The following is a 57,094-nucleotide window of genomic DNA, read 5'->3' as shown; positions in this document are numbered from 1 at the left end:
AGCGGTCGCCGCCGGCGTCGTGCGAGAGCACCACGACACCCGGGGCGGCGCCCTTCTCGACCCGGCCGACGATGGTGCGGGCGCCAGGGGACGTCCAGTCGAGCGTGTCGACCGTCCAGGCCAGCGGCTCCATACCGAGTTCGGCGCCGAGCTGGAAGGCGGCCCGGTTCCAGGCGCCGTACGGCGCGCGGAACCAGGCGGGCGGCTCACCGAAGGTGTCGTCGATGACCTCGCAGGTGCGCTCCATCTCGGCGTGGATCGCCGAGCGCGAGAGCTTGGTCAGCAGCGGATGGGACCAGGTGTGGTTGCCCACGACGTGTCCGTCGTCCGCCATCTCGCGCAGCAGGTCCTTGTTGTCGACCGCCATCTCCCCGCACACGAAGAACATCGCGCGCACGTCGTACTCGCGGAGTGTGCTGAGGATGTCCGGGGTGTAGCGCGGGTCGGGGCCGTCGTCGAAGGTCAGGACCATGCTGCGGCCGCGCCCGGACATGCGCAGGAACGGTTCGTGGCGGACGAGGGCGCGGGCGGGCCTGGCGCGCTGCGGGCCGTAGCCGGTCATGGGCTGGAGGCGGTAGGCGGAGGGCTTGAGAGCGCGGCGTGCCTGCGGGCCCGGGGCGGGCGGGGCGCCGCCCGCCGGAAGCGTGGCCGGTGCGGAGGTGAGGAGGTGGGCCGTGCCCGCCGCACCGGCCGCTCCCAGGACGGCGGCGCCGGCGATCAACGTCCGGCGTCGGACAATCAGCTGATCCTTTTTCATGACTCATCAGTCACCCAGTCGACGGGCGGCCCGGCTCAGCAACACCGGTGCGCACCCGCGAAAACACCCGCCTGGACCATTGCCGGGACGGCGCGCCGAAGGCCCCACCGCGCTGCGGGCCGTCCGGACCGGGCCTGCCCGTGTGACTCTCGGACCTGCGGGTTCCGATAACCTCGCAGCCGTGACGGAACAGCAGCACTCGCAGGGGTTCGAGCGAGGCACGGACGGCCCCAAGGTCATCGTCGTCGGAGTGGACGGCTCGGACTCCTCACTGCGCGCGGCGGCGTACGCGGGAGGTCTGGCCCGCCGGCAGCACGCGCTGCTCGCCGTCGTCTATGTCCAGCCGGTGATGGCGGCGGGCGCGGCGCTCGGGGTGCCGATCGCCGACACGACGGACGAGATCGCCGAGGATCTCGTCGCGCAGATCCGCGACTCCGCGGAGCGCGTCAAGGGGATATTCGATGTGCGCTGGGAGTTCCACACCTTCCGCGGCGACCCGTACAACGGTCTGGTGACCGCGGCGGACAAGCTGAAGGCGGACGCCGTGGTGGTCGGCGCCTCCGAGCAGGCGGGGCACCGGATCGTGGGATCCGTGGCGATCCGGCTGGTGAAGGCGGGACGCTGGCCGGTCACCGTCGTGCCGTAACCGCGCACCGGTGACGGCCGGCCGCCCCGCGCACCCGGCTACTGCCCCATGACCAGGCCGTCCTCGGCCGCGCCACGGCTGAGGACGACGGACCTGATCCGGTCCCGGACGCCCCCGACGTCGGCCCCCTGGGCGAGGGCCGCGTTGAGGTTGACGACGCGTCCGGCGTCCAGGTCGTAGGCCTGCGGGATGAACTCGGCCTTCCCCACCACCCATCGGCCGCCCCGGTGCGCGGGCGGGGCGAAGGTGAAGCGGGCGATGGTGCTCTCGTTGCCCCGCGGGTCCGTGACGCCCTGCTGGTCGGTCCTCTCACCGGCGATCTGGTCACCCAGGCCGTGGACGACCCAGGTGCCGTTGACCTTCTCGTAGGCCTGCGGGACGTGGGCGTGCGTGCCGAGGATGAGGTCGATGTCGGGGCGTCCGTCCGTTCGGGAGGTGGTCAGCTGCCTGCTCAGCGCGAGTTGCCGCTCGTCCGGCGCGTCCTGCCGTTCGGTGCCCCGGTCCAGGGACACGACGACCACCTCGGCGCCCGCCCTGCGGGCGGCGCGGGCGTCCGCGACGATCCTGTCGGGGTCGATGAGGTTGACGGCCCAGGGCTGTCCCTGCGGAAGCGGGAGGCCGTTCGTGTCGTGGGTGTAGGCGAGCTGTGCGACCGTCGCGCCGCCCACCCGCATCACGGTGGCACCGCTCTCCGCCTCCGTACGCGCCGAGCCCGCGTGCCGCACACCGGCGCGGTCGAGCGCGTCCAGGGTGCGCCGGATGCCCTCGGCTCCGTCGTCCAGGGTGTGGTCGGAGGCGGTGGAGCAGGCGTCGTAGCCGGTCGCGGCGAGCCCCTGGGCCACCTGGGGCGGGGTCTTGAATGCCGGGTGGCCCGTGTAGTCGCCCTCCGCGCCGTACACCGTCTCCATGTGACAGATCGCCAGTCCCGCGCCGGACACGATGGGTTCGACGGCGGCGAACATCGGCCGGAAGTCGTAACCGCTGCCGCCCGCGTCCGCCTGGGCCCGCTCGATGACGGAGGTGTGCGGCAGTACGTCACCGGAGGCGACGAGGGTGAACGCGCGGGGGTCGGAGGGTGCCGCGGGCTGCCCGGTCCGGGCGGCCGGGGGGTTCTGCGCTGCCTGACAGCCTGTGACGACGGTCAGGGCCGCGAGGGCCAAGGCGGTCCGGCGCGTACGTGTGCTCATACCCAGCCCCGATACAGTCATATGTGATTACGAACCGACGTGAATCCACCTACGCGGGCGGCTCCGAGTCAAGGAACGACGCACGCATTTCGCCCGTCCGGCGGCCTGCGGACGAACACGCGGGGACGCGCGGCCGTCCGGAAAAGCGGAGCGTCGGCTACCGACGGCGACGCTCGCCGGATGACCGTTCGTCGCGCCGTTCACCGACGGCATCGACCGCCCAGCGCACAACCGTGTGCCGCCCCTGTCCTCACGGAGCGGCACCGGCTGGCATACAGGCCATGACGGCCGGAACCACCACCATCGCCCGCGGAACGACCGCCGAGCACGAGCTGGCCGCGCTTCAGCGCGAGCACGGCCGCCCCCTCTTCGCGCTGCTCCTGCGGCTCTCCGACGGCGACCGCCAGCGCGCGGAGGATCTGGTGCAGGAGACCTTCGTACGGGCCTGGCAGCATCCCGAGGCGCTGCGCGCCGACGACTTCGACTCCGTACGTCCCTGGCTGCTCACCGTCGCGAGGCGGCTGGCGATAGACGCCCGACGGGCCCGTCAGGCGCGGCCGGCGGAGGTGGGGGACGCGGTGCTGGAGAGCGCGCGCGTCTGCGCCGATCACGCCGAGAGGTCGGCGGCGACGCTCGACGTGCGTGAGGCTGTGAAGACACTCACTCCGGAGCACCGTGAAGTCCTGGTGCTGGTGTATTTCCAGGGGGCGAGTGTGGCGGAGGCCGCCGCGGCGCTGGGGATTCCGCCCGGTACGGTGAAGTCCCGCGCGTACTACGCGCTCCGCGCCCTGCGTCGGGTACTTCCGGGATACGCGGCCGACCTGCGCTGAAACCAAAGGTCGGGTCAAGCCTCCGTAAAGCGGCTGCCAAAGACCATGGTTGAGCAATCTGCTGTCCTCATCCGCGTTCCGGACTGGGGCCCGGGGTCGGGCGACGCGCACGCACCGGAGGAAGGCAGGAAGGGATGCTGCACAGAGGTCAAGAGAGCACGGACGACACCGGCGGTGGTGAACTCACCGTTCCCATGGCTTGGTTGTACGCCGAGTACATCGCCGACGAACTGCTGCGGACCGGCGACCTGATGCCGCCGACCTCCTTCGAGTTCCGCGCGGGGCGGGATGCTCTGGCGCTGACCATCTTCCTGTCCGACGCCGGCGGTGAACTCTCCGGCATCAGGGTCATCACCCAACTGGAGACCTGGCTTTCGCTGACGGCGTACGACCAGCCGTGGCAGGACTGGGTGCGTGAGCACATGGCGCGGCTCGCGGCCGAGGCCGTCGACTCGGGCGGCCCCGACCCGGACCTGGAGCTGGCCTCGGCGGCCTGGCGCTGGCTGGAGGAGACGGAGTTGCTCGCTCCCGACCTGGACGCCGTGCCCGGTGGCGGGCCGGTGCCGGGAGAGGACGACGGGCCGAAGGTCTGGACGCCGGCGTGGCGGCTGGGACTGCCGCTCGGGCATCTGGCGATCCATCTGTTCTGACCGTTCCGCACGGTCTCCAAACTTTTTCGGGCCCGCACCAATCCGCGGGCCCTCCCGCTCCGAACGTCCTGGTCGCTATTCCGAACGGACCTTGAGTGATTCGGCGGTCTGGTGCGTACCGGTGGGCAGCAGCAACAGCACCCCCACCCCGCATCATCACCCCCATCGCCACGAGGATTCGGTATTCGGTATGAGGTCCCTGGAACGGCATCGCGACGTCGGCGCGTACGCGCTCGGCGTGCTGAATGAGGCGGACGCCTTCCGCTTCGAGGATCACCTCATGGAGTGCCCGCAGTGCGCCACCCATGTGAGTGAGTTCCGGCCCGCGGCACGGCAGATGATGCTGTACCGCCGGGCCACCCCGCGCTCCGTGCACCCCTTCGCCGCCCCCGGGCCCCGGCTTCTGGACCGGTTGCTCGGCGAGGTGGCGACTCGGCACCGGGCCGGGCGGCGACGATGGCTGTACGCCGTGGTCGCCTCTGTGGTGATCGCGGCGGGCGGGCCGGCGATCGCGATCCTGACGGCGGACGGCTCACCGGCCACGCAGGTCGCCGCGACGGACGCGGAGACCGGTGTCTGGGCGCAGGTCACCTCCGAGGACCGGGCCTGGGGCAGCGAGGTCGATGTGCAGGTCAAGGACGCGGGAGGACCGCGCGCCTGTCAGCTCATCGCCGTCGGCAAGGACGGTTCCGAGCAGACGGTGACCAGTTGGATGGCCCGGGGGGACAGCGGCGAGGCCACCAGCATGCAGGGCGGCGCCGCGATGCGGCCCACGGAGATCAGCCGGTTCGAGGTCCGCACGACGGACGGCGAACACCTGGTGACGCTGGAGCCGGGCGCGGGCAGCTGACGCCGCGTCCCGCCCGGACGGGCGGGAGGGAGGGAAGCGACTGCCGCCGTTGCAGGGCCGGGTGGAGGCAACCGCCTTCGGATCGGGCGCCCGGCATCGGGCTCGGCATCGGCGTTGCGCCAGGTACCGGCACCGGCCGTTAACATCATGTCCGGCCGGTGCGGGGCTACTTGAGGAGCTTCGACATCCGGCGGTCCGCGAGCGGCTTGCCGCCGGTCTGGCACGTCGGGCAGTACTGGAGCGAGGAATCGCTGAAGGACACCTCGCGGATGGTGTCGCCGCACACCGGGCAGGGCTCCCCCGCTCGGCCGTGCACCCGCAGACCGCTCTTCTTCTCCTTCTTCAGCCGTCCCGCGGCCAGCCCGCGGGAGCGCTCCACGGCCTCGGTGAGCGTGGAGCGCAGCGCCTCGTACAGGCGCCGTGTCTCTTGTGGGCTCAGCGTGGCGGCGAGCTTGAAGGGCGACATCCTGGCGGCGTGCAGGATCTCGTCGCTGTAGGCGTTGCCCACGCCCGCGATCAGGCTCTGGTCGCGCAGCGCGCCCTTCAGCTGACGCCGTTCGCCCGCCAGCAGGCCGGCGAACCGCGCCTCGTCGAAGTCGTCGGCGAGCGGGTCGGGGCCCAGGCGCGCGACGCCGGGGATCGTCGCCGGGTCCCGGGTGATGTACACGGCGAGCTTCTTCTGGGTGCCGGCCTCGGTGAGGTCGAATCCCTCGCCGGTCTCCAGGGCGACGCGCAGCGCGAGGGGGCCCTTGCCGGGGCGGGGCGGCCCGTCGGGCAGGGTGTCCTTCCACTGCAGCCAGCCGGCGCGGGCCAGGTGGGTCACGAAGTGCAGCCCGTCGGCCTCGATGTCGAGGAACTTGCCGTGCCGGTGCACGGCGGTGACCTCGCGGCCCTCGAAGGCGCTGACGGGAGGGTCGTACGTCTTCAGGACGCTGATGGCGACGGGCAGCACCCGCACGACCTCACGGCCGACGAGATGGTCGGCCAGGAAGTCCTTGAGCGCTTCGACCTCGGGGAGTTCCGGCATACGTCCAGAGTGCCACCGAGCGCCGACACACGAGGTGGAGCGGAGGTCACTCCCGTTCCGGAACGATGAACTCGCACCACACGCACTTGCCGCCGCCGCGCGCCTCCACGCCCCAGACGTCGGTGAGCCGGTCGACGAGGAGGAGGCCGCGGCCCGAGACACCGGCCTCACCGGCCTCACGGCGCCGCGGCAGGGCGCTGGAGGAGTCCTCGACCTCCACGCGCAACCGGCGGTCGGTGGTCGCCAGGGCTCGCAGGGTGACGATCGCGGAGCCCTCGGTGTGCATCAGGGCGTTGGTGATCAGCTCGTCGGCGACCAGCTCGATCTCGTCGGCACGCTCCGCCGGTCCCCAGGCGCCGACAGCCGCGCGGATCATGTGCCGGGCCTCGGCGAGTGCCTCCGGGTCACCCGCCGCGACATGCTGCCGCAGACGTCCGCCGGACTGCCGCCCGGTGAGGGGGTGACGGCGCAGGAGCAGCAGCGCGACGTCGTCGTCGCCGCCGCGGTTCTCGGCCACGTCGATGAGCCGGTCCGCCAGGTCGTGGACGTCTTCCGGGCCCGAGCGGATGAGCGCCTCCAGGGTCCGCATGCCCTCGTCGAGGTCGATGCCGGGCTGCTCGACCAGACCGTCGGTGTAGAGCAGCAGTGCTTGGCCGGGGTCCAGCTCGAAGGTGCTGACGGGGTATTCGAGGGACCCGAACTCGGCGGACAGGCCGAGCGGCAGGCCTCCCTCCACGGGCAGTCGCCGGCAGCCTCCGTCGGAATCCCGGACCAGGGGGTCGATGTGGCCGGCCCGCACGAGCTGGACGACGCCGGTGGACAGGTCGGCCTCGGCGTAGAGGCAGGTGGCGAAGCGCTGGGTGTCGAGCTCCTTCAGGAAGACGGAGGCGCGGGCCATCACGGTGGCCGGGGTGTGCCCCTCGGCGGCGTAGGCGCGCAGCACGATGCGCAGCTGGCCCATGACGGCGGCGGCGTGCGTGTCGTGCCCCTGGACGTCGCCGATGACCGCGCCGACGCGCCCGCCGGGCAGCGGGATCACGTCGTACCAGTCGCCGCCGATGTCCCTGCCGAGGGAGCCGGAGCGGTAACGGACGGCGATGTCGGCGCCGGGCACGTCGGGGATGGAGCGGGGCAGCATGGCCTGCTGGAGTCCCTTGGCGAGGTCCTTGTCCTGCTCGTAGAACATGGCCCGCTGGAGGCTCTGCGCGATGCTGCTGCCGAGCGCGAGGAGGACGTTGCGGTCCTCCTCGGAGAAGCCGTGCCGGTCGTTGTAGAGCAGGCCGATCGCGCCGATGGGCCGGGCCTGCACGATGAGCGGCAGGTACGCCGCCGAGGTGATCTTCAGATCGGTGATGTGCGGCCACAGCAGGGGGTACGACGCGGCGAACTCCTCCGGTGACTCTATGAAGTGCGGCAGGAGGCTCCGTACGACCTCGTTCATCGGGTACTGCGCGTCGATGCGGGTGATCCGGGTGCCCGGCACATAGCTGTCCCTGGGGCCCGCGGCGACCATGTTGATGCGGCCGGCCTCCACCAGGCCGATGACCAGGCTGGTGGCCCCGAGGTGGGTGATGCCCTGGGCGTCCTCCAGGACGTCGATGACGTCCTGGACGGTTCGGGCGTGCGCGAGCGCCGCGGTGGTGATCTGCACGATGCTCGTCTGCTGGCGGCGGGCCTCGTCCTGGGCGGCCTGCTCTCGGCGGGCCGCGCGTTCCCCCAGTTCCTGGGTCGCGTCGCGGATGATGCCGATGATCCGGCGGGGCCTGCCGGTCTCGTCACGGCGAATGTAGCCCTGGGTGTGGGTCCAGCGCAGGGAGCCGTCTCGGCAGCGGATACGGAAGTAGGCGCCGTAGTTCTCGCTGCCGTCCTTGAGCGCCTGGGAGACCAGGGTGTCCAGGCGGATGCCCTCGACCGGGGGCACGCGCACGGACAGGCTCTCCGGGTGCCCGTCGTACTCCTCGGGCAGCATGTCGAAGACCTCGTGGGCCTGGGCGTCCATCTGGAACAGACCGTTGTCCAGGTCCCAGTCGAAGCTGCCCATGCGGTTGAGCGCCAGGATCGGATCCGGGTGGGCGGGCCAGTCGTCCGGGAGTGACAGGGCGCTCGCTCCCCGATCAACCATGTGGCCACTTTGTCAGTATTTGCCGGATTATTCGACTTCGACGTCATGCGGGGCGGGTGCCCGGCTCGTCGTCCCGGCACCCGGTGCGGCGGCGGCTCAGCCGCCGGACATGCCGTTCCGCGTATCGAAGACACCCCCGGAGACGCTGCCGGAGGCGCTCCGGTCGTCGGGAATCAGCCCGCCCCCGTCAGGGATGTCGGAGGTCTCGGGGACCGCGTCCGGGCCGACCTCCTCGGTCGGCGTCGCCGTGTCCAGCGGGGAGGAGGGCTCTTCGGGCGTCCCGGAGTCGGGCTCCGTTCCCGGATCCGTCCCGGTCTCCCTCTCCGTCTCCGTCTCCGCCTCCGACTCCGGAGCGGTGCTCTCGTCCGAGGGGGCCGGCGCGTCTTCGGGATCCGTCGCGGGCGGGGCGGTGACGGTGGCGGCGGGGCAGTCCGCGGGTTCCTCCGGAACGCGGTCGGCGGGGTCACCCGGGACGCTCCCGGTCTCCCCCGGCGCCACCGTTACGGCCGGGGTCGCGCAGTCGGACGGCGACTCCGTGGGCCGGGTGCCGTCCTCCCTCGGGTGGCTGCCGGTGGGCGAGTCCTCGGGCTCGGGCGACCGGGTCCAGTCCCGTGGCGGCCGTACGGCGTGGTCGTGACGGCCGTCGTCGCCGATCCGGCGCTCGATCCAGGTGTTGGTCACGATGTTGATGATCGTGATGTCGGTGATCACGGTGGGCGCCGGGGTCACCACGACGACCTCGGCGTCCCGGTATCCCGACCAGGGCTGTCCGTGGGTCCGCGGGGTCCGCTCGGACGCGACGGGCGGCTTCAGCGGGTTGCCGCAGCCGCAGCGGACCCGGGGTACTCCCCGGTTGTCGACGAGCACGGCGGTGCCCGCCTGCAGAACCGACTGCCGGTCGGCGGCCCGCCCGTCGCTGAACCCGTGGTTGGTGACCCGCGTGTCCGCCCGCAGCACCACCGAGGTCAGCCCCCGCAGGTAGCCCGGCACCGAGGCGCGGGAGACGCCGGCCGCCCCGGCGAAGGCCCGCCCCCTGCTCCGGTCCGCGGCGAGAAGTCCGATCTGTTTCTCCACGTCACAGCTGCCCACCGCGTGGACGCCGCCGTAGAGGCCGGGGGTGGAGCCGGACAGGGAGCGCGGGGCCGGTGTGACCGGGGAACTGCCCGTCGGCGCCGATTGCGGCGTTCGGGTGACGGGAGGGGGTGTCACGGCGGAGTCGGCGGTGGTGTCCGTGAAGGGATCGGCGCCCTGGACCGCGGCCGGTTCGAGGAACACCTCGCCAACGGCTCCGTCGGCCTTCCGGTCCCGGCCGCCGTCGCCGCCGCACCCGGCGACGACGAACGCCGCGGCGAGCACGCAGGCGGTGGCGAGGGCTCTGGAGGTTTCGCGCACCACGTTCTCCCGTCCGTCCCGGGCAGTTCGTCCACCATTGTCTGGGTCACCCACTTGGACGACGCAAGCGGAGGCGGTCACCCGACGTCACACTGGGAACGGAGAGGAGGGCACCCGCCGTGGAGTGGTTCGTGGGCCCCGAGTACTGGCTGAGCCGGCTCGTGTTCCAGCGGGCTCTCGCCGTGGTGTACCTCGTCGCGTTCCTGGGCGCGGCGCTCCAGTTCCGGGCGCTGATCGGCGAACGCGGGATGCTGCCGGTCCCCCGCTTCGTCGCGCGGATGCCGTTCAGGCGGGCCCCGAGTGTGTTCCAGCTCCACTACTCGGACCGCTTCTTCGCCGCCTGGTGCTGGACCGGCTGCGCGGTGTCGGTGGCTCTGATCGCGGGTCTGGACTCCCACCTGCCGCTCTGGGGCGCCATGTCGCTGTGGCTGGTGCCCTGGCTGCTCTATCTGTCGGTCGTCAACGTGGGCCAGACCTGGTACGCGTTCGGCTGGGAGTCGCTGCTCCTGGAAGTGGGCTTCCTCGCCGTGTTCCTGGGCAACGACGAGGTGGCTCCGCCGGTCGTCGTCCTGTTCCTGCTCCGCTGGGTGCTGTTCCGCGTCGAGTTCGGCGCCGGGCTGATCAAGCTGCGGGGCGACCCCTGCTGGCGGAAGCTGACCTGTCTCGACCACCACCACGAGACGCAGCCGATGCCAGGCCCGCTGAGCTGGTTCTTCCACCACCTCCCACGGCCCCTCCACCGGGTCGAGGTCGCGGCCAACCACTTCACCCAACTGGTCGTGCCCGTCCTGCTGTTCACCCCGCAGCCGATCGCCACGGCCGCCGCCTCGCTGATGATCCTCACCCAGTTGTGGCTGATCCTGTCCGGCAACTTCTCCTGGCTGAACTGGCTCACGATCGTGCTGGCCCTGTCCGCGGTCACGTTCCCCGGCGGGGAGAGGGCCCTCCCCGGGGCGCCCCTCTGGTACGAGGTCGTGGTCCTCACCGTGGCCGCGCTCCTGCTGGCGCTCAGCTATCACCCGGTCCGCAACCTGCTCTCCAGGGGCCAGGTCATGAACCGCTCCTTCGACCCGCTCCATCTGGTCAACACCTACGGCGCGTTCGGCAGCGTCAGCCGCGTGCGTCACGAGGTGGTCGTCGAGGGAACGACGGACGAACGGCCGCGCGCGGACTCCGAGTGGCGGGAGTACGAGTTCCGGGGCAAGCCGGGCGATCCGCGCCACTGGCCGCGCCAGTTCGCGCCGTACCATCTGCGGCTCGACTGGATGATGTGGTTCGCGGCGCTCTCGCCCGGGTACGCCGACGCCTGGTTCGGGGGTCTCGTGGAGCGGCTCCTTGAGAACGACCGCGACACGCTGCGGCTGCTGCGTCACTGCCCGTTCCCGGACGGTACGCCGCCCCGCCATGTCCGCGCCCGCCTCTACCGGTACCGCTACACGACCTGGCGCGAGCTGCGGGAGACGGGCGCGTGCTGGCAGCGGACGTACGTGCGGGAGTTCCTGCCGCCGACCCGGCTCGATTCGGGGGTTCAGAGACGGTAGACGCGGGTGGCGGTACCCGCGAACACCTGCTCCCGCTCGTCGGCGCTCAAGTCGGCGGTCAACTCCCTTGCTGTGCGGGCTACTTGCCCATAGGTCGCTGCCAGGGTGCACACCGGCCAGTCGGTGCCGAACATCAGGCGGCGGGGCCCGAAGGCGTCCAGCACCGTGTCCGCGTACGGGCGCAGGTCCTGCGGTGTCCACTTCGCGGGGTCCGCCTCCGTCACCATCCCCGAGAGCTTGCACACCGTGTTGGGCAGGGCGGCGAGGGCGCGGACGTCGGACGCCCAGGGTTTGAGGTCGCCTGCTGCGATGCGCGGCTTGCCCAGATGGTCGAGCACGAAGGTGAGTTCGGGCAGCGCCGCCGCAACCTCGGCGCAGGCGGGCAGCTGACGGGGCTGGACGAGCAGGTCGTAGACGAGCCCCGCGTCCGTGACGGCGGCGAGGCCCCGGCGTACGTCCGGACGCAGCAGCCATCGGGGGTCGGGCTCACCCTGGACCTGATGGCGTACGCCCTTGAGGTAGCGGCCACCGGGGAGTTCACGCAGCCGTGCGAGCTCGTCGGCGACGCCCGGCGCCGCCAGGTCGGTCCATCCCACCACTCCCCCGACCAGCTCGCTCTCCGCGGCGAGGGCGAGGAATTCGGGGGTCTCGGCCGCCACGGTGATCGTCTGCACGAGGACCGTGCGGTCGACCCCGGCTTCCCGCGCCTGGGGTTCGAGGTCCGCGAGGGCGAAGTTCCTTCGCAGGGGCTGGAGTTCGGGCCCGGTGATCCAGTCCTGGTTCCGGACGGAGAGGTCCCAGACGTGGTGGTGGGCGTCGACGGTCACGGCAGCTCCCACACGACTGGCAGGCCCGCCTCCGCACCCTCGCCCGAGTAGTCGTGCACCACGTCGAGGAGTTGCGCCATCCTGGCCTGCCAGGCGATGTTGACGGGCAGTTTCTCCAGCTCCGCGAGCATGCGGCCGTAGTCCTCGCACTCAAGCAGGTGGAAGAGGTCGGTGCCGCTGCGCCAGATCGTCCACGAGGTGGCGCCCGCCGCACGGATCGCGGCGACCAGTTCGGCGGGCACCTTTCGGTGCGCGGCCTCGTACGCGTCGACGCGGTCGGCGCGGACCTTGGTGTGCAGCGCGACTCTCATGACGGCTCCTGTACGGATACGGGTACGGGGGCGTCGCCGGGCAGCAGGTGCTCGGCGCGCAGTTCCCGCCAGAACGCGGCGGGCACCGGTGTGCCGAACTGCTCGACACAGTCCCGGACTTCGTGCGGTGAGCGGGCGCCGGCCAGGACGCTCACCACGGCCGGGTGCGCGGCGGGGAAGGCCAGGGCGGCGGCTCGCAGGGTCGTGCCGTGCCGGTCGGCGATCGTCTTCAGACGCAGGGCGCGCTCCAGCAGCTCGGGCGGCGCCGTCGCGTAGTCGTACGTCGCTCCCGGCCTCGGGTCGGCGAGCAGGCCGGAGTTGAAGGCGCCGCCGATGACGACCGACCTGCCGCGTTCGTGTGCCGCGGGCAGCAGGTCGGTGAGCGCGCGGTGGTCGAGCAGGGTGTACCGGCCGGCGCACAGGACCACGTCGACGTCCGTGTCGCGCAGGAAGCGGGTCAGCATCCCGGTCTGGTTCATGCCCACCCCGATCGCGCCCACCACGCCTTCGGCGCGCAGCTTCTCCAGGGCCGGATAGCCCTCGCGGAAGGCCTGTTCGGCGTGGTCGTCGGGGTCGTGGAGGTAGACGGCGTCCACCCGGTCGAGGCCGAGGCGTTCGAGGCTGGCGTCCAGGCTCCGGCGTACACCGTCCGCGCTGAAGTCCCAGACCCGGCGGTGCGTGGCGGGCACCGCGAACCCGTCGTCGAGGTCGTCGCCGGTCGCCGGGTCCACGCGCTCCAGCAGGCGGCCCGCCTTGGTGGACACGGTGTACTCGGCGCGCGGCCGGTCGCGGAGGGCGGCGCCGAGGCGTCGTTCGGAGAGGCCGATGCCGTAGTGCGGGGCGGTGTCGAAGTAGCGGATGCCGCCGGCCCAGGCGGCGTTCACCGCCTCCCGTGCCTCTTCGTCGCTCACCGCGGTGAACAGGTTGCCGATGCCGGCGGCGCCGAAGGACAGCGGGCTGACCTCGACGCCGCTCCTGCCGAGCGTGTTCACCGGGCCGCCGGGCGCAGTCGCAGTCCCTGCATGCCGCCGTCGACGGCGAGCGCGGTGCCGGTGGTGGCACCGGACAGCGGACTCGCCAAGTAGGCGATGGCGCCCGCGACTTCGGCCGCCGAGACGAGACGGCCGGTGGGCTGGCGGGCTTCCAGGGCGGCCCGCTCGGCGGCGGGGTCGTCGGCCGCGTCGAGGAGCCGGCCGACCCACGGGGTGTCCGCCGTACCGGGGTTGACGCAGTTGACCCGGATGCCCTCGCGGATGTGGTCGGCTGCCATCGCGAGGGTGAGGGACAGCACGGCGCCCTTGGAGGCCGCGTACAGGGCGCGTTGCGGAAGGCCGGCGGTCGCGGCGATGGAGCAGGTGTTCACGATCGCCGCGTGCGCGGAGTCGCGCAGGTGGGGCAGGACCGCGCGCGCCGTACGGACCATGCCGACGACGTTGACGTCCAGGACCCGGTGCCACTGCTCGTCGTCGTTGTCCTCGACGGTGCCGGCCGCGCCGATGCCCGCGTTGTTGATCAGCACGTCGAGTCCGCCGAGTTCGGCGACGGCGGCGGCCACGGCCTCGCGTACGGAGGTGTCGTCGGCGACGTCGGCGCGGTAGCCCAGGAGCGGCTTCTCGACGGACGACGGGTCCAGGTCGAGCACGGCGACCCGCGCCCCGCGGGAGACGAGCAGGTCGGCGGTGGCCCTGCCGATACCGGAGGCGCCGCCGGTGACGAGGGCCCTGAGCCCCTCGAAGTCGGTCATGCCGCTGCTCCCTTCGGGTCGGTGAGTGACTGCCCGGCGAGGTCGGCGGCCCAGAAGGTGCCGTCGGGGAAGGTGTACTCCGCGATGGACTCGGGCCGCATGGCCGCCGAGAAGCCGGGTGCGGTGGGTGCCGTGTAGTGACCCTCGCGTATGACCACGGGGTCCAGGAAGTGGTCGTGCAGATGGTCGACGTACTCGATGACACGGTCCTCGGTGGTGCCGGAGAGCGCGACGAAGTCGAACATCGAGAGGTGCTGGACGAGTTCGCACAGGCCGACCCCGCCCGCGTGCGGGCAGACCGGGACGCCGAACTTCGCGGCGAGCAGCAGGATGGCGAGGTTCTCGTTGACTCCGCCGACGCGGGCGGCGTCGATCTGGAGGACGTCGATGGCGTCGGCCTGGAGGAGCTGCTTGAAGATGATGCGGTTCTGGACGTGTTCGCCGGTGGCGACCCTGACGGGTGCGACGGCCCTGCGGATGGCGGCGTGGCCGAGAATGTCGTCGGGGCTGGTGGGCTCCTCGATCCAGTAGGGCGTGAACTCGGCGAGGGCGCGGGTCCAGGCGATGGCCTCGTCGACGTTCCAGCGCTGGTTGGCGTCGACGGCGACGCGGATGTCCGGACCGACCACGGCGCGGGCCACCCTGCACCGGCGTACGTCGTCCGCCAGGTCCGCGCCGACCTTCAGCTTGATCTGGGTGAAGCCGTCGGCGACAGCCTGGGCGGCGAGGCGGGTGAGCTTCTCGTCGCTGTAGCCGAGCCAGCCGGGCGAGGTGGTGTACGCGGGGAAACCGCGCTCGACGAGCCGGGCCCGGCGCTCCTCGGCGCCCTCCTTGCCGCGCCGCAGGAAGCCGAGTGCCTCCTCGGGTGTCAGCGCGTCCGTGATGTACCGGAAGTCGATCTGCCCCACCAGCCACTCCGGTTCGGCGTCGGCGAGCAGTTGCCACAGCGGCTTGTCCGCGCGCTTGGCCACCAGGTCCCATACGGCGTTGACCACGGCGCCTATCGCCATGTGCATCACGCCCTTCTCGGGGCCGAGCCAGCGCAGTTGGCTGTCGCCGATCAGGTCCCGGCCGAGGGAGCCCGGGTCGGCGCACAGCTCCTCCACGGACCGCCCGACCACATGCCCGCGCAACGCGTCGATCGCGGCGACCTGGACATCGTTGCCCCGCCCGATGGTGAAGGTGAAGCCGTGCCCCTCGACGCCGTCGGCCGCGTCGGTGCGCAGGACGACGTACGCGGCCGAGTAGTCGGGGTCCGGGTTCATCGCGTCCGAACCGTCGAGCTCGCGCGAGGTGGGGAACCGGATGTCGTAGGTGTCGACCGCGGTGACGCGGGCGGGGATCGGGGACACGGGATGCCTTTCGATCGGTGGCAGGGGATCCTCGGTGACCGTGCGGGGCCGAGGTGTCAGTCCTGGGCTCGGCCGGTGGTCACGCGGGCGATCATCAGGGCGACCAGGATGATTCCGCCGTAGATGGCCTGGATCCAGAAGGACGGCACCTGGGCGAGCGTGAGCAGGTTCTGCACGACGCCGAGCAGCAGTACGCCGGTGAGCGCGCCGAACATGGTGCCCTTGCCGCCGTCGAGGCTGATGCCGCCGATGACCGCGGCGGCGAACACGGTGAAGATCATGTTGTTGCCCTGGTTGGCGCTGATCGCGCCGACGTACCCGGTCTGCATGATTCCGCCGACGGCGGCGAGGACGCCCGCCACGACGAAGACGCCGAGCATCACGCGTTCCACGCGGATACCTGCGGCCCTTGCCGCGTCCGCGTTACCGCCGATCGCGTACAAAGCGCGTCCGACGCGGTGGTACTTGAGGGTCAGGCCCGCGACGCCGAAGGCGACGGCGGCCAGCCACACCGACATCGGGATGCGCAGGAAGGTGGTGGTGGCCAGCGAGAAGAACGAGTCGGGCATCCCGAACAGCGTCTTGCCCTCGGTGGCGCCGACCAGCAGGCCGCGCAGCACGATCAGCATCGCGAGGGTGACGATGAAGGCGTTGAGCTTGAGCTTCACGACCAGGATGCCGTTGAAGGCTCCGACGGCGCCGCCCACCACGAGCATCGCGAGGATGGCGAGCACGGCGGGGAACTCGGTGCCCCAGCCGGACTGCGCCACGGGCAGTACCAGGAGCGCGCCGACGGCCGGCGCTATGCCGACGACCGACTCCAGGGACAGGTCGAACTTGCCGGTGATGAGGACGAGCGACTCGGCGAGCACGACCATGGCGAGTGCCGCCGACGCGCCCAGGATGGAGATCAGGTTGCGCTCGGTGAGGAAGGAGTCGTTGACGAACGCGCCGAGCACCAGGAGCAGCAACAGCGCGGGTACCAGCGCGAGTTCGCGGGCCCGGCGCAGCATTACCGTCTTGGCGGCGCGCGGGTCGGGGACTCGTACGGGCGTGGTGGTCGAGGCCGACGGGGCCTTCGTGTCAGCCATGGTCCACTCCTTCGATGGAGGCGATCAGCTCGTGGTCGCGCCAGCCCGCCGGGTGTTCGGCGACGACACGGCCGTGGAAGAGGACGAGAACCCGGTCGCAGCGGCGCAGGTCGTCGAGTTCGTCGGAGACGACGAGCACGGCGGTGCCGTCCTCGCGGGCGCTGTCCACCCGGGACAGCAGGGATTCCTTGGACTTCACGTCGACGCCCGCGGTGGGGTTGACGAGGACGAGGAGCCGCGGGTCGGAGGCGAGCGCGCGGGCCATGACGACCTTCTGCGCGTTGCCGCCGGAGAGGTCGGAGACGGGCTGGTCGGGGCCCTCCGTGTGGATGTCGAGGCGTTCGATCAGCTCGGAGGCGAAGGCGCGTCTGCGGTCGGTGCCGATGAAGCCGTAGCGGCCGAGCCGGTTCAGGACCGTCATGGTGGTGTTGTCGCCGATGGTCATCCCGGAGACGAGTCCCTGGTCGTGCCGGTCCCGGGGGACGAAGCCGACGCCCGCCCTGAGCGTGGCCCGCACATCGCCGAACGGGAGCTTCTCACCGCCGAGTCGGACCGTTCCGCCGCTCGGTGTGTGCAGTCCGGCGAGCGACTCGGCGAGCTCGGTCTTGCCGCTTCCGCTGGAGCCGGCGAGGCCGACGACCTCGCCGCGGCGGACGGTCAGATCGACGTTCTCGTACGCGTCGGAGGTGAGCCCTCGTGCGTCGAGCACGACCGGCGCCTCACGGTCCGCCGCCCTGATCTCCAGGGCCTGTTCGGCTATCGCCTCCCCGGCCATGGCCTCCACCAGTGCCGCGCGCGGCAGTTCGGCGACCGGCGCGGTGGTGATCCAGCGGGCGTCGCGCAGCACGGTGACCGTCTGGCACACCTCGTACACCTCCTGGAGGTGGTGCGAGATGAACAGGAAGGTGACGCCGGAGTCCTGGAGTGCGCGCATGCGGGTGAAGAGCCGCTCGATCTCGCGGTTGTCGAGCTGCGCGGTCGGCTCGTCCAGCACGATGAAGCGGGCGCCGAAGCTCAACGCCCGTGCGATCTCCACCATTTGGCGGTCCTCGACCTTGAGGTCGGCGGTCCGCGCCTCGGGGTCGACGCGCACGTCCCAGGTCTCCAGCACCTGCGCCGCCTCGGACCTCAGCCTGCGCCAGCTGATCAGGCCGCCGCGGCCCGTGGGCTGACGGTTGATGAAGAGGTTCTCGGCGACCGTCAACTCCGGTACGACGGTGGGCTTCTGGTAGACGCAGGCCACCTTGCGGCGCCAGGCGTCGCGGTCGGCGAGCGGGGGCGCCGGTTCGCCGTCGAAGCTGACGGTGCCCTCGTCGGCGGCCTGGAGGCCGGTGAGGATGGTGACCAGGGTGGACTTGCCCGCGCCGTTGCGGCCGACGAGGGCGTGCGACTCGCCCGGGAACACGGTGAGCTGGCCGTCTTGGAGGGCGACGGTGGGGCCGTACCGCTTGGCCACCCCCCGCGCCTCCACCAGTGGTGTAGTCATCCGACCGTGTTGCCCCAGAGCGAGGTGTCGTCGACGTTGTCCTTGGTCACCAGCGGTGCGGGGAGCTGGTCCTCAAGGATGCCGCTGGGCAGCTTCACGATCTCGGAGTCGTGGTCGGTCGGACCCGGCTTGAACGTCTTCCCCTGCATCGCCGCCTTGATGTAGTACATGCCGTACTTGGCGTACAGGTCGGCCGGCTGGGACACGGTGGCGTCGATCTGGCCCTTGCGGATGGCGTCGAACTCCTGCGGGATGCCGTCGTTCGAGACGATGGTGATGTGGCCCGCCTGGCCTGCCGTCTTCAGCATTCCCTTGGACTTGAGGGTCTGGAGGGTGGGCGCGAGGTAGACGCCGCCCGCCTGCATGTAGATGCCCTTGATGTCAGGGTTGGCGTTCAGGAGGGTGTCCAGCTTGGAGGCCGCGGTGTCGGACTCCCACTTGGCGGGGATCTCCAGGACCGACAGCTTCGGGAACTTCTCCTTCACGCAGGTGCGGAAGGCCTCGGAGCGGTCACGGCCGTTGACGGACGCCAGATCGCCCATGATCTGCACGACCTTGCCGGACTTGACCTGCTCACCGAGGTACTCGCAGGCTTTCTCGCCGTACGCGACGTTGTTGGCGCGTACGACCATGGCGACCTTGCCCTTCTCGGGCGCCACGTCGACGGCGACCACGGGGACGCCCTTGCGTTCGGCCTGGTCGAGTCCGGCGGCTATCGCCGCGCTGTCGAGGGGGGCCACGACGATGCCCTCGACGCCCTGGTTGAGCTGGTTGTTGATGTCGGTGATCTGCTGCGAGGGGTCACTGTTGGAGTTGACGGTCTTCAGCGCGTTCACGCCCTCGGACTTGGCCATCTTCGGCACGTAGTCGTTGTACGACTGCCAGAACGGTGAGGTCAGCAGGGGCAGGATCACCCCGACCTTGCCGTCACCGTCGCCTCCCGAGTCGCCCGAGGCGACCGTGTCCTTGGTGCTGCCGCAGGCCGCGAGCAGGAGGGTGGCGCAGGCGGCCGCAGCCGCCACACGCACAGCTCGCGACGAGATTCGCGTGTTCCGCACAGTTCTGCCGGGCATCTGACGGCTCCTCATTGAGCGTGATCGGGCAGGACGCGTGGCCGGAGAGTCCCTCCTCCAACCGGGACGAATATTTATCAGACCACTTGAGGGTCACAACACCCCTCGTCGCCAATTTTTCCTGCTTTTAGGCCGTAGTGGTCGGACCACTTGGCTGGTTAGACTGCGGCGCACCCGGCAACTGGAGGAAATCGCGTGGACGAGCCCGCCCCGCAGAAGGGCACCGTGACGCAGCGCGCCATCGACCGGATCAAGGAGATGATCCGCGAGGGCAGGCTGGAGCCGGGGCAGCGGCTTCCGACGGAGCGTGATCTCGCCGCCCAGATCGGCATCTCGCGCAGTTCGATGCGGGAGGCGATCCGCGCGCTCACCGTGCTCGGGGTCCTGGAGGCGCGGCACGGATCAGGTATCTACGTCACGCAGTTGGAGGCCGGGGACCTCCTGGAGACCTTCGGCGTGGTGGCCGATCTGTCCCGGGGTCCGCGCCTGGTCGAGCTGCTGGAGATCCGGCGGATCCTGGAGTCGACGGCGACCGCGCTGGCCGCCGCGCGGATCACCGAGGACCAGCTCGCCGACGTCGAGAAGCACCTGGCGGCGATGAACGCGACGGACGATCCCGAGGAGATCCTCGCGCATGACCTCGCCTTTCACCGCACCATCGCCGGTGCGGCCGGGAACGAGACGATGGCGGCCATCCTGGAGGGCCTCTCCTCCCGCACCTTCCGGGCCCGGGTCTGGCGCGGCTACCAGGAGGAGGGTGCCTTCGAGCGCACCCGGCGCGAGCACGCGGCGATCCACCGCGCTCTCGTCGCGCACGACCCGGAGGCGGCGAGGGCCGCGGCCGCCGCGCACGTGGGCGAGGTCGAGCAGTGGCTGCGGTCCCAGCTCACGCCGTAGTTAGGCCGGCCGGGGGTGGTTGTCTCCTGCGCTGGCGCTGGCACTGGCGCCGGATCCGCGAGGGCGAGGGCTTTCCACCCCCGCCGCAGCCAGAGGCGCCGGGGGTGGAAAGTCGCACGCTCACACCGCAGCCAGAACCGCCGGGAGCGGAGAGTCCCCGCTCCCGCAGGCCGGAGCCGCAGGCGCAGCCGCAGCCGGCGGGGAGCCGCTCAGGCCCGTGTCAGCCGTAGCGTCACCAGCTCGAAGGCTCGCAGCCGCAGGAGGAGACGGTCGCCGTCGCGTTCGGGCGCGGCGGTGTCCGCCAACGGGCGCTCCAGCAGGTCGGTCACCGTGACGCCGGCGAAGCCGAAGCCGGCCGTCAGCGTGGCGCGGGTACGGGCGCCGCGCGACTCGTGGAAGCGGACGACCACGTCGCCGCTGCCGTCGTCGGCCAGCTTGACCGCCGTGACGACGACGGCGTCCTGGTCGACGGCCACCAGCGGCGCGACCTCCCCCGCACCGGTCACGTGCCGCTCCGGGAGGTTGATCCGCCAGCCCTCGCGCACCGCGTCCCCGATCCCCGCGCCGGGCACCAGCGCGTGCCGGAAGCGGTGGACACCCTGGTCCGTCTCGGGGTCGGGGAAACGCGGGGCACGCAGCAGCGAGACGCGCACGGTGGTCGTCGTGCCGGAGTCGGTGTCCCGCACGGTCCGGGTCACGTCGTGGCCGTACGTCGAGTCGTTGACGAGGGAGACGCCCCAGCCGGGCTCCTCGATGTGCACGAACCGGTGGTTGCACGCCTCGAACTTGGCGGCCTCCCAACTGGTGTTGGTGTGCGTGGGCCGGTAGAAGTGCCCGAACTGCGTCTCGGACGCGTACCGTTCGGCGTGCACGTCGAGCGGGAAGGCGAGCTTGAGGAACTTCTCCGTCTCGTGCCAGTCGACCTCGGTGTCGATGCCGAGCCGCCGCTCCCCGGCCGCGAGCGACAGCACCTGGGTGACCCGCGACGCGCCGAAGGACCGTACGATCCGGACCGACACGCCGTCCTCACCGGGCACGACCTCGTCGGCGTCGACCAGGTCGGTGACCGTGTTGCGGTAGAACTCGTCGACGTCCCAGGCGTCCCACATGTTCGGGAAGTCGGGGTGCAGTTGGAGCAGGTTTGCGGCCTGGTCCGGCGCGATCGTCTCCCGGTCGGCCTCGATGTCGTACGCCGACACGACGAGGCCCCGTGCGTCGACGGCCACCCGCAGCAGCCCGTTGTCGAGGACGAATCCGCCCTCGGCGCGAGGAGCGAGCGCCGTGCTCCCCTCGATCGCCGCGGTCCGCGCGCCGCCCGCGGGGACGCCGTCGCGCTGGTGCGGAGCCGAGTTGAAGACGAGGGCGGCCGAGCCCTCGCCGGCCAGCGCGCGCTGAGCCGTGTCGATGATCCCGTCCAGCTCGGCGGCGAGGCGGTCGTAGGTGGCGCGTGCCTCGCGGTGCACCCAGGCGATGGAGGAGCCGGGCAGGATGTCGTGGAACTGGTGGAGCAGCACCGTCTTCCAGACGCGGTCCAGCTCCTCGTACGGATACGGGGCTCCGGTCCGTACGGTCGCGGTGGCCGCCCAGAGTTCGGCCTCGCGCAGGAGGTGTTCGCTGCGCCGGTTGCCCTGCTTGGTCTTCGCCTGGCTGGTGAGCGTGGCGCGGTGGAGTTCGAGGTACAGCTCACCGACCCAGACCGGGGCGTTGGGATACTCGGCCTCGGCCTTCTTGAAGAACTCCTCCGGGGTCTCCCACACCACCGTCGCGGAGCCTTCGAGACTGCGCAGCCTCGCCGCCTTGGCGATCATCTCGCGTGTCGTGCCGCCGCCCCCGTCGCCCCAGCCGGTGGGTGCGAGGGAGTGCCGGGCGACACCCTTGTCCTTGAAGTTGCGGGCGGCGTGGGCGATCTCGCTGCCCTTCATGGAGCAGTTGTAGGTGTCGACGGGCGGGAAGTGCGTGAAGATGCGGGTGCCGTCGATGCCCTCCCACTGGAAGGTGTGGTGCGGGAACTTGTTGGTCTGCGACCACGAGATCTTCTGCGTGAGCAGCCACTTGGAGCCCGCCGCCTTGATGATCTGCGGCAGTCCGGCGGCGAAGCCGAAGGTGTCGGGCAGCCAGGCCTCGTCGTTCTCGATGCCGAACTCGTCGAGGAAGAACCGCTTGCCGTGCACGAACTGACGGGCCATCGCCTCCGAGCCCGGCATGTTCGTGTCCGACTCGACCCACATGCCGCCCGCGGGCACGAACCGCCCGTCGGCGACGGCCTTCTTCACCTTCGCCCACACCTCGGGCCGGTGCTCCTTCACCCACGCCCACTGCTGGGCCTGCGACATGGCGAAGACGAAGTCCGGCTCGTCCTCGATGAGCGCGGTCATGTTGGAGGTCGTCCGGGCCACCTTGCGGACCGTCTCACGCAGCGGCCACAGCCACGCCGAGTCGATGTGCGCGTGCCCGATGGCGCTGATCCGGTGCGCGGAGGGCACGGCGGGCTCCGCCAGCACCCCGGCGAGCCGTGCACGCGCGGCCTCCGCGGTCGCGTTGACGTCCTGGAGGTCGACGGCGTCGAGGGCCCGCTCGACGGCCCGCAGGATGTCCCAGCGCCGGGAGGAGTCCACCGGCAGCTCGGCCATCAGCTCGCCGAGCACCTCCAGGTCCAGGACCAGCTGCCAGACGGTCTCGTCGAGGACGGCGAGGTCCATCCGCTCCAGCTTGTACTGCGGTTCGCTGCCCGCCGTCTCCTTGTCGCCCAGCCTGGTCGGCAGGAACGGGTGGTAGTCGAGGATGACCGGGTTGGAGGCCGCCTCGATGTGCAGCCGGACCTCCTCGCCGCCCTCGACGGGAGCGCCGATCCGCACCCACTGGTTGCGCGGGTTGAGGCCCTTCACCGGAGTCCCGTCGGACCGGTAGACGAGCCCTTCGCACTGGAAGCCGGGCATGTTCTCGTCGAAGCCGAGGTCGAGCAGTGCCTCGACGGTGCGGCCGGCCCACGCCTTAGGGACGGTGCCGGTGACGCGGAACCAACTGGTGCCCCACGGAGCGCCCCAGCGCGCGCCCACCTCGATCGGCTCCACCGCGGCGGCCAGGCCCTCGGCCACCGGAACCGGCTCTCCGGGCGCGTGCCACACCTCGACCTGAAGCGGTACGGACTCGGGGTAGACGGCGGGACGGATGCGTTCGTCGAGAACGCGCTTGAGACGGGCTTCGACCAGGGTGCGGTCGTCATGCATGTGAGTACTCCGTGGGGTGAGGGTGTTGCCTGCCACCAGGATTGACCTGCTACCAGGTGCGGCCTGCTACCAGGTGTGGGTGGTCGTGACGGGTATCGAGACGGTGAACAGCTCCCCCACCGCGCGCAGTTCGAACCGCGCGGCGGTCTCCCCCTGCTCGGCGGCCAGACCACCCGCGTAGAAGGCGCGCTGGCAGGTGCCGCCGAGGAAACGGCGGGTGCCGTCGGGGAGCGTCCGGTACAGCTCGTAGTGGCGCACCGGTCCCGGGGCCGCTTCCCAGGCGAAGCGCAGGCCTCCCCCGTCGGAGTCCGTGATCCGCAGGCCGGCGGGCGCGGCCGGGGTCACCACCGCGTCCCGGACGGCGAGCCCGCCGAGCCGCCAGCGCACCGGCCCGGTGGCGGCGGTGAGCCGGACGCCCAGCGCACGCACCTGGCCCGACAGTCCCGTCAGTCGCACCGTCGAGGTGCCCCAGCCGGCGCCCGTGCTCACGGGGAAGTACGTGTACGGGGGCGCCCCGCCCGCGGTGTCCGGCTCGGCGGTGGCGACGGCCAGTTCGACCCGCACGCTTCCGGAGACGGCACGATGGGTCAGCTCGACCACCGTGTCCGTGTCCGTGCCCAGTGGCAGCCGGGTCGCGTAGAGGTCCAGCGTGGTGGGGGCGTCGAGGGCGCCGTCGACGAGGACGCTGCTGCCGCCGCGCCAGGCGTCCGCGAAGTCGAAGGTGACGGCGGGGCGTTGACCGGTGGTACGGATGACCCAGCGGCGGGAGGGCAGCCGGTCCTGGAGACCGAGGTGGTTCCAGGCCGTCGCCGAGGTCGCCGTGCCGTCCTCGTACCACTTCAGGCCGTGGCCGGTGTTGAAGGAGCTGGCGAAGGGGACCGAGGTGACGGTCGAGCGGTCGGCCACGGAGAGCGCCGGTGCCCGCCAACTCGCCGTGGTGTCGGGCCTGGAAGGGTCGAGCGAGGCGCCGGTCCAGAAGAGGTCGTCGGCGGCGTGGAAGTCACCGGGCGTCCGGCTCGCCGGAAGGTGGTTGCGGGTCCACTCGGGCCGGTAGAAGCCGATGGAGGTGACGTGCGCCGTGGTGCTCGGCACGATCGCGTTCCAGTTGACCGACTTGCTCGTGCCGCTCGCCTCGACGTCGACACCGGCCCACAAGTCGTAGCGGCTGCGGCCGAGTTGCTGGGCCAGGGTGCCCGAGGAGGCGAGGCCGCTCTGCGACCAGCGGAAGTCGATGAACATCGAGTCGGCGGCCTGGAAGAACGTCTGGTTCTGGCTGTTCAACGCGCCCTGCCAGCTCACCGAGCCGCCCACGGTCATCGAGTCGTACCAGGTGACGCGCTGCCCCTTGGCCGTGCCCAGCGCCTTGAGTTCCTTGAGGAAGCCGAGCATGTCGGCGGCGAGCGCCGCGTTGCCGCCGCTCGTCTCGGCGTTCACGAACCAGCCGTCGAAGCCGTATGCGTCGGCCACGGCGACGAGTTGGGCGGCCAGCGGGTAGTGCCCGGCGGAGTCCTTCTGGACCAGGTCGCGGGTCCACTGGAGCTGTCCCCCGTAGGCGGCCGGCGGCAGGAAGACGTTGCCGAGTACCGGAACGCCGTGGCGGTGGGCCGCGTCGACGATCGGCGCGTTCGGGGCGAGGATCAGGCCCTCGCCCGACGAGCCGCCCCAGAAGACGAGTTCGTCGACGTACGCCCAGTGGGTGAGCGCGTAGTAGTCGGCGGAGGCCGCGCCCTGCGAGGGGTTGCCCGCCGTGGGGCCGAAGGAGACGAGGGACTGGACACGGGCCTGGCCGCTGCGGGCTGTCGCGTTCGCCGGGGTCGGTGTGAACCGCGCGGCGAGCGGCACGGACGCGGCGTTGAACGCGAGGTCGGCGTCGTCGTCGGCGCTCCAGCTCTTCAGGGCGCGCCAGGTGATGCCGGTACCGGGGGTGCCCGAAGGCAGCGAGTCGGGATACCAGTAGGAGGCGTACGGCTGGAGGTCGCGCGCCGCTGCCGCCGCCGTACCGGAGAGGCCGGGGAGGAGCCCGGCGGCGGCGCCGGCTCCGGCGAGCAGGACGGTGCGTCTGTTGAGGCTCACTGTGTGCTCCGTGTGGTCGTGGGGGACGGGCTACTCGGTGACCTGATCAGGTGTGACGACTTCGGTGATGCCACGGGCCGCGAGGTGTTCCCTGTCGTCGGCGCGGCTCGCGAGAACGGTGGTGGGGCGGGCCCCGTCGGCGGTCAGCCGGGCGAAGGCCTCGAAGACCTGCCCACCCGGGGCGCAGACGGAACGGCCTGGCGTGATGTCGACCACCAGGGCCGTGGTCCGGGGCGCGGGAGGTGCGTAGGGACCGCCGGGGTCGCGCTGTTCCTCGATGACCCGCGCGATCGTGCGACCCGCGGGCTTGGTCTTCCCGTCGTTGGTCAACAGGCCGAGGCTGTACTCGAGTTCGGGGAAGTCGGCGAGGTCGCGGCTCACGTCGTGCGAGCACCACCAGGTGATGCCCCACAGGTCGGGGCAGTCGAGGGCGTTCGCGACGGTCGCCTCGGTGAACGCGGCCGCGTGCTCCGCCGGGATCAGCGGGGCGGGCGCGCCCACCTCCTGGAGCCACACCGGGCGGCGCGGATCGTCGGCCCACGCCTTGGAGAGCTCGATGAGGTACGCGGAGTGGTGTTCGGTGGCGACGCCCGTACGGCCGTGGCGCTGGGCCGTGCCGTTGAACACCCAGGAGTGCACGGCCGTGACCGCGCCGAGCCGTGCCGAGTGCTCGGGCGTGAACGGCTGGTCGTCCTGGTACCAGGCGGCGTCGTAGGAGGCGTGCAGATGCAGCTTGCCCGGTGCGCCCTCCTCGCAGGCGGCGAGCAGCCGCCGCAGCCAGGCCTCGGCCTGCCCTGGCGTGATGCGGTCCGGGTCGGGATGCGGGCCCGCCGCGAACTGGTTGACCTCGTTGCCGATCGTCATGCCGATGAAGTTGGGCCGGTCGGCGAGCGCCGCGGCGAGCACCCGGAGGTAGTCGGCCTCGCCCTCGACCACTTCCGGGTCGGTGAAGATGTTCCGCCTGTGCCAGGTCTGGGTCCAGGCGGGCAGGAAGTCGAAGCTGGAGAGGTGTCCCTGGAGCCCGTCGACGTTGACGTCGAGTCCGCGTTCGGCGGCGGCGTCGGCGAGCGCGAGGAGTTGCTCCACGGCACGTGGGCGGATCAGGGTGCGGTTGGGCTGGAAGTAGGGCCAGAGCGGGAAGACCCGGATGTGGTCGAGACCGAGTTCGGCTATCGAGTCCAGATCGGCCCGTACGGCGTCGAGGTCGAAGTCGAGCCAGTGGTGGAACCACCCCTGGCTCGGGGTGTAGTTGACGCCGAAGCGCACGACAGCAGGCATGCGGGATCCTTGCGAGGCGAAGAGGGGTACGGAGCGGCGGCCCATGACGGTACGGTCGGCCCTTGACGAAGCGGGTCAGCCCTGGGGCAAGCGGTCAACCCTGGAGGAAGCGGTCAGCCCTTGACCGCGCCCTCGCCGACCCCGCGGAAGAAGTACCGCTGGAGGCAGGCGAAGAGGACGATCAGCGGCGCCACGGCGATGATCGTGCCCGCGGCGACGAGCCGTTCGTCGTTGGCGAAGGTGCCGTGCAGATAGTTGAGTCCGATGGTCAGCGTGAACTTCGACGGATCGCTGAGCACGATGAGCGGCCACAGGAAGTCGTCCCAGGCGCCCATGAAGGCGAAGATCGCGACGACGGCGAGGGTTCCCTTCACCGAGGGCAGCGCGATCCGCAGGAACCGCTGCCAGGCGTTCGCCCCGTCGACGAAGGCCGCCTCCTCGATCTCGTAGGGCAGGTTGAGGAAGGCGTTGCGCATCAGCAGGACGTTCATGGCGCTGACGCAGGCGGGCAGCACCACCCCGATGAGGGTGTTGTTCAGGCCGAGCTCACGCATGGTGGTGAACTGGGCGATGATGATGCTCTCGACCGGGACCAGCATCGCCAGGATGAAGACGAGGGTGGCGACCCGCCGGCCCCGGTAGCGCATCCGGGCCAGGGCGTATCCCGCCAAGGCCGAACCGACGCAGTTCGTCACGACGTTGGCGCCCGCGACCTTCAGTGAGTTGAACGCGTAGTCCCAGACCGGGATGGTCTCGGCGACCCGGTCGTAGTTGTGGAGTGTCGGGTGGCTCGGCAGGAACTTGGGCGTCGAGCTGTAGATGTCCTCGGTCGGGCCCTTGAGCGAGGTGGACAGCTGCCACAGGAAGGGCCCGACGGTGAGGGCGAGTACGGCGGTCAACAGCAGGTAGCGCAGGGCGAGTTCCCAGGCTCGTACCCGCCTGCCGTCCTCGTCGGTGATCCGGCGACGGGGCCGCTTCACCGGCGCGGGCCGCTCGGTGGGATGTATCTTCTCCAGCACGCTCACGTGTCCTCCTTCCGGTCGGCGCGCAGCACCAGCAGCATCAGGGCGACGGTGACGACGAAGACGACGACCGAGATGGCGGAGGCGTAGCCGACCCGGCCGGTCAGTCCGGTGCCGGTGCGCTGGACGAGCATGACGAGGGTGGTGTCCTCGCCGGCCGGGCCGCCGTCGGGACCGGCCATCAGATAGACCTCGGAGAACACCTTGAACGCGGCCACCGAGGACAGCGCGCCGACCAGCACCATCGTGGAGCGGACGGCGGGCACGGTCACCGTGAAGAAGCGCCGTACCGCGCCCGCGCCGTCGACCGCGGCGGCCTCGTGCAGTTCGCGCGGCACGTTGGCGAGTGCGGCCAAGTAAATGATCATGTAGTAGCCGAGGCCCTTCCAGACCGTGACGGTCATGGCGCTCAGCAACAGCAGCCACTGGTCACTGAGGAAGCCGACCCTGCCGACCCCGATCGTCTCCAACAGCGAGTTGACCAGGCCGCGTTCGTCCAGCAGCCACACCCAGATGAGCCCGACCACCACGATCGACGCGACCACCGGGGTGTAGAACGCCGACCGGAAGAAGGCGATGCCCGGGATGTTCTTCTGGACCAGCATGGCGAGCAGCAGCGGCAGCAGGACGAGCGCGGGGACGACCCCGAGGACGTACAGCGTGCTGTTGCGCAGCCCGATCCAGAACATGTCGTCGTGCAGCAGTTCCCGGAAGTTGGCCAGGCCCACGAACTCGCCGGGGATCAGGGTGCGGCGGTCGGTGAAGGAGTTGACCACCGTGGAGACGAACGGATACAGGATGAAGACGCCGATGACCAGCAGCCCGGGGGCGGCGAACAGCCAGGGGCTCGTGGGCAGTTGGCGCCGCACACCCCGTGGCCGCCCCGGCCGCGCGGGACGCCAGGACCGCGCGGGACGCCGCGACCGCTCAGAGCGCCCCGCCCGCGTACCGTGCCGGACTCCGTCGGAGACGGTGGAAGAGCTCGCCATGTCGGTCAACCCTGCTGCTGGAGAAGCCGGTCGCAGGCCTTGACAGCGTTGTCAAGAGCTTCCTTGGGACTCTCCTTGCCCTGGAGGGCCTTGGCCACCTCGTTGCGCAGCTCGGTCTTCATCTGCTCGCTGAACAGGACCGGCGTGTAGTTGACCGCGTTCTTCAGGGACTTGGCGGCCGCCACGCGTACCCGCGTCACGTCCGTGCCGTCCTCCTTGGTGAAGTACGGGTCGTCCAGGGAGCCCGCGGTGCTCGGGAAGATGGCGACCTGCTTCGCGAACGACATCTGGTTCCGCGCGTCGGTGACGAAGTGCGCGAAGGCGACCGCGGCCGGGGTGTGCTTGGTCTGCGAGTTGACCATCACGCCCATCACGTACATGTTCACCTTGCCGGTGCTGGTGATCTGGTCCGTGATGCCGATGTTCTTGTAGAGGTTCGGCGCCTGCTTCTTGAAGTTCTCCAGGTCCAGGGCGCTGCCGGGGTTCATGGCGACGGCTCCGGTGAGGAACTTCTTGCCGGACGACTCGGGGGTCGCGGTGAGCGCCTGCGTGTCCAGCGCCTTGGCGTCGTACAACTCCTTGTACTTGGTGAGGAGTTCGATGCCCTTGGCGTCGTTGAAGGCGAAGGCGGTGCCTTCCTCGTTCATCAGCTCGACGCCGTAGCGGCCGAAGTCCTCGATGGTGGGCACGTTGGCGAGCGTGGCCACCTTGCCGTCGGTCTTCTCGGCCAGCTCCAGTGCGCTGCCGAAGAGTTCGTCGTACGTCGTCGGGGGCTTGGCGGGGTCGAGCCCGGCCTCCTCGAAGAGCGACTTGTTGTAGAAGAGCGGGCCGGTGTTGAGGTACCAGGGGAAGGCGTAGGTTCCGGTCATGCCCGGTATCTGGTGGCTGGCCCAGGCGCCCTCCAGGTACTCCTTCTTGTATTTCGAGGCGGCCTTGTCCAGGTCGAGCGCGAACCCGGCCTTGGCGAGCGGCGCGACGAGGTCCGGCGAGACGTTCACGACGTCGGACAGGGTGCCGCCGGCCGCGTCCGCGCTGATCTTGTCGGCGTATCCCTCGGCCGGCTGGTCGATCCACTTCACGTGCGTGTCCGGGTACTTCTTCTCGAAGTCGGCGATCACGCCCTCGAAGTAGGGCTTGAAGTTGGCCTGGAGGTTCCAGGTCTGGAAGGTGATGTCCCCCTCGACCTTGCCGGAGGCGTCCGTGGAGCCGCTTCCACCGTCCCCGGAACCGCAGGCGCTCAGCGGCAGGACGAAGGCGATGGCGGCGGCGGCGAGTGCTCTGCGAGGTGTGCGCACGGTGACCGGGCTCCTTTGCACCAGGTTGGCGATTGGTACCGGGGCAGACTTTGCGGGCAACTCGCGGCGCAAGTCAATGGATTAGCACCGACTAAAGTCTTTAGTGACACAACATGCCAGGTCAACGGCGCACAACCAGCCTCTTGCAATCGATCACTAAAGCGCTTTAGATTGCATCAGCTCAAGCGCATTAGTACGCGGCACCGGATGACGTCGCCGAGACGTCCGAAACGGGTCTCGAAAGAACGGGGAGCAGGGTTGCCAGCCAAGCGGTCTCCCGCGCGCAGGCCGACGATGAAGGACATCGCGCGCCGCGCCGGAGTCTCCGAGAGCGCGGTCTCCTTCGCGCTCAACGACCGGCCGGGGGTCTCCGAGATCACCCGCGACCGGGTGCGCCGGGTCGCCGAGCAGCTGGGCTGGCGGCCGAGTACGGCGGCCCGCGCGCTGTCCGGGGAGGGCGCGGCCACGGTCGGCTTCGTACTGGCCCGGCCGGCGGACACCCTGGGTGTGGACTCCTTCTTCCTCCAGCTCGTCTCCGGCATCCAGGAGGTGCTGGCGGAGCGCCATCTCAGCCTGCTCTTCCAGGTGGTGGAGGACGTGGCCGCCGAGTGCGCGGTCTACCGGCGCTGGTGGGCCGAGCACCGGGTGGACGGAGTGCTGGTCGTCGACCCGCGCGTCGACGATCCGCGCCCGGACCTCCTCGACGAACTCGGCCTGCCCGCCGTGGTCATCGGCGGCGTGCCGGACGCCAGGCACCCGGGGCTGTCCACCGTGTGGGCCGACGACGCCGCCGCGATGGCCGCGGTGGTGGACGAGCTGTACGCGCTCGGACACCGCCGGATCGTGCACATCGCCGGGCTTCCCGGGCTCGCCCACACCGAGCGCCGGATCCGTACGCTGCGCGCCGAGGCCGAGCGCCGGGGGCTCACGGAGGTCCGCTCGGTGCCCACGGACTACTCGGACGCGGAGAGCGCGGCCGTCACCCATCGCGTCCTGGAGAGCGGCATGCCGCCGACCGCCCTGGTCTACGACAACGACGTGATGGCCGTCGCCGGAGTGGCCGCCGCCGCGGAGCTCGGTTTCGCGGTGCCCGGCGACGTCTCGGTCGTGGCCTGGGAGGACTCCGCGCTCTGCCGCATGGTCAAGCCCTGGCTCTCGGCCCTCTCCCGGGACACCGTGGAGTTCGGCCGCACGGCCGCGCGGGAACTCACCGCGCTCCTGGACGGCGGCCCGGCCCGTACGGTGCAGGTGCCGGTGCCCCGGCTGATCGAGCGGGACAGCACGGGGCCCCGGCGATCGTGAACGGGCCCCGGGCGGACGTCGGTTGCGACCGTCCGTACCCACCCGGTCGCGGACGCCGACACGTACCGCGCCTGTCCGCCGGGGTCCAGGCGCGGCACGCTCGCGGGCTCGACGGCGTGGGCGCCCGGCACGTCGACGCCGACCGACGTCCGGTCTCCGTCGAGGACGGCGAGGACGGCGAGGGTACCGGCGTAGATGACAGTGGCCTCCACGCTCTGTCCGCCGGGGACCTCCAGGAGGTGGAGTGCGCCGTCCCGCCCGGCCAACGGCCCTCCGTGGGTGGCCGGCTGGAGGAACAGGGCCGAGAGGCAACCCCCCTGGGCAGTTCGACGCGCCGGCCGAGAGCGACCACGTTGTTCCTGGCGCCCGCCTCGGCCTACGGGAAACCGACGGGAAGGCGAAGACGACGCCGTCCACGCGGACCCGCGGGAGTACTGTCCGCCGAGTTCCAAGACCACCGCCTCTCGACGAAACCGCCCTCTGCGGGCAGAGTGCACCTCGTACTACTCATCGGTACGCAAGGGAGTGCCCGTGACCACCTGGGTCGGCCGGACCGCCGCCGAGATCGCCGCAGCCGTACGCGAGAAGCGGGTGACCCCGCGGGAGGTGGTGGCCGAACACCTCGCCCGGATCGAGCTGCTCGACAGCCGTGTCGGCGCCTTCCGCACGGTGCGGGCGGAGGCCGCCCTCGCCGAGGCCGACGAGCTCGCCACACGGGATCTCACCGGCCTGCCCCTCGCCGGTGTGCCGGTGGCCGTGAAGGACAACCTCCCGGTGCGCGGCGAGTCCAACCGCAACGGGTCGGCCGCCACCCCGGACACACCCGCCGACCACGACCATGTCACCGTGGCGCGGCTCCGCGCGGCCGGCGCGGTGGTGGTGGGCCTGACGAACGTGCCCGAGCTCTGCGTCTTCGGTACCACCGACGGTGTGCACGGCATCGCGCGCAATCCGTGGGACCTCTCACGCACGGCCGGCGGCTCCTCGGGCGGCAGCGCCGCCGCGGTCGCCGCCGGGATGGTGCCGATCGCGCTCGGCAACGACGGCATGGGGTCGCTGCGCATACCGGCCGCCAACTGCGGCCTGGTCGCGCTGAAGCCGGGCCACGGCACGGTCCCGGCGGGCATCGGTCACGGCGACTGGTTCGGCATGTCGGAGAACGGACCGCTCGCGACCACCGTCGGGGACGCGCGCCTGATGCTGGAGGTACTGGCGGGCACAGAGACCGCCGGCCCGGAGGCGGCCGGAGGGGCGGAGGGGACGGGGACGGCGGCGGGGACCGCGACGGAGGCGGGTACGGGCGAGGCCAGGCCGTCCCTCAGGATCGCCCTCTCCGTGGCGAGCCCGCTGCTCGGCGTGCTGGTCACCCCTCCCTACAAGTCAGCCGCCCGGGAGGCGGCGGGAGTGCTGGCCGTGGCGGGCCACCAGGTACGGCCGGCCAACCCGCCCTACCCCCTCTGGCTGAGTACGACCTCGCTCGCACACTGGACCGCGGGCACCTCCGTGGACGCCGCGGAGCTCGACACCCGACTGCTGACCCGGCGGACCCGCGTACACGCGGCGGTGGGGCGGCGGTTCGTCAACGGCGTCCGCAAGGGGCGCCGTCGGGAGCGGTTGCGCGAGCGGATGGAGCCGTTCTTCGCCGACCACGACGTGCTGATCACGCCCGCACTCGCCCGGCGGGGTCCCGCCGCCGTGGCCTGGCACGAGCGGGGCTGGCTGCGCAATCTGCTGGCCAGCACGAACTACTCGCCGATGACCCCGCCGTGGAACCTCACCGGCTGGCCGGCGATGTCGGTGCCCTTCGGCACCCTGCCCGGCGGCGCCCCCACCGCCGTACAACTGGTCGGGCGTCCCGGTTCCGAGCTCGAACTCCTCGCCCTGGCGGAGCAGTTGGAGGAGCTGCGCCCGTGGCGTCGTACGGCACCGCTGGATCGGGTCACAGCGCCCGGTACATGATGTGCAGCCCCACCCGTCCGTGCCGGGGGTGTTCATAGGCGTCCGGCACGGTTCCCAGGACGGTGAAGCCGAGTGAGGTCCACAGCCCGACGGCCGGGTTGGTGGCGACGACGGCGTTGAACACCATGCCCCGGTAGCCGTCCGCCCTGGCCGCCGCGAGGACGTGCTCGGCGAGGGCGCGGCCGATGCCGCGTCCGCCCCGGTCGGGGTCGACCATGAACCCGGCGTTGGCGATCCGGTCGGCGGGGCCGCCGTAGTTGGGGGTGACGAAGGCCGAGCCGACGACGGCTCCGGCCGCGTCCTCGGCGACGTACACACGCTTGCCCGGGGTCATCCAGAGGGCGCGGGCCGCCTCGTCGGAGGTGTCCGGATCCCAGGTGTAGGTCTCGCCGGCGGCGACGATCCGGTGCCAGAAAGGCCAGATCCGCGGCCAGTCGTCGGCCACGGCTTCTCTGATCAGCATGGGCGTGAGTCTGGCACGCCCATGCCGTCAGGTTTCGCGATGGATCCTGCCGTCAGGTCTCGCGACGGATCCCGCCAGGAGGATCGCGATCGGTTCTGCCAGGGTCAGTCGACGCTGGGCAGGATGTGCGGCTCGGCGAGGTCGTCCTCGTAACCCGCGAGGCGGATCGGGGCCGACCTGGCCCACACGTCGAGGCTGCCGAGCTTCTTCTCGGGCCTACGGCCCGTGCCCTCCGAGAGTTCCTGGGGGCGTTGATCGCGATTCTTCTCCGGTGTCACCGCGCACTCCTTATGTGTCGGGTCACCCTCGGGACGCACAAGGCCGGTCGACCGCCGGTCGCCTGACGTCCGCTCGGGTATGAGTCGAAGGCAGTTAGGGACGCGGTGGCGCCGGTAACTCGTGTGAGAGCAGGCCGTGGTGACCGGCTTGTCCCAGGACGGACCGTGGGTGTGGGTTGAACCCCGTGTAGCTGTCCGTCCGGTACAGAGTAACCAAATGAGCGGGTGCCCGCTCTATGGGGCTGAAAACACGAGGTAACCGTCTCGTCTCATTCCGCCCCCACCAGGCCCCGATCTGCGGCGATTTGAAACATTACACCCTCTTTGCCGCCACCCATTCGGCTCAATACCGCCGGTAGGGCCGCCGGCCACCGTCCTGGTCACCACGGAAACCGGGCGCCGTTCAGATCCCGTTGGCCCCTTCGCAAGGAGGCCATGATCTGCTGAGTCCCGGCAACGGCTTTTCTCGCGGGAGGACCGACGCATGGAGCTGCGCAGCGTCGAGGAGCTGATGGATCTGCTGCACGCCTGCCGAGGCGCCTGGGACACCTCGGACCGCAGCGGCGACCCGGTCGATATCCACGATCACGCCCTCCAGACCGCCGCGCTCCTGCGCCGCGGCCATCCGGCGGACAAGGAGCTCCAGGTGGCGGGCCTGGTGCACGACATCGGGCACCTGATCAGTCCGGGCGACGACGCCGGTCACGCCGACCTCGCGGCCGACGCGGTGCGGCCACTGCTCGGCGAGCGGGTCTCCCGGCTCGTCCAGCTGCATGTGGCGGCGAAACGCTATCTGGCCACCACCGCGCCGGGCCGCGGACTGTCCGCGCAGAGCGCGCTGACCCTGACCGCCCAGGGCGGAGCGATGACGCCCTTCGAGGCCGCCTCCTTCGAACGGGATCCGCTCGCCGAGGACGCGGTCACCCTGCGGCAGGCGGACGACGCGGGCAAGGTCGTCGGCCTCGACGCCGGCGTCATGGAGGACTGGCGTACGGTCCTGGAGCTCGTGGCGGCACAGCACTCGGCGCCCGGCACCCGGAACCGGCCGTCGGCCCGGGGCCACTGACCGGTCGACGAAGGAACCTCCCGACGGGGCCTGTCGACTGACGGACCGTCATGAGACGGTACGTCGATGACGTCGTCGTACGGTCTCCGGGGCAGGGCCGCCATCGTCACCGGAGCCTCCCGCGGGATCGGCCTGGCCATCGCGGAGGAGCTCGCCGGAGCGGGGGCACGGGTGTGCGTGACCGCCCGGGACGCGGAGGCGGTGGCCCTGGCCGCCACGCGGCTCGGCGGCGTCGGGCTGGCGGGGTCGGTCGCCGACCCCGACCATCTGCGCCGGCTGACCGCGCTGGCGCTGCGGGAGTTCGGCCGGATCGACGTCGTGGTGAACAACGCGGCGGTCAACGAGCCGTACGGGCCGCTCATGGACGCCGACCCGGACCGCTGGCGCGAGGCGTTCACGGTCAACGTCGAGGCGCCCCTGCGGCTGGTGCGCTGTGCCTGGCGGGCGTGGATGAGCGAGCACGGCGGCAGCGTCGTGAACATCTGCACGGAGGGCGCCGCCCACGTCGGCCCCAACGTGGGCGCCTACTCCACCAGCAAAGCCGCTCTGCTGCACGTCACCCAGCAGCTCGCGGGCGAGCTGGCGCCGGGGGTGCGGGTCAACTCCGTCTCCCCCGGTCTCGTGCGGACGGAGATGGCCCGCTTCGTGTGGGAGGGCGCCGAGGACGAGCTGGGCGCCGGTCTCCCACTGGGCCGTATCGGGCGGCCTGAGGACATCGCGCGGGCGGTGACCTGGCTGGCCTCGGACGCGGCGGGCTGGATCACCGGCGCCGACCTGCTGGTCGACGGGGGCACCCGGGTGCGGGCCGCCTACCCCGGCTCCGTCGGCCACGCGGTGCACGAGCGCCTGAGGTCACGGACGCCCGGCCTGTAGGGAACAAGGGCCCTGCCGGGACACGGGGTCCCGGCAGAACGGACGGTCCCGGTAGAAGAGACGGTCCAGGCCGGACACAGGATCCGGCCGCGGGGCACGCGTGCGGAACCGGCGTCAGGTCACCACTTGCCGGGCGCGTAGTCCTTCATGAACACGCCGAACAGGTCCTCGCCCTGCTCACCGCGCACGATCGGGTCGTACACGCGGGCGGCTCCGTCGATGAGGTCGAGCGGCGCGTGGAAGCCGGCGTCGGCGAGGCGCATCTTGTCGGGGTGCGGGCGCTCGTCGGTGATCCAGCCGGTGTCGACGGCGGTCATCAGGATGCGGTCCTTCTCGAACATCTCCTGGGCGCTGGTGCGCGTGAGCATGTTCAGGGCGGCCTTCGCCATGTTGGTGTGCGGGTGCCCGGCGCCCTTGTAGCCGCGGTTGAAGACACCCTCCATGGCGGAGACGTTCACGATGTACGTGCGGTTCGCCTCGGCGGCGGACATCGCCGCGCGCAGCCTGCTGATGAGGATGAAGGGCGCCGTGGAGTTGCAGAGCTGGACCTCCAGAAGCTCGACCGGCGTGACCTCCTCGACGGACTGGATCCAGCTGTTGGTGTCGTGCAGGTCGGGGACGAGCCCGCCCGCGTCGATCGCCGTACCGGCCGCGATCCGATCCAGGGACGCGGATCCGGACACCAGCGCGAGGTCGGTGACCTCCTTCGCGGTCAGCGCGCCGCCCCCGGCGACCGGGAGGGCGGCCACGGCACCGGAGCCGAAGGTGCCGATCACCTCGGCGGGCGGCAGCTCACCGCTGGGCAGCGGGCCCGACTCGGCGGCGAGCAGCTCGCTGTAGGCGCCCGGTGAGCGGCGTACGGTCTGGGCCGCGTTGTTGATCAGGATGTCGAGGGGTCCCTCGGCGGCCACCGACTCGGCGAGCGCGACGACCTGGGCGGGGTCGCGCAGGTCGATCCCGACGATCTTCAGCCGGCCGATCCACTCGTCGCTGTCGGGCATGGCCTTGAAGCGGCGGATCGCGTCGTTCGGGAAGCGGGTGGTGATGGTGGTGTGCGCGCCGTCCCGCAGGAGCCGCAGCGCGATGTACATGCCGATCTTGGCGCGGCCGCCGGTGAGGAGGGCGCGCTTGCCGGTGAGGTCGGTGCGGGCCTCGCGGCGGGACCGGTTCTCTGCCGCGCACTCCTGGCAGAGCTGGTGGTAGAAGTAGTCGACCTCGACGTACCGCTTCTTGCAGATGTAGCAGGAGCGCGGGCGCTGGAGTATCCCCGCGATCTCACCGGCGTCGGTGACGGACGAGGGCAGGATGCCCTCGGTCTCGTCGTCGATGCGCTGGGCGGAGCCGGTGGCGGTGGACTCGGTGACCGCCTTGTCGTGGGCGGTCTTGGCGGCCCGGCGGTCCTGGCGGCGGCGCTGCTTGACCGTGCGGTAGACGCCGGCCGTGGCGCGGCGGACGGCGATCGCGTCGGGGTGGTCGACGTCGATCCTGTCGAGCTCGTCCAGCACGCTGAGGCAGACGGCGAGCCGTTCCGGGTCGATGCCGGGCCCGTACGACACCTCCGTGACCTCTGCCGTGTCCACGGCGGGGGTCGCCGGGCTGTCCTCTGTCACCGTCATCGCTGTTGCCGTTCCTCGGGTTCCGCGCCGCGCTCGAACCGCGTTCGCTTTCGAAGGCGGAATTTTACGGAGCAATGCGCGTGGCACCAAACCCGAGATGATCACCGGCCTCTCCGAGGGGGCGCGGGCCGCCTTCTCAGGAGTCGCAGGCGACGTTCAGCGCCGCCACCTCCTCGGACAGCGCGCGGGCCAGCACATCGAGGTCCGGCACGGCCTGCGCGTCGGCCACCAGCCCGTAGTGGACCTGTCCGCGGTACGTCGAGACGGCCACGGCGAGGGCCTGGCCGCGGGCCAGCGGGGCGAAGGGGAACACCTCGGTGAGCGGGCAGCCGCCGAGCTTCAGGCCGAGGCTGGGCAGCGGCACGCTGGTGACCAGGACGTCGAAGAGCAGCCGGGCCGCCTGGCTGACGACGGGGCCGCTGACGCGGTGCCCGAGCGGTGGCACGTGCTCGGCGAGCAGCGCGACGGCGCCGGCTCCCCGGTTGGGCCCGGCGTCCTTGTTGCGGTCCATGGCCGTGCGGACACTGCGCAGCCGTTCCAGCGGGTCGGGGTCGTCGACCGGAAGCCGTATCACGTAGCCGGAGAGCCGGTTGCCCTGCGGGTGGGCGGTCCGCGGGCGGCGTTTCGAGACGGGGATGAGGGCTCGCGGGGTGACGCCCTCGCTGCCGTCGCCGCGCTCGTCGAGCCAGCGGCGCAGGGCGCCCGCGACGACGGCGATCAGTACGTCGTTGACGGTGCCGCCGACGGTCTTGCGGACACGGTGCACGTCGTCGAGGTCGATGACCACGCCCGCGGTGCGGCGGGTGCCGGTGGGCCGCGAGGTGAGGGCGGGGGTGGACCGGACGCCCAGGTTCGACAGGGCGACCGAGGCGCCGATGTCGAGGGCCCGGCCCACCTCGGAGAGCGTGTCGCGGACCAGGCCCGGAAGCCTGCGGACGTCCGGGAGGAGTGCCCGGGGCGGCTCGGCGGGGCGCGGGCGGGGCTCCGGGAGGTCCATCGGGTCCATGATCGCGGCGGCGAGCATCAGGGCGCGCAGACCGTCGGCGAGCGCGTGGTGGAACTTGAACAGCACGGCGAAGGACACCCCGTCCTCGCCGGGCAGCACATGCGCCTCCCACGGCGGCCTGCCGCGCTCCAGCGGGCGTTCCATGAGCCGGCCGGCCTCCGCGTGGAAGTCGCCGGTCGGCGCGTGCAGTGTCACGTGGTCGAGCGGCTCGAAGTCGGGGGCGGGCTCACGGGCGGCGCCGCCGAAGGCCGGGGGGAAGCTGCGCGGGAAGGCCAGCGGCTTCCACACGTCGCGGATCCGCATGCGCAGCCCGGGGACTCCGGCCGCGCGGGCCGCGAGGAGGTCCGCGGCGTGCGCGCCCGCGGTGGGTGAGTGGGCCGCGAAGACCCCGAGGGCACCGAGGTGCATGGGGTGCTGGGCGGACTCGATGTTCCAGAACGCCAGGTCGAGTGGTGCGAGCAGATCGGAGGTCAAAGAATCGCTCTCGCGTCGACGACGGGTGAACTGGCAGTGAAACCCGTACTCGCGATTACGGTCAAGTACGATCAAGCTACGCTCAGTTAACACCAGATTAAGTGCGGCCCCCGTCCCGCCCCTCCGGGAGGGGCGGGACTCAGGTGACCTGCGGGATCAGTTCAGCGCAGGAGGGGCCGCCTCCGCCGACGTTCCCCACCCGGACGGCTCGGAGCCGACCGTGAAGGAGAGCGAGGACAGACCACGTAGCGCGTCGGTCGTGAGATACGTACGGCCGTAGGAGGATCCGTCCACGCGGGCCGACTGGATGTACCGGTCCGTGCCCGAGGTGCCCGGCGCCGTCACGGTCAGCGCGCCGCGCGGGTAGTAGCGCCGGTCGAGCGTCAGGTCGACGCGCTCGAAGACGGGGGTGGACAGGCCCCAGGTGTCGAAGCCGGGCTGCACCGGGAAGATCCCGATGGACGACAGGACGTTCCAGGCGGACATCGTGCCCAGGTCGTCGTTGCCGGTCATACCGGTGGGGGCGTCGGTGAACAGGGTGAGCGCCGCGTGCACCACGTCGGTCGTCTTCCAGGGCTGGCCGGTCGACAGATAGGTGTACGGCGCGATCAGGTCGGGCTCGTTCTGGGGGTTGTACTTGTCGGCGTTGTAGTACTCGTACGGGCCGTTGACCCACACCTCCCGTGCCGTCTTCGCCGGGTCCTGGAGGAGCTGGTCGTAGGCGAAGAACGAGTCGAGCCGGTCGTTGGCCGCCTGCCGTCCGCCGATCAGGTCGACCATGCCCGGCAGGTCCTGCGGCACCAGCCACTGGTACTGCCAGGACGTGCCCTCGTGGAAGCCCTCGCTCAGGGCGGGGTCGGCGGGCCCGGTGAAGGCGCCGGAGGCGTCGCGCGCCCGGAAGAACCCGGTCGAACCGTCGTAGATCTCACGGTAGTTCTGCGCACGGGCGGCATAGCGCGCGGCGTCGGCGTCGTGCCCGAGGTCCCGCGCCATCTCGCCGAGCATCGCGTCCGAGAGGGCGTACTCCAGGGTTGCCGAGGCGCCGTGGTCGTAGTCCGAGTCGCCTGGCTTGGCGTGCGGGCGGCCCGCGATGTAGGGGGCGTAGCCGTCGGCGAGGTACTCCCGGTTGGCTTCACGGCCCACCGCCGGTGAGTCCGCGGGCGGCACGCCGTCGGCGTTCTTCCTCAGCGCGCGGTAGGCACGCTCCTCGTACCCCTTGAGGAGTCCCTGTTGATAGGCGTTGGTCAGGAACGGGGTGACCGGGTCGCCGGTCATGATGTTCGTCTCGACCGTGCCGTAGCCCCACTTGGGCAGCCAGCCGCTCTCCTCGTCGATCCTGATCACGGAGATCGCCATGTCCCGTGCCTCACGTGGCGCGAGCAGTGAGAGGAGCTGCGACTGGGTGCGGTAGGTGTCCCACAGGGACCAGTTCTGGTAGTAGGTGAACCCCTCGGCGCGGTGGATCCGCTGGTCCCAGCCGGTGTAGCGGCCGTCGGCGTCGCTGCCGATGTTGGGCGCGAGGAAGGACCGGTAGAGGGAGGAGTAGAAGGTGCGGCGCAGGGTGTCGTCGCCGCCCTTGACGCGTACGTCGTCGAGCCGGTCCTCCCAGGCGCGGTGGGCCGCGCCCCGGACCGCGTCGAACGAACGGCCGCCCTCGGCGCGGAGGTTGAGCGCCGCGCCGCGGGCGTCCACGTAGGAGAGGGCGGTGGTCGCCTCGACCGTGCGGTCCCTGGTGGTGTCGAAGCGGAGGTAGGCGCCGTCGCGGCCCGTCGTGGACCCGGGGGTGACCGTCGTGCCGTCCCAGGTGCCGTACGCGGTGAACGGCCGGTCGAAGCGGGTGATCGTGTAGACGGTGTAGGGCTTGGTGTCCTGGCAGAAGCCGCTGCCCGTGATCGCCGTGCGCACGGTCCGGCTGTCGAGGACCTCGACCTTCGTGGAGATCGTCCTGTGCAGCGACTGCCCGGCGTTGAGCAGGACGTTGGCCTTGTCCGTGGCCGGGAAGGTGTAGCGCTGCACGCCGGTGCGTGCGGTGGCCGTCAGTTCGGCGTTGATGCCGGTCTTCAGGCCGACCTTGTAGTAGCCGGGGTCCGCCCGCTCGGTGTCGTGGCTGAACTCGGCCGCGTACTGGGCGTAGTCCGTCTGTGTGACCTCGCCCGTGGTCGGCAGGACGGGCAGGTCGCCGCCGAGTCCGCAGCCGACGCCCGACAGATGGACGAGGGAGAAGCCCCGCACGTGGTTCTGCGAGTGGTCGTATCCGGTGTTGTGGCCGGTGTCCGGGGAGAACTGCACCATGCCGAAGGGCACGGCGGCCCCGGGGTAGGTGTTGCCCTCGTTCTCGGTACCGATGAACGGGTTGACCAGATCGGTGAGTCGACCGGCTCTCGGCTCGGCGGCCTGGGCGGCGGGCGCGGCGAACAGCGCCGACACGGTCACCGCCCCCGCCGCGAGCAGGCGCAGCTGCCTGGTCCATCTCATGGGAAGAAACCTCCGTTGTGGTGGCGTCACGTGGTCGGGCAGCCGGCCGGCGTCGCACGGGACGCGTCGCGGATCAGCGACTCGTGTGCGGCGCGCATGCGCTGGACGTCCGGCTTCAGGACCTCGCGGTCGTAGGTCAGGAGGCCGTTGAGTTCGCCCTCCACGTCCGAGATCTGTGTGTAGACGGCGCCGTTGGAGCCACGGCAGGCCAGTTGGCGGACCTCGTCCAGGCGTGCCAGGTAGTCGTCCGTGTAGGTCGCCGGGTCCACGTCGACGTACGACTGCTGCACCGACCAGGCGTGCCCGGGGACCGCCAGTCCGAGGCCGCCGTACTCGCCGGTGACCAGCGCGCGCCTGCCGTCGGGGGCGGGTGGCAGCGCGGGGCTCGGATAGCCGTGCTCGTCCATGATGTCGCCGGTGCCGCCGTCGCGGCCCAGGTTGAGCCCCGACATGCTGTTCACCAGCCGGGTCGGGTCCCAGGACTTGGCCTGGTCGGCGATGCGGGCCTCGTCGTACTGTCCCCAGCCCTCGTTGAAGGTCACCCACATGATCACCGACGGGCTGCTGATGTGCTCGTCGATCATCTGCTTCATCTCGCGCTCGTACTCCGCGCGGGACTCGGCGTCCGGGTCGACCCCGGCGGTCATGGCGGGCATGTCCTGCCAGACCATCAGGCCGAGCCGGTCGGCCCAGTAGAACCAGCGGTCGGGCTCCACCTTGATGTGCTTGCGGACGGCGTTGAAGCCCAGTTCCTTGTGGGTCCTGAGGTCGTACGCGAGGGCCTCGTCCGTCGGCGCGGTGTGCAGTCCGTCGGGCCAGAAGCCCTGGTCGAGGGTGGCCATCATGAAGACGGGCTCGCCGTTGAGGACGGTGCGCGGGGTGCCGTCGACCTGCTCCACCGCGATCGACCGCATCCCGAAGTAGCTCGCGACCCGGTCACGTCCGACGGTGACCTTGAGGTCGTAGAGGAAGGGGTCGTCCGGGGACCAGAGCCTCGGGTTGGCGATCTTCAGGGTGAGCGGCTGTCCGGTGCGGCCGCTGACCGTCGCGACCCGGTGCCTTCCGGCGTACGCGGTCGCCGTGACCGCGAGACCGTCCCGTACGCCCTTGGCCTCGACGGCGAGTCGGCTGTTCGCGACGTCGGGCGTGAGCTTGAGCGAGTCGACGTGGTCCGCCGCGACGGGCTCCATCCACACCGTCTGCCAGATGCCGGAGGAGGGGGTGTACCAGATGCCGCTGGGGTCCAGCCGCTGCTTGCCGACGGGCGGGTTCTCACCGCTCGCGGAGTCGGTCGGGTCGTACACGCCGACGATGAGTTCCTGGGTGCGTCCGGGCTTCAGGGCGTCGGTGATGTCGGCGCTGAACTTGTCGTAGCCGCCCTGGTGTTCGGCGACCCTGGTGCCGTTGACGTACACCTGCGACCGCCAGTCGACGGCGCCGAAGTTGAGCTGGAGCCGCTTGCCGGAACCCACCTTCCAGTCGCCGGGAACGGTGAAGGTACGGCGGTACCACATCCGGTCCTCGTGGCGTTCGATGCCGGAGAGCTGGGACTCCACGGGGTACGGGACGAGGATCCGCTCGGCGAGGTTCCTGCCGACCGGCGGCTGCTCGCCCGCCGTCGCCCCGGCGAACTGCCAGCGTCCGTTGAGGTTCTTCCAGTCGTCGCGGGTGAGCTGGGGCCTCGGGTACTCGGGGAGCGCGTTGTCAGGACCGACCTCGTCCGCCCACCGCGTGCGCAGCTGGTACGTGGAGTGGTTGGGGCCGCTGCTCCAGAAGGCGCCGATGGCCTTGTCGGCGGTGCTCAGGCCGCCCTGTCCGTCGTAGCGGACGTCGGCGATGCCGGGCGCGTCGCCGGTCTTGTTGCCTACGACGGGTTCCTTGAGCTTGACGAGCAGGGCCCTGGGGTCGGCAGGGTCGAGCCCGGCGGTGTCCAGGGGCCACTTGGCGCCGCCGATCACCGCTTCGAGGTGGTCGGTGAGGGTGACGGGGGGCGTGCGGAGGTCGTGCGCGAAGTCGAGCCTGAGGGTGCGGCCGTCGCCCTGGACGGTGGTCGCGACGGCGCCGTCGTAGTCGTAGCCGTCGGGCAGGCGGAACGCGGACTGCGGAACGGCGACCTTGGCGCCGCCGGGCTCGGTCCACCGCACGTGGAGGTTGGAGCCGCCGAAGTGCTCGAAGTACTCCAGCTTGAAGTCGTATGCCTGACCCGCCGTCAGTTCGATCGGGGCGGCGGTCTGTTCGCGGTCCCAGTCGTCGACCCAGTGGTCGATGGCGAGACGCCCGTCGACCCAGAGGCGGAAGCCGTTGTCGCCGATGACCGAGAAGGTGGTGGGTCCGGTCCTGGCGGGCACGATCCTGCCGGTCCAGCGGACGCTGACATCGTTGTCCTGGCCCGTGGCGGACTTGAGGCGGGGTTCCAGGTTGCCGAAGTCGAGGTTCGGGTCGAAGCCGGTGGCCTTGAGCTCGTGGAAGTCGAAGGCGCCGGGGGCGGACTGGGTGTAGTACTCGCCCTTCAGACCGTGGATCTCCACGGGGTCGACGGCCGACGACGCGGGCACGGCCGTCAGGCCGGCGAGGCCGAGGGCCACGGCGAGCAGTAACGCGAGACGGTCTCGGAGTCGTCCGATGCGCACGAATCCTCCTCGTTGAGGACGGGAGTTGCGGCTCTTGCTGAGGCATTACAACGTTGTCAAAGACCAGTTGGCATCACAGCACAGAGACCGTTTGCTGTCCAGGGACATGACAACGGCCCCGGTGAGCACTCCACTCACCGGGGCCGTCGCCGCACGTCTACGACACGAGCTGTCCCTTGCCCAGCGCGATCACGCCGCCCTTGGAGACCGTGTAGAGCTCGGTGTCCCGGTCCGGGTTGACGCCGATCGTCGCGCCCGGCGGCACCTCGACGTTCTTGTCCAGGACCGCGCCGCGCACCACGGCGCCGCGCCCGATGTGGACGTTGTCGTGCAGGACCGAGCCCTGTACGACGGCTCCCGGGTCGACGACGACACCCGGCGAGAGCACCGATCTGGAGACCTGGCCGCGGATCAGGCAGCCCGCGCTGATGATCGACTCACTGGCCATGCCACCGGCGTTGAATCTCGCCGGCGAGAGCTGTCCGGAGTGGGTGTAGACGGGCCAGCTCCGGTTGAAGAGGTTGAACGCGGGGCGCTCGGCGATCAGGTCCATGTGGGCGTCGTAGTACGCGTCGAGGGTTCCGACGTCGCGCCAGTAGCCCTGGTCCCGGGTGGTCTCGCCGGGCACGTGGTTGTCGCTGAAGTCGTAGAGCTGCGCCTCGCCCCGCTCGGTGAGCATGGGCAGGATCGAACCGCCCATGTCGTGCACGGAGTTCTCGTCCTCGGCGTCCCGCTGGAGCGCCTCGATCAGGGCCTTGGTCGTGAAGATGTAGTTGCCCATCGAGGCGAAGACGCACTCGGGGTCGTCGGGCAGGCCCGGCGGGTCGGCAGGCTTCTCCAGAAAGCCCTGCACGAGCTGACCGTCGGAGCCGGGGCTGATCACCCCGAACGACGAGGACTCCGCTCGCGGCACCCGTATCCCCGCCACGGTCACGCCCGCGCCGCCCTCGATGTGCTGGGCGAGCATCTGCCGGGGGTCCATGCGGTAGACGTGGTCGGCGCCGAACACCGCTATGTAGTCGGGGCGTTCGTCGTACACCAGGTTGAGGGACTGGAGGATCGCGTCCGCGCTGCCCAGGTACCAGCGCGGACCGAGCCGCTGCTGGGCGGGGACGGGCGTGACGTAGTTGCCGAGCAGGCTCGACATCCGCCAGGTCGTGGTCACATGCCGGTCGAGCGAGTGCGACTTGTACTGCGTCAGGACGCAGATGCGCAGAATGTCCGCGTTGACGAGATTGGAGAGTACGAAGTCCACGAGCCGGTACGTACCGCCGAAGGTGACCGCGGGTTTAGCACGGTCCGCGGTGAGGGGCATGAGCCTTTTGCCCTCCCCTCCCGCAAGTACGATTCCCAGCACCGAAGGTCCACCGCGCCGCATGCCGCCGCCCCTCTAAAACCGGTCGAACCACGCTCTTTGCTGAAGCCTGGCCGCTGTTGCTGAACTGCGTCTGTCCGATGGTTACCCCGGTTTGAGGATTTCTTCGTACAACTGGACGGTTCTTCTGGCGACCGCGTCCCAGCCGAACTCCCGGACCGCGCGCTCGCGTCCGGCCTCTCCCATGCGGCCGGCGGCTTCCGGGTCGGCGAGGACCGAGTCGAGGGCGCGTGCCAGACCGGCTTCGAAGTCGTCGCCCGCGTCGACCAGGACGCCGGTCACGCCGTCCTCGACGACCTCGGGAATGCCGCCGACCCGCGACGCCACCACGGCCGTTCCGCAGGCCATCGCCTCCAGGTTGACGATGCCGAGCGGCTCGTAGACCGAGGGGCAGACGAACACGGCGGCGTGCGTGAGGAGTTGGATCACCTCCGGGCGCGGCAGCATCTGCGGGATCCAGTGGACTCCGTCGCGTACGCCGCTCAGTTCCTGGAAGAGGTCGCGGAACTCCCGGTCGATCTCGGGGGTGTCGGGGGCGCCGGCGCAGAGCACCACCTGCACGGACGGGTCGATGTCCCGTACGGCGCGCAGGAGATGGGGCACGCCCTTCTGCCGGGTGATGCGGCCGACGAAGAGGATGTAGGGGCGGCCGGCGTCGATGCCGACGCGGTCGAGGACATCGGTGCCGTGGTCGGCCTGGTACAGGGCGGTGTCGATGCCGTTGTGCACGACGCGCACCTTGGCCGGGTCCAGGGCCGGGTAGCACGTGAGGATGTCCTCGCGCATCGCGCCGGAGACGGCGACCACGGCGTCCGCGGACTCGATGGCCGTGCGCTCCGCCCAGCTGGAGAGGGCGTAGCCGCCGCCGAGCTGCTCGGCCTTCCAGGGGCGCAGCGGCTCCAGCGAGTGGGCGGTCATGATGTGCGGGATGCCGTACAGGAGCTTGGCGAAGTGGCCCGCGAGGTTGGCGTACCAGGTGTGCGAGTGGACGAGCTCGCGGCCTTCGAGGGCGGCGGCGATGGAGAGGTCGACGGAGAAGGTGCGCAGGGCGTCGTTGGCGCCGTCCAGCGTCGGCCAGGGGCGGTGCCGCACCACTCCGTTCGCCACGCCCTCGCCCCAGCAGTGCACGTCCAGCTCGGTGAGGGCGCGCAGTTCCCGGGCGAGGAACTCGACATGGACACCCGCGCCGCCGTACACGTCCGGCGGGTACTCCCTGGTCAGCAGTCCAACACGCACACAGAACCCCCGTTGTCGCGACCGGTGCCCCTCATCGTCACTCACGTGGGGCGGTTGGGGAAGAGTACGGCTTTCCCCGAGGGGGGTTCCCGACGGGGGTTCCCAACGGGGCTTTCCCTTTCGGGGTTTCACGGACTCGGCCGCTGTCAATGCTCTGGCGGTCGGGTGAAGCAGCAGTCACCGCAGAGTCCCCCTCCGGGGACGCGGTAGTAGAGGCAGCAGCTGCGGCGGCGGAGCGTGACCGGGTCGAGCGTGGCGGAGAGGTCGGGGTGGGCGAAGAGTTCGGCGGCGATCGTACGGGCCCTGTCCCCTGCCTCGGGGCGGCCGTTGGCCCGTGCCCAGCGGTCGAGCTGCCGTACGGCGGCGGCCAGGGCCGATCCGGCGTTGCCCCACAGCAGCCCCTCGGCGACCCGGTGGCGGGCCCGCAGCGCCGCCGCCAGGGGTTCGAGGTGCCCGGCGAGTACGACCTCGCCGATCGCCTCCACCGGCAGGGGGCGCACTTCCGACAGCCAGAGGTCGTCGGGCGCGCCGCCGGCCGGATCCCAGCGCAGCAGCCGTGGATCGAGGTCGGGCACCTGCCCGTACAGGGCCGCGGCGCCCAGCGCGATCGACCAGAGGCGGGCGGCGAGTGCCTGGTGCGCCACGGAGGCGGCGATCCTCGGTTCGGGCGCTCCAATACTCTCGGTGACACTACGAATCCGGAAAGTTACGAAATCCGTGTAAACCTCTTTCCGGGCATCGGTTCGAGGTTCCGTGTAGGCCCGCGCGAGGGTGGGAAGCGAACCTCGGGGCGGTACGCCGGTGCGTAGTACGAAGAAGCCGCCGAGCGGGCCGAGCGCCGCGAGCTGGGGGTCGAGGTCCACGAAGAGCAGTAGTACCAAGCCCCCTAGGGGCTGTCACCAGGGGGCCCGCGCCGCGTGTCGCCCACCCTGGGTATGACAGAGGGCGATTCGTACTCCATCGGCAGTAGGACCCAATGACTGCTCAGGTACGACGACGTGAACAGTTTCGCGAGGCATCGTAGTCACCATGGAAGCCGACCGTTCGCAGCGCCGGGCACAGTGCCCCCGCCGTACGCAGAGGAGGGACTCATGAGTGCCCTCGCTTTGTCCGTGTTGCTCTCGTTCGTCTCCGCCGTCGCGTACGCGGGCGGTGCGATCGTCCAGGAGCAGGTCGCCCTGACCTCCCCCGAGCAGACCTACGCGCCGTTCCGCAGGCCGATCTGGTGGGCGGCCGTGGCGCTGAACGGCCTCGGCGGGGTGCTGCACGTGGCAGCCCTCGCCTACGGACCGCTGAGCCTGGTGCAGCCGCTGGGCGCGCTGACCATCGTGTTCGCCCTTCCCATGGCGGCCCTGTTCGTCGGCCGCAGGGCCGGGGCGACCGCCTGGCGCGGCGCCATCATGGCCACCGTGGGTCTCGCCGGCCTGCTGTCGCTGGTCGGCTCCTCCGATTCGCAGTCCCTGGGCGGCACCGAGCGTCTGGTGCTGGCCGTGGTGACCGGTGGCGCGGTGGTCGCGCTGATGGTGGCCGGACGCGCCGCGCACCGGCACGCCGCCGTGCGCAGTGTGCTGCTCGCGGTCGCCGCCGGTATCGCCTTCGGTATGTCCTCGGTGTTCACGAAGACCGTCGCGGTGGACTGGACGGACCAGGTCTCGCCGGCCGACCTGCCGAGCCTTGCCGTGATCGGCGTCTTCGCGACGGCCGGAATGCTGCTCTCGCAGGCCTCCTACAAGGACGCGGGCCTCGCGGCGCCGCTGGCCACGCTGACGGTCGTGAACCCCGTCATGGCGGCGGCCGTCGGCATCACGATGTTCGGAGAAACCTTCCGCTACGGCACCACCGGCACGGTTCTCGCGCTGGGCTGCGGCGTCGTCGCGGCGGGTGGCCTGATCCTGCTCACGACGGAGCGTCTAGGGGGCACCCGACGCTCCGCGGCGGCGGCCGCACTCGAGGACGGATCTCCTGCCACCGCTGCCGACCTGGCTCCAGTCCCGGCCGAAACGACTGCCGCGAAGGTGGAGACGGTCACGGTGACGGCCGGCCCGCACGCCGGGTCCGCCATCGAGTCGGGCGTCGAGAAGCTGCTCGCCGGGTTTCCCGACCCGTCGGTGGGCGCTGCCGCCCGGGAGGACGCGTTCGTCCCCTCTCCCGCCCCCGTCCCGGTGGAGGAGAGCGTGCCCGAGGAGACGGAAGCCGCGTACGACCTGCCGTATTACACCGCCCTGTACGGCGCGCCGTACGTACCGCTGCCGTTCGTCAACCACCACCGGACCCGCGTCAGATCCTGACGCCGCCGGCCCTCAGGTAGGCGAGGGGGTCGACATCACTGCCGAAGCCGGGCCCGGTCCGCACCTCGAAGTGCAGATGCGGGCCCGTGCTGTTGCCGGTGGACCCGGAGCGTCCGATGCGCTGGCCCGCCGACACGCCCTGACCCGCCTTCACGGAGATCGCGGACAGGTGGGCGTACTGCGTGTAGCGGCCGTCGGCGTGCCGGACGACCACCTGGTAGCCGAACGAACCGCCCCAGCCGGCGCTGACGACGCTGCCGCCCGCGACCGACTTCACGGAGGTGCCGGTGGGCACCGGGAAGTCGACGCCCGTGTGGTAGCCCTTCGACCAGGAGGAGCCCGAGGCGTGGTAGGGCGTCCCGGCCGAGGCGTTGACGGGGGCCACGAAACCGGAGGTCTTCCTCTCGGTCCTCTCGGCCCTGTCGGGCTTCTCCGCCCGGTCGGGCTTGGCCTTGTCCGTCGAGGGCTTCGGCGTCGCCCTGGGCTTCGGGGTAGCGGCGGGCTTCGACTTCGCCGCGGGCTTCCTGGTCTTCGTGGACGTCGAGGCGGACGATTCCTTGCTGTCCGCGGCGGCGGGAGCTCCGCGCAGGCTCAGTCGCTGCCCGGGGAGGATCAGGTCCGGGTCGGGGCCCACGGTCGTGCGGTTCGCGGTGTAGAGCCGCTGCCAGCCGCCCTGGACGTCCCGGGAGTCGGCGATGCCGGAGAGCGTGTCGCCGTGGAGGACGGTGTACATCTCGGCGGTGCCCGCCCGCGACTGGGGCGTGGTCTGCGGCTGCACGTCCTGCACGGAGCGCTTGGCGCCCTGGGCGCTCTTGCTCTGCGCGCTCTGCGAGGGCGCCGGTGCCTGTGCCGGGCTGATGTCGGGGGCGTCTCCGCCCCGGGTCAGACCGGCGCGGGTGGAGCACGTCGGCCAGGCGCCGGGCCCCTGGCCCTTGAGCACCTTCTCGGCGATGGCTATCTGCTGGTCCTTGGTGGCCTGATCCGCACGCTCCGCGTACGCCCTGCCGCCGTAGGCCTCCCAGGTGGACTGGCTGAACTGCAGCCCTCCGTAGTAGCCGTTGCCGGTGTTGATGCTCCAGTTGCCGCTGGACTCGCAGGCCGCGACCTCGTTCCAGGTGCTCACGTCGGCCGCGTGGGCCACACTGGTTCCGACGAACGGGAGCGCGATACCCGCGCCGCCTGCCGTGACGGTGAGGGAAGCGCGGTTGATCCTGTTCGGCTGATACCGGCGGTGCCGGCCGCTGATGGCCATGAAGGAGCCCCCCTCGACATGCTCAGGAGCGGCAAAAGTAAACGCTGCGAACCGGCCAGGACAAGAGGGCAATCAGCCGACCCGTCGCCCCAAGTGACCGGGAATCCACCCCGGTTGCGCGAGACGCTGAGGCGCGAGGGCCCTTTCCCGCGTACAGAAGGCTGCCAAGTCAGGGCGCCGGTACGGCGGACCGGCCTCGTCGTGTTCACGGCGGACCGGCTTCGTTGTGTTCACGGCGGACCCGCCTCATCGGGGTGCCGCCGGTCCGGTGACCGATGTCTCGCCGATCGGGCGATCCGGTGTGACACGGCCGCGGCGGCGTAATACTGGCTGGCAGTACGGCTTTACCGACTTAGAGCAGCTATGGGAGCCAACCGTATGAGCACTTCAGCCCAGATCGGCGTCACGGGTCTCGCGGTGATGGGGCGCAATCTCGCCCGCAACTTCGCACGCAACGGTTACACGGTCGCGTTGCACAACCGCACCGTGGCCAAGACGAACGCGCTGGTCGAGGAGTTCGGCCACGAGGGCGCGTTCGTGGCCGCCGAGACCGCGAAGGAGTTCGTCGAGGCGCTGGAGCGGCCGCGCCGTCTGGTGATCATGGTGAAGGCGGGTGAGCCGACCGACGCGGTGATCCAGGAGTTCGCCCCGCTCCTTGAGCCCGGCGACATGATCGTCGACGGCGGCAACGCCCACTTCGCAGACACCCGGCGCCGTGAGCGCGAGCTGCGCGAGCAGGGCATCCACTTCGTCGGCACCGGTGTCTCCGGCGGTGAGGAGGGGGCGCTGCTCGGCCCCAGCATCATGCCGGGCGGCTCGGTCGAGTCGTACGGCTCGCTGGGCCCGATGCTGGAGAAGATCTCCGCGAAGGCGGCCGACGGCTCCCCGTGCGTGACGCACGTCGGTCCCGACGGCGCCGGGCACTTCGTGAAGATGGTGCACAACGGCATCGAGTACGCGGACATGCAGCTGATCGGCGAGGCGTACCAGCTGCTGCGTGACGTGGCCGGCTACTCCCCCGCGCAGATCGCGGACATCTTCCGCACCTGGAACACGGGCCGGCTCGACTCCTACCTGATCGAGATCACCGCCGAGGTCCTGTCGCACGTGGACGCGGCGACGGGCAAGCCGTTCGTGGACGTGGTCGAGGACCGGGCGGAGCAGAAGGGCACCGGCCGCTGGACCGTGCAGATCGCGCTGGACCTGGGCGTGCCGGTGTCCGGCATCGCGGAGGCGGTCTTCGCCCGCTCGCTGTCCGGGCACGCGGGCCTGCGCGAGGCCTCGCGCGACCTCGCCGGTCCCACCGCGCGGCAGCTCGACGAGTCCGAGGCCGCGGCCTTCGCGGACCGGGTGGAGCAGGCGCTGTACGCGTCGAAGATCGTGTCGTACACGCAGGGCTTCCACGAGATCACCGCGGGCAGCGAGGAGTACGACTGGAACATCGACCTCGGCTCCGTCGCCGCCATCTGGCGCGGCGGCTGCATCATCCGGGCGGCCTTCCTGGACCGTATCCGCGCCGCGTACGACGCCCGGCCGGACCTGCCGAGCCTGCTGTCGGACGAGACGTTCGCGCAGGAGATCGGCGCCGCGCAGGACGACTGGCGCGAGGTGCTGGTGGCCGCGACGCGCCAGGGCGTTCCCACTCCCGGTTTCGCCGCGGCCCTCGCCTACTACGACGCGCTGCGCGCCGAGCGCCTGCCGGCCGCCCTCACGCAGGGGCAGCGGGACTTCTTCGGCGCGCACACCTACCGGCGCACCGACCGGGAGGGCTCGTTCCACACGCTGTGGGGCGGGGACCGCTCCGAGGTGGCCGGCTGATCGGGTTCGCGGACGACGGTGGCCCGGTGCGGAGGTTCCGCACCGGGCCACCGGTCCGTTGTCCGTTGTCCGTGGCGCCTAGACGGCCGGTCCCGGCTGGGGTTGCGGTGTCGGGTCGGGGCCCGGCGGCTGCGGGATCGGGGACGGCGACGGAACGGGATCCGGTGCCGGCACCGGACGGGGGCCCGGCTTAGGGACCGGGTCCGGGAAGGGCTGCGGTCGGTCGGGACCCGGGGTCGGGTCCGGCTTCACGGGGTCGGGATACGGATGGGTCATGCTGTCCTCCAGCCAGTCGGTACGTCGGCCCTGGACTTTTCCCACGCGTACCCGGCTCCCGCGCACCCACTCACCCCCTGGCGCACCGGATGGCGACCAGGTGGGCCAGGCAGAGCGGCGGATTCAGCCTCTGCGCGCCGCCTCCGCGCCGGCGGCGAGACCCGGGCGGGGGCTGGACAGGACCGGGATCGTGGTCGTGATCAGCCGCTGGGCGGGGGCCATGGACCCCTGGGCGAGGACGATCACGTCGGCGTCGGCGACCGCGTCGGCGGAGTTCGCCACCGCGCGGGCACAGCCGTCGAGGTCACCCGCCTCGAAGAGTGCCCACGCGTCGACGAGGACGGTACGGACGTCGACGGCCCGCCCGGCGGCGCGGGCCTCTTCCTCGACGAGGGCCACCGTGGGCGCCAGGGTGCTCTCCAGCGAGGCGAGGACGACGACACGCGGGCCGGTGGCCACCGCGGAGGCGGCCATCGGACGGTCCGCGCGCAGGACGGGCACCTCGGCGCCGGCGCGCTCGGCGACGGCGCCGATGGTCGAGCAGGTGCACAGTACGGCCGCCGCGCCCTGGGCGACGGCCCGGTCGAGCACCGCCCGCACCTCGCCCGCCATCGCCTCGGGTCCGTCCCGCCGGGCGCCGGCCAGCAGTTCCTCGGCGACCAAGTGGCGCAGTTCCAGGCCTTGGTGGTCCTCGTCGCGCAGTGCGTCGAAGACGGGGATGTGCGCGGGCGAGGTGTGCAGCAGGGCGAGCGGCCCGTGCCGTGGTCCCGTCGGCGGCCGTACGGGCATCAGAAGCGGCCCGGATGCGCGTCGAGCCAGTCCATCGCGGCCCTCAGCAGCTCCGGCTGCACCGCCGGCGCCTCCTGGGGATGACGCTCCGCCCACTTCACGACGTACGGGCAGAGCGGCGCGACCACGATGTCCTCGCGCGCGGCGATGGCGTACAGCTCGCGGGCGAGGGAGCCGGCGATGCCCTTGCCCTCGTGCGCGGGCTCCACGATCGTGTGCACCGGGACGAGTGCGCGGGCGGGCGACTCCAGGACGAAGTACTCGATGCGGCCCACCACTTCGTCCCCGTCGAGCGCCTCAAGGAGGCCACCCGCACGGTTGTCGCGGATCTCGATGTCGCTCATGGTCACCACTCCTTGTGTTCCTCTGGGTGTTCCTCCGGCGGGGTCGTGTCCGCCCGGTGGATCAGACGGACACGGCCTGCGGGCTGCGCTCCTGGTCCGAGCCCGGTACGGGCATGGACGGGTCGGCGCCGAGGGCCACGATCCGGTTGTCGCGGTCCACGTGCACGACCCGCGGCCGCAGTGCACGTGCCTCGGCGTCGGAGACCTGAGCGTAACTGATGATGATCACGAGATCACCGGGGTGGACGAGATGGGCCGCCGCCCCGTTGATGCCGATGACCCCCGAGCCGCGTTCCCCCTCGATGACGTACGTCTCCAGGCGGGCGCCGTTGGTGACGTCGACGATGTGGACGAGCTCGCCGGGCAGCAGATCGGCCGCGTCCAGCAGATCGGCGTCGATGGTGACGGAGCCGACGTAGTGCAGGTCGGCCTGGGTGACGGTGGCTCGGTGGATCTTGGACTTGAACATGGTGCGCAGCATCGAGGTACTCCCGGAACTAGGCTCCCTGCCTGCGTTTTTGCAGGTCAAGGGCTGTTTCCATACCTTACAACGAGTCGCGGGTCCGGGTAGCTTTCCCTAGAATTTCCAGGACTTACGCTGACCACTTGCTGACCGGTGTCCATTCCTGCGCCTGGCGGGGCCGCCGTCCATCGCGCACGCCTGAGCTCCCACGTGCCGCAGCGGCCCTGAGTCGCGTCAGTCGAGGGCGTGGCTGCGGCCGGTCCGCAGGATCTCCTCGGAGAGCTCGGGCTCGACGTGGCGTACGGCGCGGGCGAGCACCAGCGCGCCGACCATTTCGCTGAGCAGGCGGACTGCCCTGTGGCGGGCCTCGCCCGGGTCGAGCTCGTGCCCCTTCTCCTCGGCCTCGCGCAGGAACTCGGCGGCGAAGCCGGTGAGGTAACCCTCGACGCCTTCGGCGTACGCGCTCTGCACGGCTTCGTCGTGCCGTCCGGCGTCGGTGACCAGGGAGGCGGAGGGGCAGCCGCCGTCCTGGGCGTCACGGTGCGCGGTGGACAGGTACCCGGCCACGAGCCGCTCCAGCGGAGAACCGCCCTGCCCCGGACCGTCCTCGACCGTCCGGGCCAGGACCCCGAGCGAGGCGGCGAAGGAGGCGCCGCACACCTCCACGACCAGGTCGTTCTTGGACGCGAAGTGGTTGTAGAAGCCGCCGTGGGTGAGTCCGGCCTCCTTCATCAACTCGGCGATGCCGACCGCGTCGATGCCCTGCGAGCGGAACATGCGGCCCGCCGCTTCAAGGATGTTCTGCCGGTTGCGCGCCTTGTCCTCCTTGGTGATCCGCGGCATGGCCGTCCTCTCGCGTCACTCTCGACTTGACCTTTTCAATGATGCCTCTCATCATAACAAGAGCTTTCAATGATGCCCATCATCAATAACCCATGGAACGGGAGCGTCATGCGCGCCATCGCCTACGACCAGCACGGAGAAGCCGGGCAAGTACTACGCCTGAGTGAGCGGCCAGCTCCCGCTGCGCCCGCGGCCGGGCAGGTGCGGGTGCGGGTGCTGTCCCGGCCGATCCACCCCGGCGACCTGGCGGGAGTGCAGGGCTTTCCGGGTGCGCCGCGAGGGCGGTTCCCCACGCCCCGCGTTCCCGGCCTGGAGGGAATGGGCGTCGTCGAGACCGTCGGCGAGGGCGTGCGGGAACTGCTGCCCGGTCAGCGGGTCGCCTTCTTCCCGGTGCCGGGCGCGTGGAGCGAACTCCTCACGGCACCGGCCGAACTGGTGGTGCCACTGCCCGAGGGCCTCAGCGACGGGACCGCGGCCCTGATGCTGGTCAACCCGCTCACCCTGCTCACTCTGCTGCGGGCGGTCGAGGACGCCCAGCGCGGCCAGGCCGGTCCGGTGGTGCAGACGGCCGCCGGTTCGTCGGTGGGAAAGCTGGTCAGCGCCGCGGCGCTCAAGCACGGCATCCCGCTGGTCAACCTGGTACGCAGTGCTTCGGGGGCGCAGAGCCTGCGGCAGCGTTTCCCCACGCTGCCGACCATCTCGACGGCCGACGCGGACTGGCGCACCCAGGTCCGGGACGCGACCGGCGGCCGGGGTGCTCAGGTCGTACTGGACGCGGTGGGCGGATCGCTGACCGGTGAGCTGGCCGGGCTGCTCGACGACGGCGGCACGCTGATCACGTACGGACAGCTCGGTTCCGGCAGCACGCCGCTGGAGTCGCTCGCGCTGACACCGCGGGCCCTGACCGTGCGGGGCGTGTCCATCGGCCAGTGGATGACCCGCACGCCCGAGGAACGGGCCGAGGACGTCGCCTTCGCCGCCCGTCTGGCCGCGACCGCCCCGGAACTCTTCGAGGTCGCGGCCGACTACGACCTCGCCGACTTCGCGCAGGCCATCGACCATGTCCGCCGCCCCGGCAAGAGCGGAACCGTCCTGCTCACCAGCCCCGCATCCTGAACCCCACGAAGGGCACCGCCATGAAGATCGGCACCCTCGGCGCCGGAACCGTCGCCCAGGCCATCGCCCGCCACGCCGTGGCCCACGGCCACCAGGTCGTACTGAGCAACAGCCGCGGCCCCGCCTCCCTTGCCGCACTCGCCGAAGAACTCGGACCGCTCGCCCACGCCGGCACGCCGGAGGAAGCCGCCGCGGCGGAACTCGTACTCCTCGCCGTCGGCTGGCCCCGGATCCCGGACGCGACAGCCGGCCTGCCGCACTTCGACGGACGCATCGTCATCGACGCCACCAACCAGTTCGACTCCCTGCCTCCGCACCCGAAGATCGCCGACCTGGGCGAGCTGACCGGCAGCGAGTACGTCGCCTCGCTGCTGCCCGGAGCCCGCGTCGTCAAGGCGTTCAACACCCTCTACGGCCAGTACATCGCCGCCGACCCGCGCCACCAGGCGGGACGCCGGCTGCTGTTCCTCGCCGGTGACGACGCCGACGCCAAGACGACCGTCGAGGACCTCACCGCCGCCTTCGGGTTCGCCCCCGTCGACCTCGGCTCCTTGCGCGAGGGCGGACGCCTCATGCAACTCGGCGGCCCGCTCTCCGCCCTCCACGCCCTCAAGCAGGACTGAGCCGGACCTCGCCCGGTCCTCGCCCAGCTCCTCATCCACCCCTCCGTACAAGGAAGTTGCCCATGACCACCCAGCCCCTGCTGCAGCCCGTCCGCCTCGGCGCGCTGGAACTCCCCAACAGCGTCGTCATGGCCCCCATGACCCGCGCCCGCGCTCAGAACACCGAGCTGGCCCCCACCGACCTGCACGCGACCTACTACGCGCAGCGCGCCAGCGCCGGACTGATCGTCACCGAGGGAACCTGGGTCAGCCCCGACGCGATCGGCTTCATCCACGTCCCCGGCATCTACACCGACACGCAGACCGCCGGCTGGACGAAGGTCACCGAGGCCGTCCACGGGGCGGGCGGGCTGATCGTCTCCCAGCTCGGCCACGTCGGGGCGGCCTCCCACCCCGACCACCTCGAAGGCCGTCTGCCCGCCGGACCCTCGGCCATCAACCCCGGCGAGAAGTCCTTCACCCCCTCCGGCCCGAAGGACACCCTCACGCCGCGCGCCTACACCGCCGCCGAGATCGCCGGCACCATCGCCGACTACCGCCGAGCGGCCGAGAACGCCCGCCGCGCCGGCTTCGACGGCGTGGAGATCCACGCCCAGGTGTCCCACTTGATCCCGCAATTCCTCAACCCCCGCCTCAACCAGCGCACCGACGCTTACGGAGGCAGCAGCGAGAAGCGTGCCCAGCTCCTGCTCGACATCCTCGACGCCGTCACCGACGTGTGGGGCAGTGACCGCGTCGGCGTGAAAATGTCCCCGGGCTGGACCAGCGGAACCGCGTTCACCGCGGACGAGGAGACACTCGCCGACTACGACCAGCTGCTCAAGAAGCTCAACGACAGCGACCTGGCCTACCTGCACCTCCT

Annotated in this window: 48 protein-coding genes (2 of these 48 running past the window's edge); 15 read left to right on the top strand and 33 right to left on the bottom strand. The window is 71.1% G+C overall.

Translation table 11 applies throughout. From position 1 onward, the window contains the following. On the bottom strand, nt 1-757 hold the 5' portion of the coding sequence (locus tag ACIP79_RS12310; protein WP_401222396.1) for a polysaccharide deacetylase family protein. It extends 89 nt beyond the left edge of the window; 757 of the gene's 846 nt are visible here — the first part of the coding sequence; the start codon lies at nt 755-757; the stop codon falls past the left edge of the window. A gap of 181 nt (nt 758-938) precedes the next feature. Here ACIP79_RS12310 and ACIP79_RS12305 point away from each other — a divergent pair, with 181 nt between their 5' ends. Beyond that, on the top strand, nt 939-1,403 hold the full coding sequence (locus ACIP79_RS12305; RefSeq protein ID WP_383689888.1) for a universal stress protein: 465 nt from the start codon (nt 939-941) through the stop codon (nt 1,401-1,403). A gap of 38 nt (nt 1,404-1,441) precedes the next feature. Here the strand turns inward: ACIP79_RS12305 and ACIP79_RS12300 are convergent, their stop codons facing one another. Continuing rightward, nucleotides 1,442-2,590: a CapA family protein gene (locus ACIP79_RS12300; RefSeq protein WP_401222394.1), complete on the bottom strand. Its 1,149-nt coding sequence runs from the start codon at nt 2,588-2,590 to the stop codon at nt 1,442-1,444. Nucleotides 2,591-2,871: 281 nt separating this feature from the next. On the opposite strand from ACIP79_RS12300, the gene ACIP79_RS12295 reads away from it, so the two are divergent. The 3 genes from ACIP79_RS12295 to ACIP79_RS12285 all read left to right on the top strand — a co-directional run bounded on the left by ACIP79_RS12295 (nt 2,872) and on the right by ACIP79_RS12285 (nt 4,920). Next, nucleotides 2,872-3,420, top strand: coding sequence for a sigma-70 family RNA polymerase sigma factor (locus ACIP79_RS12295; RefSeq protein WP_383689651.1), 549 nt, complete (start codon nt 2,872-2,874; stop codon nt 3,418-3,420). Between the two features lie 134 nt (nt 3,421-3,554). Next, nucleotides 3,555-4,070 carry a hypothetical protein gene (locus ACIP79_RS12290; RefSeq protein ID WP_401222391.1) on the top strand — a complete coding sequence of 172 codons (516 nt, stop codon included), beginning with the start codon at nt 3,555-3,557 and terminating at the stop codon, nt 4,068-4,070. Between the two features lie 190 nt (nt 4,071-4,260). Next, the gene (locus tag ACIP79_RS12285) at nt 4,261-4,920 is read left to right on the top strand and encodes a zf-HC2 domain-containing protein (protein WP_401222389.1); all 660 of its coding nucleotides are present in this window, start codon (nt 4,261-4,263) and stop codon (nt 4,918-4,920) included. A 166-nt stretch (nt 4,921-5,086) separates the two neighbouring features. Here the strand turns inward: ACIP79_RS12285 and ACIP79_RS12280 are convergent, their stop codons facing one another. The 3 genes from ACIP79_RS12280 to ACIP79_RS12270 form a co-directional block, all read right to left on the bottom strand. Further along, the gene (locus ACIP79_RS12280; RefSeq protein WP_401222387.1) at nt 5,087-5,947 is read right to left on the bottom strand and encodes an Fpg/Nei family DNA glycosylase; all 861 of its coding nucleotides are present in this window, start codon (nt 5,945-5,947) and stop codon (nt 5,087-5,089) included. Between the two features lie 46 nt (nt 5,948-5,993). Continuing rightward, on the bottom strand, nt 5,994-8,069 hold the full coding sequence (locus ACIP79_RS12275) for a SpoIIE family protein phosphatase (protein ID WP_401222385.1): 2,076 nt from the start codon (nt 8,067-8,069) through the stop codon (nt 5,994-5,996). Nucleotides 8,070-8,165: 96 nt separating this feature from the next. After that, nucleotides 8,166-9,461, bottom strand: coding sequence for a DUF6777 domain-containing protein (locus ACIP79_RS12270; RefSeq protein WP_401222383.1), 1,296 nt, complete (start codon nt 9,459-9,461; stop codon nt 8,166-8,168). 119 nt (nt 9,462-9,580) lie between these two features. Here ACIP79_RS12270 and ACIP79_RS12265 point away from each other — a divergent pair, with 119 nt between their 5' ends. After that, a complete protein-coding gene (locus ACIP79_RS12265) occupies nt 9,581-11,002 on the top strand; it encodes a lipase maturation factor family protein (RefSeq protein WP_401222382.1) in 1,422 nt (473 codons plus the stop codon). Here the strand turns inward: ACIP79_RS12265 and ACIP79_RS12260 are convergent. The 8 genes from ACIP79_RS12260 to ACIP79_RS12225 are packed head-to-tail and all read right to left on the bottom strand — an operon-like array spanning nt 10,990 to nt 18,886. Continuing rightward, entirely contained in the window at nt 10,990-11,829 is an 840-nt protein-coding gene (locus ACIP79_RS12260; protein ID WP_401222380.1) for an amidohydrolase family protein, read from the bottom strand. The genes ACIP79_RS12265 and ACIP79_RS12260 overlap by 13 nt on opposite strands. Further along, a complete protein-coding gene (locus tag ACIP79_RS12255; protein WP_401222378.1) occupies nt 11,826-12,140 on the bottom strand; it encodes an L-rhamnose mutarotase in 315 nt (104 codons plus the stop codon). The genes ACIP79_RS12260 and ACIP79_RS12255 overlap by 4 nt, the downstream gene beginning before the upstream one ends. Then, entirely contained in the window at nt 12,137-13,132 is a 996-nt protein-coding gene (locus ACIP79_RS12250) for an aldo/keto reductase (RefSeq protein WP_401222376.1), read from the bottom strand. Before ACIP79_RS12250 ends, ACIP79_RS12255 begins: the two co-directional genes overlap by 4 nt. Further along, entirely contained in the window at nt 13,129-13,884 is a 756-nt protein-coding gene (locus ACIP79_RS12245) for an SDR family NAD(P)-dependent oxidoreductase (protein WP_401222374.1), read from the bottom strand. Before ACIP79_RS12245 ends, ACIP79_RS12250 begins: the two co-directional genes overlap by 4 nt. Next, nucleotides 13,881-15,236: an L-fuconate dehydratase gene (locus ACIP79_RS12240; RefSeq protein ID WP_383686008.1), complete on the bottom strand. Its 1,356-nt coding sequence runs from the start codon at nt 15,234-15,236 to the stop codon at nt 13,881-13,883. The genes ACIP79_RS12245 and ACIP79_RS12240 overlap by 4 nt, the downstream gene beginning before the upstream one ends. Nucleotides 15,237-15,292: 56 nt before the next feature. Next, nucleotides 15,293-16,327 (bottom strand): ABC transporter permease, encoded by a 1,035-nt coding sequence (locus tag ACIP79_RS12235; RefSeq protein ID WP_401222372.1) that lies wholly within the window; start codon nt 16,325-16,327, stop codon nt 15,293-15,295. Next, nucleotides 16,320-17,813 (bottom strand): sugar ABC transporter ATP-binding protein, encoded by a 1,494-nt coding sequence (locus ACIP79_RS12230; RefSeq protein WP_401222371.1) that lies wholly within the window; start codon nt 17,811-17,813, stop codon nt 16,320-16,322. The genes ACIP79_RS12235 and ACIP79_RS12230 overlap by 8 nt, the downstream gene beginning before the upstream one ends. Continuing rightward, nucleotides 17,810-18,886 carry a sugar ABC transporter substrate-binding protein gene (locus tag ACIP79_RS12225; RefSeq protein WP_401222369.1) on the bottom strand — a complete coding sequence of 359 codons (1,077 nt, stop codon included), beginning with the start codon at nt 18,884-18,886 and terminating at the stop codon, nt 17,810-17,812. The genes ACIP79_RS12230 and ACIP79_RS12225 overlap by 4 nt, the downstream gene beginning before the upstream one ends. A 195-nt stretch (nt 18,887-19,081) precedes the next feature. On the opposite strand from ACIP79_RS12225, the gene ACIP79_RS12220 reads away from it, so the two are divergent. Next, nucleotides 19,082-19,783, top strand: coding sequence for a FadR/GntR family transcriptional regulator (locus tag ACIP79_RS12220; RefSeq protein WP_383686000.1), 702 nt, complete (start codon nt 19,082-19,084; stop codon nt 19,781-19,783). Between the two features lie 209 nt (nt 19,784-19,992). On the opposite strand, the gene ACIP79_RS12215 is transcribed toward ACIP79_RS12220, so the two are convergent. The 6 genes from ACIP79_RS12215 to ACIP79_RS12190 all read right to left on the bottom strand — a co-directional run bounded on the left by ACIP79_RS12215 (nt 19,993) and on the right by ACIP79_RS12190 (nt 29,667). Next, on the bottom strand, nt 19,993-23,010 hold the full coding sequence (locus ACIP79_RS12215) for an alpha-mannosidase (RefSeq protein WP_401222366.1): 3,018 nt from the start codon (nt 23,008-23,010) through the stop codon (nt 19,993-19,995). Nucleotides 23,011-23,076: 66 nt separating this feature from the next. Continuing rightward, entirely contained in the window at nt 23,077-25,083 is a 2,007-nt protein-coding gene (locus ACIP79_RS12210) for an endo-beta-N-acetylglucosaminidase (protein WP_401222364.1), read from the bottom strand. 30 nt (nt 25,084-25,113) lie between these two features. Beyond that, nucleotides 25,114-26,361: a glycosyl hydrolase gene (locus tag ACIP79_RS12205; RefSeq protein WP_401222362.1), complete on the bottom strand. Its 1,248-nt coding sequence runs from the start codon at nt 26,359-26,361 to the stop codon at nt 25,114-25,116. A gap of 113 nt (nt 26,362-26,474) precedes the next feature. Beyond that, the gene (locus ACIP79_RS12200; protein WP_401222360.1) at nt 26,475-27,386 is read right to left on the bottom strand and encodes a carbohydrate ABC transporter permease; all 912 of its coding nucleotides are present in this window, start codon (nt 27,384-27,386) and stop codon (nt 26,475-26,477) included. Then, nucleotides 27,383-28,372, bottom strand: coding sequence for a carbohydrate ABC transporter permease (locus tag ACIP79_RS12195; RefSeq protein WP_401222358.1), 990 nt, complete (start codon nt 28,370-28,372; stop codon nt 27,383-27,385). The genes ACIP79_RS12200 and ACIP79_RS12195 overlap by 4 nt, the downstream gene beginning before the upstream one ends. Nucleotides 28,373-28,377: 5 nt before the next feature. Then, a complete protein-coding gene (locus ACIP79_RS12190) occupies nt 28,378-29,667 on the bottom strand; it encodes an ABC transporter substrate-binding protein (protein WP_401222356.1) in 1,290 nt (429 codons plus the stop codon). A 258-nt stretch (nt 29,668-29,925) separates the two neighbouring features. On the opposite strand from ACIP79_RS12190, the gene ACIP79_RS12185 reads away from it, so the two are divergent. Beyond that, on the top strand, nt 29,926-30,969 hold the full coding sequence (locus tag ACIP79_RS12185; protein WP_401222354.1) for a LacI family DNA-binding transcriptional regulator: 1,044 nt from the start codon (nt 29,926-29,928) through the stop codon (nt 30,967-30,969). A gap of 531 nt (nt 30,970-31,500) precedes the next feature. Beyond that, complete coding sequence (locus ACIP79_RS12180) at nt 31,501-32,928, top strand: amidase (RefSeq protein WP_383687618.1); 1,428 nt, start codon at nt 31,501-31,503, stop codon at nt 32,926-32,928. Here the strand turns inward: ACIP79_RS12180 and ACIP79_RS12175 are convergent. Together ACIP79_RS12175 and ACIP79_RS12170 are read right to left on the bottom strand one after the other, a co-directional pair. Next, entirely contained in the window at nt 32,909-33,391 is a 483-nt protein-coding gene (locus ACIP79_RS12175) for a GNAT family N-acetyltransferase (protein WP_401222351.1), read from the bottom strand. The two genes, ACIP79_RS12180 and ACIP79_RS12175, sit on opposite strands and share 20 nt — an antisense overlap. A 104-nt stretch (nt 33,392-33,495) precedes the next feature. Further along, complete coding sequence (locus ACIP79_RS12170; RefSeq protein WP_383687622.1) at nt 33,496-33,669, bottom strand: hypothetical protein; 174 nt, start codon at nt 33,667-33,669, stop codon at nt 33,496-33,498. 484 nt (nt 33,670-34,153) lie between these two features. Between ACIP79_RS12170 and ACIP79_RS12165 the strand changes: the two genes are divergently transcribed. Both ACIP79_RS12165 and ACIP79_RS12160 read left to right on the top strand, forming a co-directional pair. Continuing rightward, on the top strand, nt 34,154-34,735 hold the full coding sequence (locus tag ACIP79_RS12165; protein ID WP_401222349.1) for an inositol oxygenase family protein: 582 nt from the start codon (nt 34,154-34,156) through the stop codon (nt 34,733-34,735). A gap of 66 nt (nt 34,736-34,801) precedes the next feature. Continuing rightward, complete coding sequence (locus ACIP79_RS12160) at nt 34,802-35,608, top strand: SDR family oxidoreductase (RefSeq protein ID WP_401222347.1); 807 nt, start codon at nt 34,802-34,804, stop codon at nt 35,606-35,608. Nucleotides 35,609-35,727: 119 nt separating this feature from the next. Here ACIP79_RS12160 and ACIP79_RS12155 read toward each other — a convergent pair whose 3' ends face one another. The 7 genes from ACIP79_RS12155 to ACIP79_RS12125 all read right to left on the bottom strand — a co-directional run bounded on the left by ACIP79_RS12155 (nt 35,728) and on the right by ACIP79_RS12125 (nt 47,301). Beyond that, the gene (locus tag ACIP79_RS12155; protein WP_401222345.1) at nt 35,728-37,224 is read right to left on the bottom strand and encodes an SDR family NAD(P)-dependent oxidoreductase; all 1,497 of its coding nucleotides are present in this window, start codon (nt 37,222-37,224) and stop codon (nt 35,728-35,730) included. A gap of 136 nt (nt 37,225-37,360) precedes the next feature. Further along, nucleotides 37,361-38,704 carry a wax ester/triacylglycerol synthase family O-acyltransferase gene (locus tag ACIP79_RS12150; protein ID WP_401222343.1) on the bottom strand — a complete coding sequence of 448 codons (1,344 nt, stop codon included), beginning with the start codon at nt 38,702-38,704 and terminating at the stop codon, nt 37,361-37,363. A gap of 156 nt (nt 38,705-38,860) precedes the next feature. Further along, nucleotides 38,861-41,179: a GH92 family glycosyl hydrolase gene (locus ACIP79_RS12145; RefSeq protein WP_401222341.1), complete on the bottom strand. Its 2,319-nt coding sequence runs from the start codon at nt 41,177-41,179 to the stop codon at nt 38,861-38,863. 26 nt (nt 41,180-41,205) lie between these two features. Continuing rightward, complete coding sequence (locus tag ACIP79_RS12140; protein ID WP_401222339.1) at nt 41,206-43,809, bottom strand: PA14 domain-containing protein; 2,604 nt, start codon at nt 43,807-43,809, stop codon at nt 41,206-41,208. A gap of 157 nt (nt 43,810-43,966) precedes the next feature. Then, nucleotides 43,967-45,187 carry a glucose-1-phosphate adenylyltransferase gene (gene glgC, locus ACIP79_RS12135; RefSeq protein WP_387178465.1) on the bottom strand — a complete coding sequence of 407 codons (1,221 nt, stop codon included), beginning with the start codon at nt 45,185-45,187 and terminating at the stop codon, nt 43,967-43,969. 81 nt (nt 45,188-45,268) lie between these two features. Further along, the gene (gene glgA / locus ACIP79_RS12130) at nt 45,269-46,420 is read right to left on the bottom strand and encodes a glycogen synthase (RefSeq protein WP_401222336.1); all 1,152 of its coding nucleotides are present in this window, start codon (nt 46,418-46,420) and stop codon (nt 45,269-45,271) included. A 146-nt stretch (nt 46,421-46,566) separates the two neighbouring features. Then, entirely contained in the window at nt 46,567-47,301 is a 735-nt protein-coding gene (locus tag ACIP79_RS12125; RefSeq protein ID WP_401222334.1) for a (2Fe-2S)-binding protein, read from the bottom strand. Between the two features lie 210 nt (nt 47,302-47,511). On the opposite strand from ACIP79_RS12125, the gene ACIP79_RS12120 reads away from it, so the two are divergent. Beyond that, a complete protein-coding gene (locus ACIP79_RS12120; RefSeq protein WP_401222332.1) occupies nt 47,512-48,708 on the top strand; it encodes a DMT family transporter in 1,197 nt (398 codons plus the stop codon). Here ACIP79_RS12120 and ACIP79_RS12115 read toward each other — a convergent pair. Then, nucleotides 48,698-49,960, bottom strand: a complete 1,263-nt coding sequence (locus tag ACIP79_RS12115) for a transglycosylase family protein (RefSeq protein WP_401222330.1) — start codon at nt 49,958-49,960, stop codon at nt 48,698-48,700. The genes ACIP79_RS12120 and ACIP79_RS12115 overlap by 11 nt on opposite strands. A gap of 378 nt (nt 49,961-50,338) precedes the next feature. On the opposite strand from ACIP79_RS12115, the gene gndA reads away from it, so the two are divergent. Continuing rightward, a complete protein-coding gene (gene gndA, locus ACIP79_RS12110; RefSeq protein ID WP_401222329.1) occupies nt 50,339-51,778 on the top strand; it encodes an NADP-dependent phosphogluconate dehydrogenase in 1,440 nt (479 codons plus the stop codon). Between the two features lie 399 nt (nt 51,779-52,177). Here the strand turns inward: gndA and ACIP79_RS12105 are convergent, their stop codons facing one another. The 4 genes from ACIP79_RS12105 to ACIP79_RS12090 form a co-directional block, all read right to left on the bottom strand. After that, the gene (locus ACIP79_RS12105) at nt 52,178-52,843 is read right to left on the bottom strand and encodes an arylsulfatase (RefSeq protein WP_401222327.1); all 666 of its coding nucleotides are present in this window, start codon (nt 52,841-52,843) and stop codon (nt 52,178-52,180) included. Next, the gene (locus ACIP79_RS12100) at nt 52,843-53,187 is read right to left on the bottom strand and encodes a GNAT family N-acetyltransferase (RefSeq protein WP_401222325.1); all 345 of its coding nucleotides are present in this window, start codon (nt 53,185-53,187) and stop codon (nt 52,843-52,845) included. Before ACIP79_RS12100 ends, ACIP79_RS12105 begins: the two co-directional genes overlap by 1 nt. A gap of 61 nt (nt 53,188-53,248) precedes the next feature. Further along, on the bottom strand, nt 53,249-53,668 hold the full coding sequence (panD, locus tag ACIP79_RS12095) for an aspartate 1-decarboxylase (protein ID WP_387178483.1): 420 nt from the start codon (nt 53,666-53,668) through the stop codon (nt 53,249-53,251). A 216-nt stretch (nt 53,669-53,884) separates the two neighbouring features. Further along, nucleotides 53,885-54,493, bottom strand: coding sequence for a TetR family transcriptional regulator (locus tag ACIP79_RS12090; protein ID WP_401222323.1), 609 nt, complete (start codon nt 54,491-54,493; stop codon nt 53,885-53,887). A gap of 108 nt (nt 54,494-54,601) precedes the next feature. Here ACIP79_RS12090 and ACIP79_RS12085 point away from each other — a divergent pair, with 108 nt between their 5' ends. The 3 genes from ACIP79_RS12085 to ACIP79_RS12075 form a co-directional block, all read left to right on the top strand. After that, entirely contained in the window at nt 54,602-55,609 is a 1,008-nt protein-coding gene (locus ACIP79_RS12085) for a zinc-binding dehydrogenase (RefSeq protein WP_401222321.1), read from the top strand. A 20-nt stretch (nt 55,610-55,629) separates the two neighbouring features. Next, nucleotides 55,630-56,232: an NADPH-dependent F420 reductase gene (locus ACIP79_RS12080; RefSeq protein ID WP_401222320.1), complete on the top strand. Its 603-nt coding sequence runs from the start codon at nt 55,630-55,632 to the stop codon at nt 56,230-56,232. Nucleotides 56,233-56,294: 62 nt separating this feature from the next. Continuing rightward, nucleotides 56,295-57,094, top strand: partial view of an alkene reductase gene (locus ACIP79_RS12075; protein ID WP_401222318.1) — the 5' portion only. Its footprint extends 286 nt past the window's final position; 800 of the gene's 1,086 nt are visible here — the first part of the coding sequence; its start codon is at nt 56,295-56,297; its stop codon lies beyond the right edge, outside the window.

It is taken from the genome of Streptomyces sp. NPDC088747 (genome assembly GCF_044751025.1).
Taxonomy (GTDB): domain Bacteria; phylum Actinomycetota; class Actinomycetes; order Streptomycetales; family Streptomycetaceae; genus Streptomyces.
The sequence above is the reverse complement of the archived record's forward strand: the minus strand, read 5'-3'. Positions and strand labels throughout refer to the sequence as shown.

Bases quoted from the DNA above. Each gene is read 5' to 3' on its own strand.
- ACIP79_RS12300 (WP_401222394.1), bottom strand. From the start codon at position 2,590: ATGAGCACACGTACGCGCCGGACCGCCTTGGCCCTCGCGGCCCTGACC.
- ACIP79_RS12295 (WP_383689651.1), top strand. From the start codon at position 2,872: ATGACGGCCGGAACCACCACCATCGCCCGCGGAACGACCGCCGAGCAC.
- ACIP79_RS12290 (WP_401222391.1), top strand. From the start codon at position 3,555: ATGCTGCACAGAGGTCAAGAGAGCACGGACGACACCGGCGGTGGTGAA.
- ACIP79_RS12285 (WP_401222389.1), top strand. From the start codon at position 4,261: ATGAGGTCCCTGGAACGGCATCGCGACGTCGGCGCGTACGCGCTCGGC.
- ACIP79_RS12280 (WP_401222387.1), bottom strand. From the start codon at position 5,947: ATGCCGGAACTCCCCGAGGTCGAAGCGCTCAAGGACTTCCTGGCCGAC.
- ACIP79_RS12275 (WP_401222385.1), bottom strand. From the start codon at position 8,069: ATGGTTGATCGGGGAGCGAGCGCCCTGTCACTCCCGGACGACTGGCCC.
- ACIP79_RS12255 (WP_401222378.1), bottom strand. From the start codon at position 12,140: ATGAGAGTCGCGCTGCACACCAAGGTCCGCGCCGACCGCGTCGACGCG.
- ACIP79_RS12245 (WP_401222374.1), bottom strand. From the start codon at position 13,884: ATGACCGACTTCGAGGGGCTCAGGGCCCTCGTCACCGGCGGCGCCTCC.
- ACIP79_RS12235 (WP_401222372.1), bottom strand. From the start codon at position 16,327: ATGGCTGACACGAAGGCCCCGTCGGCCTCGACCACCACGCCCGTACGA.
- ACIP79_RS12230 (WP_401222371.1), bottom strand. From the start codon at position 17,813: ATGACTACACCACTGGTGGAGGCGCGGGGGGTGGCCAAGCGGTACGGC.
- ACIP79_RS12225 (WP_401222369.1), bottom strand. From the start codon at position 18,886: ATGCCCGGCAGAACTGTGCGGAACACGCGAATCTCGTCGCGAGCTGTG.
- ACIP79_RS12215 (WP_401222366.1), bottom strand. From the start codon at position 23,010: ATGCATGACGACCGCACCCTGGTCGAAGCCCGTCTCAAGCGCGTTCTC.
- ACIP79_RS12205 (WP_401222362.1), bottom strand. From the start codon at position 26,361: ATGCCTGCTGTCGTGCGCTTCGGCGTCAACTACACCCCGAGCCAGGGG.
- ACIP79_RS12195 (WP_401222358.1), bottom strand. From the start codon at position 28,372: ATGGCGAGCTCTTCCACCGTCTCCGACGGAGTCCGGCACGGTACGCGG.
- ACIP79_RS12175 (WP_401222351.1), bottom strand. From the start codon at position 33,391: ATGCTGATCAGAGAAGCCGTGGCCGACGACTGGCCGCGGATCTGGCCT.
- ACIP79_RS12165 (WP_401222349.1), top strand. From the start codon at position 34,154: ATGGAGCTGCGCAGCGTCGAGGAGCTGATGGATCTGCTGCACGCCTGC.
- ACIP79_RS12160 (WP_401222347.1), top strand. From the start codon at position 34,802: ATGACGTCGTCGTACGGTCTCCGGGGCAGGGCCGCCATCGTCACCGGA.
- ACIP79_RS12155 (WP_401222345.1), bottom strand. From the start codon at position 37,224: ATGACGGTGACAGAGGACAGCCCGGCGACCCCCGCCGTGGACACGGCA.
- ACIP79_RS12145 (WP_401222341.1), bottom strand. From the start codon at position 41,179: ATGAGATGGACCAGGCAGCTGCGCCTGCTCGCGGCGGGGGCGGTGACC.
- glgC (WP_387178465.1), bottom strand. From the start codon at position 45,187: ATGCGGCGCGGTGGACCTTCGGTGCTGGGAATCGTACTTGCGGGAGGG.
- ACIP79_RS12120 (WP_401222332.1), top strand. From the start codon at position 47,512: ATGAGTGCCCTCGCTTTGTCCGTGTTGCTCTCGTTCGTCTCCGCCGTC.
- ACIP79_RS12115 (WP_401222330.1), bottom strand. From the start codon at position 49,960: ATGGCCATCAGCGGCCGGCACCGCCGGTATCAGCCGAACAGGATCAAC.
- gndA (WP_401222329.1), top strand. From the start codon at position 50,339: ATGAGCACTTCAGCCCAGATCGGCGTCACGGGTCTCGCGGTGATGGGG.
- ACIP79_RS12105 (WP_401222327.1), bottom strand. From the start codon at position 52,843: ATGCCCGTACGGCCGCCGACGGGACCACGGCACGGGCCGCTCGCCCTG.
- ACIP79_RS12100 (WP_401222325.1), bottom strand. From the start codon at position 53,187: ATGAGCGACATCGAGATCCGCGACAACCGTGCGGGTGGCCTCCTTGAG.
- panD (WP_387178483.1), bottom strand. From the start codon at position 53,668: ATGCTGCGCACCATGTTCAAGTCCAAGATCCACCGAGCCACCGTCACC.
- ACIP79_RS12090 (WP_401222323.1), bottom strand. From the start codon at position 54,493: ATGCCGCGGATCACCAAGGAGGACAAGGCGCGCAACCGGCAGAACATC.
- ACIP79_RS12085 (WP_401222321.1), top strand. From the start codon at position 54,602: ATGCGCGCCATCGCCTACGACCAGCACGGAGAAGCCGGGCAAGTACTA.
- ACIP79_RS12080 (WP_401222320.1), top strand. From the start codon at position 55,630: ATGAAGATCGGCACCCTCGGCGCCGGAACCGTCGCCCAGGCCATCGCC.